We start from the raw sequence: 57,525 nt of genomic DNA, 5'->3' as shown, positions 1-57,525 counted from the left end.
TTGGTGGTTTATACGCCCACGGAGGTCGGTGCATTACGCCTGTGCGTGGCGGGGCTGGCCTTGGTTTTTTTCGGTGTACGGAGTTTTAGGCATATTCCAAAAAAGCTGATGCCGTGGGTTGTTGCCGGTGGGGGGATGGGTAACTTCATTCCGATGTTTCTGTTTCCATTGGCACAGGAGCGGGTAAGTAGCTCCATGGCGGGCATTCTCGATTCCCTGGTGCCTATGTTTATCCTTTTGTTTGGATTCCTGTTTTTCGGTATCAAAAGTCGGATGGGGCAGGTGGTAGGCGCAGTCATCGGCTTCGTTGGGGCGGCCATGCTGATGGGGGTTGATGCCGATGGCGGAAAAAGCGACGTATTCCATTCGTTGCTTATTATCTTGGCAACAGCTTTTTACGGCATGAATGGGTTAATTATCAACCGCTACCTTTCCGGTATTCCATCTTTCAAACTGTCTGCTGCAGTGTTTACTATTTGGTTTGGCCCGTCGTTGATCATTCTTGGATTTACCGGTTTTTTCTCTACATTTACCGGTACGGCAGCCCAATGGCAGGGACTGGGATATGTAACTATCCTCGGCTTGGTGGGCACGGCACTGGCCATGATCTTGTTTTATAAACTACTTCAGCTTACGTCGGCGCTATTTGCATCAATGGTTACCTACCTTATACCGATCGTTGCCGTAATGTGGGGTGTGCTAGACGGCGAACGGCTCGGGTGGTCACATGCCCTGGGAGGTACGCTGATCCTTATGGGAGTCTATTTAATCCAACGGCAACCCAGCCGAAAACGTGAAAGGCCCATCATGTTGCCGCATGGGGCGTCCGAGCACGTGAACGATAAGCCTAGCCAAAGACATAACCCAGCAGGTAGTAGAGGATAAGAAAAACGACAATGGTGCCGAAACAGCCAAAGCCCAATTTTTTCGCACCCCAACCCGCAATCAATGCCCTAAATAATTTGTTCATAGTTGTTATTTTTAGCTTATAACAACGAAATGCAGATAAGGTTCTGGGTGCAAAGCACTACGCACATATTGCTTCAGGGCGAGAGCCGATCAATAGGCGTCAACAGTACTTTACGGAATTCCACCTCGGCTCCTTCCGCTTGCAGGGCAATCTGGCCTTCACTTGCGGTGCAGTCGAAACCATCGTTCACCAAATCGCCATTTACCCATACGCGTATGCGGCGGTCCAACACCTCAATGGTCATGTTGTTCCAGTCGCCGAGTGAAGCTTCCGAACCGTCGGTAAGGTTCTTGATTCGGCGTGCCTTTCCTTCGGAAGTACCCCAATCGGCCTTCGGTCCCCGACGGGCTTCCATATCAGGCACATGGATATCCTCACGGATACACCAAAAATCACCTGCATTCTCATGCATCATCTGCACTTCGATAGACTGTGGAAACATTTCATAGAGCATGCGGGGCGCAGACGCGTGCACCAATACCCCACAATTACCCGGTTCTCCGGCGAAACGGTACTCCACCTCCAACCGGTAGTCCGAATAGGAACGATCAGTGATGAGATGACCGTTTGGATTACCCATGCTTACCAATAGCCCATCTCGTACAAGGAATGGGCTGGCCACATCCGCCCCGTTATCCATGGCCGGTACATCAGCGTGCCAGCCGGTCAAATCCGTGCCGTTGAACAGGCTAGTAGATTGCGAAAAGCCCGGAGTTGCGTATGCAAGAACGGCCATTGCAAAGCAGGCAAACCATATTTTTTTATGCATAACCCTAATTGTTTATCTGTTATGAACCCACAGGTCATAAAACTAATAAGAAATTTGCGTTGCCGCAAGCGTTGTGTGCAATGGGTAGTTTTGATGATTTCCGGGTTAATCTTATATTAGCTACCGCAGATAAAACGAAACCATGGACTATCATTTTGACGAGTACATAGACCGTAAAGGGACGGATAACATCAAGTGGGATGCGGCAGCGCCGGATGTGCTGCCGATGTGGATTGCCGACATGGATTTCAAAACAGCCCCGGCTATCCAAGCAGCTTTGGAAACCCGGGTGGCGCACGGTGTATTCGGCTATACGCTGACCCCCGACCGTTTTTTTGATGCCATTATCGGCTGGTGGCAAAAACGGCATGGCTATGCCTTGCAAAAAGATTGGATTCGTCCGGTTACGGGTGTTATACCCGCGCTATCGGCAACCATCCGGGCGCTTACGGCTGCGGGAGACAAGGTGCTGGTGCAGCCACCTGTTTATAACCACTTCTATATCACTATTGCCCATTGCGGTAGGCAGGTGGTTGAAAATGACCTGATTTTTGCGGGAGGCCATTACCGTATTGATTTTGCAGATTTGGAAGCGAAGGCTGCAGATACTGACGTGAAACTCCTGATGCTATGCAATCCCCACAATCCGGCAGGCCGCGTGTGGGCCCCCGAAGACCTTACGCGCATCGGCGAAATATGTGCTCGCCATGGCGTTATCGTCCTTTCTGATGAGATCCATTCCGATTTGGTTTACGACGGATATAAACACATCCCGTTCGCATCACTAGGCAGTGGCACTGGGGCCCGGTCCATTACGGTCAGCTCCCCAAGCAAAACCTTTAACCTCGCGGGATTGCAGGTAGGCTACTTGTTTTCTGAGGATGCCGACCTCATGAAGCAGATCCAACAGGTGTTGAAGGTACAAGAGATGGAGCTGTTGAGTCCATTTGCTATCGAAGCGCTCGTTGCGGCTTACGAACATAGCGCCGATTGGCTTGAATCACTCAAAATTTACCTTCGCGGTAACTATACGTACTTAACAGATTTCTGCGCAGCCCATCTGCCGGAAATCAAGGTAGTACCTTTAGAAGCCACTTATTTGGTTTGGTTAGATTGTCGGGCTATCTTCACGTCATCGGCTGATTTTGCCGATAAATTGACCCACCAAGAAAAGCTATGGCTTAACCCGGGCACAATGTATGGCAACGCCGGTGAGGGTTTTCTACGCATCAATATCGCTTGTGCACGTTCGTTGCTGGAAGAGGGGTTGGCACGTCTTGCAGAAGGAATAATGAAGAGCTAACGACCGGCTGGTTTACAACAGATCAAACCCGATATCCCTGCGGAAATTTTTGCCTTCGAAATAGATACGTCCCGCATCGGCGGTGGCCTGCTGTAAAGCATCAAACAGCGTGTCTTCCAGTGCGGTAACCGCGATTACACGACCACCAGCAGTTTTAACTACGCCATTTTCCGCGGTAGTGCCCGCATGGAAAACAATAGATTCTTTTACGCTTTCGATGTTGCTGATGGCCTTGCCCGATTCGTAGGGGCCGGGATACCCACCCGACACCAACATCACGGTAGCAGCAGTTTTGGGTGAAAGTGTAAATGAGCGCTCTATAAGGTTTCCTTCGGCCACGCCCTGCAACAAGTCTACCAAATCACTTTCAAGTCGTGGCAGCACGCTTTCCGTCTCCGGATCACCCATGCGCACATTGTATTCAATCACGTAAGGATCCCCATCCACATTCATCAGACCGATGAAGATAAAACCTTTGTATGGGATGCCATCTTTTTTTAAACCTTCAACGGTAGGGATGACGATACGCTCTTCAACCTTGTCGAGGAATTCATTGTCGGCAAAAGGTACAGGCGATACCGAACCCATGCCGCCGGTGTTCAGGCCCGTGTCGCCCTCGCCGATACGTTTATAGTCTTTAGCTGCAGGCAGTATCTTGTACGTATCGCCATCGGTGAGTACAAACACGGACAGTTCGATACCAGAAAGGTATTCTTCGATAACCACCGTACTGCTTGCCTCACCGAATTTGGCATCTGCCAACATAGCGGTCAGTTCGGTCTGGGCTTCTGCTAAGGTAGTACAGATCAATACGCCCTTTCCTGCTGCCAGCCCATCGGCTTTCAACACGATGGGTAGCTTTTGCGTTTCGAGGTAGGCCAAGCCCTCAGCCAATATGTCGCGGGTAAACGAACGCGATGCGGCGGTGGGAATGCCATGCCGTGCCATGAAGCGCTTGGAGAAATCCTTGCTTCCTTCTAGCTGGGCACCCTCTTGTTGCGGCCCGATAACTGGAATATGCCGGAGGTCGGCGCGATCGAGGAAGTAATCATGGATACCTTTTACCAAAGGTTCTTCAGGGCCCACAACCACCATGTCAACCGCATGTTCAAGCACAAAATCCGCAATTCCATCGAAATCGGTTACTTGGAGCGGAATATTTTGGCCGTAACTACTTGTGCCGGCATTGCCCGGCGCGATGTACAGTTGAGTGATCTGAGGACTTTGGGCCATTTTCCAAGCGAAAGCACTTTCTCGGCCGCCTGAACCCACGATAAGGATATTCATCTTGCAAAGATATTTTTTTTACCTATATTTACCATATTGCAGTCATACCAAAATTGAACACTTAAATATCAAATTACGGAAATAATGGGAATACTTCGTTTGCTTACAGTATTGACGGTATGCTGCATTGCCGCGCCGATGGCCCGTGCCCAAGACACACAGGTGATTGAAGGGGTGTTGGAGAAGCTGGAGAACTATGCCAGCCAATATCCACAAGAGAAAGTGTACCTACACCTGGACAAACCCTACTATACTGTGGGTGATGATATTTGGTTTAAAGGCTATGTTACTATCGGCGCCTATAATCAGCTTTCCGGTTTAAGTAAAATCCTGTATGTAGACCTCGTTGATCCGGAAGATCATATTGTACAATCCATCCGTCTTCCACTTGTTGCGGGGGTGACGATGGGCGATTTTGAACTGGCGGACTCCCTCGATGAAGGTAACTACCGGATTCGCGCGTATACCAACTGGATGCGTAATTTTGAGCCTGATATCTTCTACGATCGTACATTACCCATCGGCAATGCCCGTACCGACAATATCGTCACCCATAGTACCTTTTCCTATGAAAACTCCCCTGTACATCGTGTCCATGCTGAAATCACACTTACCGATTTGGATGGGAAGCCACTTGCAGACATGGATGCCAGTTATCAGGTGGTTATGGAGGGGCGTAATATCGAACGTGGGCGGGAGACCACCGATGGGGAAGGACGCATCGCTTTTGATTTTGTCAATAAACAGCCATTCAACCTCCAATCGGGTGAGGTGCTGCTCACCTTGTCTGCTCCCGACAAGCAAACCATCAATAAGCGGATACCGCTAAAGACTACATCGAACACCAATAGTATTCAGTTTTTTCCGGAAAGTGGCCACCTCGTAGCAGGTAACCTCACCAAAGTGGCATTCAAGGCGCTGGCACCCGAAGGAATCGGGATAGGCGTAAAAGGTTATCTTCAAGATGAGGCGGGTACGCGTATGACCGAGTTCGAATCGGAATACGCCGGCATGGGTGTTTTAAGTTTCATCCCGCAGACGGGCACCGCGTATACAGCGCGGGTAACCTATGACGATGGAAGCGAAGGCGAAGTGGAATTGCCCGCAGTGAAGGCCTCAGGTTATGCGCTAGCGGTGAATAATCAATTGGATAAGCAGCTTTTTGTACAAGCCTATGCCTCTGATGATTTAGTAAAGGGGCAGGAAATTTCCCTGTTGGTTCAGCGGAATGGGACTGTTTTCTACGCATCGAAGGGCAAACAGACAAAAAACGAAGCGATTTTTTCCATTCCACGAGAAAATGTACCCGAAGGCGTGGTGCAAGTGGCCTTGTTTGTCGCTGATGGAATACCGGTGGCCGAACGCACGGTCTTTAATTACAACGATGCTTCGTTACTGCCGCTGGTAGTCGAGACGGACCGGGAAACGTACGGGCAAAAAGAGAAGGTCGCCGTGCAGCTTACCGCTGGCCAAGCGTCGGATACGACACGTATTGCTACGCTTTCTGCCGCGGTGGTAGACATGGCGAAAGTGCCGATTGACAGTGGGGTACGGGAAGGGAATATCTACGCCAGCCTATTGCTTAGTTCGGATATCAAGGGTTATATCGAAACACCAGCCTATTATTTCGAGACACCGGATATCACCCGACGGCGGCAACTTGATAACGTGATGCTTACCCAGGGGTGGAGCCGCATCAACTGGCAGGAGTTGGCGGGGGGAGCGGAGCGGGCTCTGACTTATACGCCTGAGCAGGACCTACGTATTAGTGGTGTGGTCACCAAGCGGAACGGAAAGACGCCAGTACCGAATGCCACGGTAACCATATTGTCTACTAGTAATATCGCGGCCATAGTAGATACCCTGACAGATGCCGAGGGCCGCTTCAACTTTGATCGGCTGTTGTTTTATGACGAAACCAAATTCGTAGTACAGGCGCGGGATGAACGTGGCCGGAAAAACGTGGATGTTATATTGGACGAGGTGCCCCGGCAGCAGGTAACCCGCAATGCGAATGAACCAGATGCCACCATCGACGTGAACCAATCCATCCAAACCTACCTCAAAAACACGGAAGCGCAGTTTAAGGAAATGGAGCGATACGGGCTCAAGGAAAAAACAATTCTACTCGAAGAGGTAGAGGTTAACAAGCGAGCCGAAAAGAAAGTCAAGCATTCGAGCAACCTGAACGGCCCGGGCAATGCCGATCAGGTAATCACCGCCGAAGAGCTGGCCATAGGCTGCAGTTCGTTGACGGTATGCCTGCAAGGCCGGTTAGTCGGTGTGATTTTCAAGAATGGGGTGCCTTATTCGACACGCTCGCCCAACCAGCCAATGCAAATTATCATGGACGGCATGTATATGGAGGGGGATGCACTTGCCATGATTAGCCCGCCTGATGTCGAAACCATCGAAGTGCTACGGGGTATCGGTACGGCTGTTTATGGGAGCATGGGTAGTGGCGGGGTAATCATCATTACCACCAAAAGAGGCGATGGCACCGGGTACAACCGAGACATCTATACCCCCGGTGTCGTTACCCATAGTCCACAGGGATATTACGAAGTCCGCGAATTCTATGTGCCGGATTATAGTGCCCCTGTAGATTCACTGGCGGGTATGAAAGATTTGCGCACGACCATTCATTGGGCGCCCAATATCGTTACTGGCGAAGACGGCACCACCGCGTTCGAGTTTTATACCGCCGAGACGCCGGGCACATACCGGATTGTGGTGGAAGGGCTGGACGTAAACGGCCGGCTGGCACGTGCCGTGCGTTATTTTACCGTTGAATAAGCAAAATGGATTTCATCAAAACATCAGTTGAAAACCGGGTGTCCCATATTTATCTCGACCGAGGTAAGTCAAATGCGCTTCACCAGCAGATGCTCGAAGAACTTGGGGCGGCCGTGGCCGATGCCGAAAATGACCCGGCTGTGGAAGGATTGATCCTGCATGGTAAAGAAGGTTTCTTCAGTGCAGGATTGGACCTCATCACCTTATACGATTATGACGAGGGGGCGGTACGGCGCTTTTGGCATACGTTCATGGATCTTATCCGTGCACTCGTGGCGTTTGATAAGCCCGCGGTGGCAGCAATCAGCGGCCACAGCCCGGCGGCAGGCTGTGTATTGGTGAGTTGTTGCGACTGTCGCGTAATGGCCGATGGCGATTTCATCATCGGCCTCAACGAAGTACCCGTGGGATTAATCGTGCCGGAAAGTATCTACGAGTTATATAGGTTCTGGCTGGGCCCAGCCCGCGCATATCGTTACTTGCTTGAAGGGAAGTTACTGAAGCCGCAGGAAGCACTCGAGGTGGGGTTGGTGGATGAAGTCGTCGATGTTCAGCGTCTCCGCTCGGCGGCTGAGCGTCAACTGCGCAAGTATACGCAGTACGAGCGCAACACTTGGCGGCAAAGCAAGCGCAATATGCGGCGGGCACTTATCGCGGCATTTGATGCCGATCAGGATGAAACCATCGAGGCGATGCTGAAGCAATGGTGGTCGCCAGCCACACGAGCTATCGTTAAAACGATTATTGACAACTTGAAAGGAGGCCGGTAATGGCGGTAGTGGGTGCATTGCGCGAAGGAGCGCTTCGGGATAAAACCATCGTGGTTACCGGTGGGGGTACTGGGTTGGGGAAGGCTATGGCGACGTACTTTCTGCGATTGGGGGCCCGGGTGGTCATCGCTAGCCGTAAGTTGGACGTGCTGGAAACAGCCGCTAGGGAGATGATGGCCGATACCGGCGGTGAGGTACTACCCGTTGCGTGCGATATCCGGGATGGTGAGCAGGTAGACCAACTGCTGGCCAGCTCGCTGGAGCGGTTCGGCCGGGTGGACGCTTTGCTCAACAATGCGGCAGGCAACTTCATTTCGCCAACCGAGCGGCTTTCTTTCAATGCGTTTGCGACCATCATCGATATCGTGCTGAAAGGAACCGCCAACTGTACGCTTGCGTTTGGCAAACATTGGATCACACAGCGCCAACCGGCTAGTATATTAAACATCGTTACCACCTATGCGTTTACCGGCTCCGCCTACGTGGTGCCTTCGGCTGCTGCGAAGGGAGGCGTGCTGGCGCTCACGCGCTCACTGGCCGTAGAATGGGGTAAATACGGTATCCGTAGCAACGCCATTGCGCCGGGGCCATTCCCTACGAAGGGAGCGTGGGAACGGTTATTGCCAGGGGAGTTGGCCGAACAGTTCGATTTCAAAAAGCGCGTGCCACTCAAGCGCGTGGGTGACCATCAGGAACTGGCTAACCTAGCCGCTTTCCTGCTTTCCGACTTTGCTGGATTCATCAACGGTGAGGTGGTGACCATAGACGGTGGCGAATGGTTGCAGGGAGCCGGGCAATTCAGCGGTCTGGAAGCGGTGCCCGGTGAACTTTGGAACGAGTTGGAAAGAATGACAAGGCAGGCGAAAAGCTAAACCCATTCTAAATAATCTTTTCTTTCGGGTAGTCGAGCGGTTGGTGGTTATATTTACCATATAAACTGAATAACATGACTTATCGAATGATTACCGCTGTAGTTGCGGTTTTTGCCGGGGTTTTTGCATTGAGTTCGTTTGTGCCCCAAAGCATACCGCAGCCCCACGAATGGAAAGCAACTAATCTAAAGGTGCTTCCTAAAGACATCACCCAAGAGGAGATAAAGCAGGTGATGGACGATTTCAAAGTCGCGTTGGGCGTGAAGTGTGGTTTTTGCCATGCCCAGGATGCAAATGATCCCAAGAAACTGGATTTCGCGAGCGACGATAATCCGCACAAGGAAACAGCCCGCTGGATGATGAAGATGACACAACGAATTAACAAGAAACATTTTAAACACCGGAATGAGCAGACGGGCGAACTCACGCAGATTACCTGTATAACATGCCATAATGGAAAAGAGCATCCAGTTACCGTGAGTCGATAATTAATCCTTGTATGTAATTTGGTTTTTGCATAAGTTTGGCACAACAGGAAAATTCTCACCCACATGACGACACCAAATTTGGACCCCGCGATAAAAATGAACGCCGAAGTCTGGCTAAAAGCGCCGTACGACGAAGAGACCATCCGGTCTGTCAAGCACCTCTTTGATACGGAGCAGTATACCGAGCTGACCGACAGTTTCTATAAAGATCTCGAATTCGGTACCGGAGGCCTGCGCGGCATTATGGGCGTAGGTACCAATCGGATGAATAAATATACCATTGGTCGAGCTACCCAAGGGCTGAGCAATTACCTGCTAAAAACCTATCCAGGGACACAGGTCAAAGTAGCTATCTCGTACGATAGCCGAAATAATTCGCAAGTGTTTGCACGCCTTGTGGCCAATGTGTTTTCGGCCAATGGGATTAAAGTATACCTGTTTGCCGAATTGCGCCCTACACCGCACCTCTCCTTTGCCGTGCGTCACCTGGAATGCCAGGCCGGTGTGATGCTCACAGCCTCGCACAATCCTAAAGAATACAATGGCTATAAAGCATACTGGAACGATGGTGGGCAGTTGGTGCCGCCGCACGATAAAAATGTGATCAAAGAAGTATACGCCATCCAGGATCCCAGCCAAATCCACTTTGGGCCGGTAGAAGAGAATATCACACTCTTGGGCAAGGAGCTCGATGATGCTTACCTCGAGGCCGTCTCCCAACTCGTTATCCGGCCGGATATTGTGGAACGGCAACGCGACTTGAAAGTTGTCTTTTCGCCCATTCACGGTACCGGAATTACCTTGGTGCCACCAACGTTGGAGCGTTGGGGCTTCACCAACGTACACGTGGTCGGGGAACAGGCGACACCAGATGGCAACTTCCCAACGGTGGTTTACCCAAATCCGGAAGAAGAAGACGCTATGTCAATGGCCGTAAAAGCCGGTCAACACATCGGTGCTGATGTCATATTCGCTACCGATCCGGATGCGGATCGCGTGGGAGCGGCAGCGAAAAATAGCCGTGGGGAATACCAACTGCTAAACGGTAACCAGATCGGGAGCCTGCTGGTCGATTATGTGCTTTCTTCGAAAAAAGAAAAGGGCGATCTCAGGCCAGACGACTACGTTGTGAAGACCATTGTCACGACCAACCTCATTGCAGCTATTGCCAACCGGTACGGTGTCCCCTTTTACGATACGCTCACCGGCTTTAAATATATCGGCGAGCTGATTACCGGCAAGGGTGGCAAGGGCCGGTTCCTTGTAGGCGGCGAAGAAAGCTATGGCTACTTAGTCGGTGAGCTGGTGCGCGATAAAGATGCTGTGGTTTCTGCGGTATTCATCGCGGAAATGACCGCTTACTATAAAGACCAGGGCAAAACGCTCTTCGATGCATTGATCGACCTCTATGTGGAGCATGGTTATTATAAGGAGAAACTGATTTCGCTGACCAAGCAGGGCAAAGCCGGTGCTGAGGAAATCAAGGCCATGATGGAGCGGCTGCGGAGTAACCCACCCCAGACACTCGGTGGAATCGACGTGGCCGAAATCAAAGACTATGCCGCGAGTGAGTCTTACAATCTCAAAACGGGCGACCGGGTCGTCATCAACTTGCCCAAGTCGGATGTGCTGCAATTCATTACCGTAGATGGTGATGTGATTTCGGCACGACCATCCGGTACGGAGCCCAAAATAAAATTCTATTGCAGTGTGAGGCAACCGCTCGCCGATCGGGCAGACTTCGAGCGCGTAAGCCGCGAGTTGGAAGATCGCGTAGACCGTATCATGAAAGACATCGCCTGATATGCAGTGGGAAACCCTGTCGTCCGAGTACCTCGTACGGGCACCTTGGGCCGTGTTGCGTAAGGATGTATGCCGTATGCCCAACGGTCATATCGTCCCTGAATATTATGTGTTGGAATATCCCGATTGGGTAAACATGGTGGCGCTAACGGCCGACAACCGGTTTATCCTCGTACGGCAATACCGGCATGGCGTAAAACAAAATGTACTCGAAATTCCCGGCGGCGTGATCGATCCCGGTGAGGATGCGGTTGAGGCTGCGCGGCGGGAATTGCTTGAAGAAACGGGCTACCGTTTCGATATCATTGAAGAGATATCCACCCTGTTCCCCAATCCCGCTACCAGCGACAATAAAACAACGACCTACCTGCTCACCGGCGGGGTGAAAGTACAAGAACAGCAACTTGATGACCAAGAAGAGATCGAGGTCGTACTGGCGTCGCCCCCCGAATTGAAACAGCTGCTGCTCGATAATCAGTTTGGCCAGGCCCTGCATACCGCCGCGCTCTTCTATGCGCTAGTGAAATTGGATTTACTCGCGTAATACGATTTATTTCTGCAAACCGCGTACTGCCTATATCGGACACTTTATTTATTGATGCGTTTGCCTACCGTAATGTTTCTTTAACATACCGGTTCGGGTTCATCGACGGAAAGAACCTCCTTTACGGGCTGTTTTGAAGCCGTGGTGGTTTCGCGTACAACTGCCAAACCGGCATTCCGCCTTTGGCGGACAATGAAAGCAAGTGCAAACAATGCCCCGCCCGCCGCCATGGCTGCGCCCACCCATTCAGGCGAAGCATACCCGTATCCCATGGCGATAGGCAGACCTCCCAAAAAGGCCCCCAACGCATTCCCGATATTGAAACTGGCCTGACTCACCGAAGCAGCCAGCATTTCCGATCCTTTGGCAGTGTTGATCATTAACATCTGAATGGGGGCGCCCAATGCGAACGATGTACCACCCAAGACGAACGTCATCGCCAGTGCCGGAATGGGATAGACCGCCACATAGTGCAATACCACCAGTGCGACTACCATCGCAGTAAGCAGCATGATGGAGGCCTTTGCCGGCGAGACAAGGTCGGCCAAACGACCACCCAAAAGATTACCGAAAAACATACCCAAACCGGCCAACATCAGGATATAAGTCATGGATGACTCCGAGAAGCCGGCCACCTTGGTCATCAGGGGCGAAATATAACTGTACCAAGAGAAAAGACCGCCCGTTCCGATAGCAATCATCCCAACAATCAGCCAAGCTTCGCGTCGCTTGAAAAAACGCAGTTGCGTCTTTACACTCGCCGCTTGCTTTGCAGGCAGATTGGGCATCCAGTATTTCAATGCCAATAACGTGACGAGGCCGACCAATACCACGATGGCAAACGAATACCGCCACATGAAATGGTGCCCGATATAGGTGCCCAAAGGCACGCCAATGAGGTTGGCAATGGTGAGGCCGGCAAACATGATGGAAATGGCCTGTGCCTCTTTGCCGGGTTGAGATAAGCGGCTGGCTACCACCGAACCCACACCGAAAAACGCACCATGCGGCAACCCGGCAAGTACCCGTGAAATCAGGAGCGACGCGTAGCTTGGTGCGAAGGCCGTAAAGGCGTTAAACAGCGTGAATAGCAGCATGAGGCCGATGAGGATGCGTTTGGGCGGGTACTTGCCGGCAATCACCACAAGCAAGGGCGCGCCAATGACCACACCGACGGCATACGCCGCAATCAAGTGACCCGCCGTGGGGATATCGATTGTTAGGTCGTAGGCAATCTCTTCGAGCAAACCCATCATCACGAACTCCGTGATACCGATGCCCAGACCCCCAAATAAAAGCGCAAGTAAACTTTTCTTCAATTGCATATACTGTTTTTTTACACCCTTAGTGTAAGATGGACACAAAGGTACGCCATTTCCCGATAGATTTCCATGCAGAAGATTAAAACAACAGAAAAATGATATAAAGTTGATATAGCCGTTCCGGTTTGCGGAAACCAAGTGTTCGAAATCGGACAATCAGCTGTTCGGAAACGAACACATTGGGTTTTCTGTTTTTGTGTAGTGGGCTGTATAATAGTCTCTTGCAATAATGGATGGATTTTGGTATAGCTTACGCGGTATTTATGTAAGTTTGAATCCACCGGTAAAATTCATCTAGTGTGGCAGCACATAAGGATGTGTAGTTAGATAAAAAAGCAATGATCCAATTAACTAACATATTTAAGTGGTACAACGTGGGTGGAACTCGCTCATTCGTACTGAAGGACATCAACCTCAGCATCAATGAGGGAGAATTCGTATCCATCATGGGCCCCTCGGGTTCAGGGAAATCCACCTTGCTCCATATCCTCGGGTTGTTGGATGAGCCCGACGAGGGCGAGTACCTACTTATGGAAGATAGCGTACTCCGGTTGAAAGAGCGGCAGCGTTCCGCCTTGTACAAGCAATACATCGGCTTCGTTTTCCAGGCTTACCATCTCATCGATGAGCTTACCGTTTATGAAAACATCGAAACCCCGCTTATCTATAAGAACCTAAAGAGCGGTGAACGCAAGGCCATCGTAGCCGATCTGCTCGACCGTTTCGGTATCGTAGGTAAAAAAGACCTGTTTCCCACGCAACTTTCCGGTGGGCAGCAGCAGTTAGTTGGCATTGCTCGTGCATTGGCCACCACGCCTAAGCTGTTGTTGGCGGATGAGCCGACAGGAAACCTCAATTCGAAGCAAGGGGAGGAGATCATGAACCTGTTTAAACAACTCAACGAAGAAGATGGCGTAACCATTGTGCAGGTAACCCACTCGGAGAAAAATGCGGAATATGGAAATCGGATTATCGAGCTACTCGACGGGCAGATTGTCAGGTAATCGGATTGGCGTTTATTCGCCCCGCAGGGCAAGCAACGCTTGGGCGAGTACTTCGTCTGAGCGGTTCTTCACCTTGAAAAAGGCTTCGCTACCGAAATAATACCGGCCCAACAGGGCTTCGATATCGGAGCGTACCATCGATTTCGCGGCATTGGCTTCGCCCGCGCTATACGCCAAACCGTAGTCGCGGACGTATTGCAGAAAGCTCTCATACTCTGTCTCCGGCAGGAAGTAGCCTTTGAGGTAGTTTTCGACGGAATACGTCGGCACCGATTTCGTTAGCCTGCCATACACGTAGGTCTCGATGAGGTTGGCCCGCCGTATTTTACGATACCATGTACTGGTCCGGTTACTGTCTGCCGGCACAATTACATCAGGTGATATGCCCCCGCCGCCATATACGAGTTTACCCGAGGTCGTTGTGTAGGCCACGGTGTCTGAATTGCCCGAGGCGGTGAGGTCTGCCGCATGAGGGAGACTGTCGGTGCGGATGGTGTATGATTTCTGGATACACCGGCCCAACGGCGTATAGTAACGTGCTACTGTGAGGTTTAAGGCGGAGCCGTCGCCAAAACCAAATTGTTCCTGTACCAGAGCCTTGCCATACGATTGCCGGCCCACGATAATGCCGCGCTCGAGGTCTTGGATAGCCCCCGCTACGATTTCACTCGCAGAAGCCGAGTGCTCATCGATCAATATCACCAGTTGGCCATTGCCAAACAGTCCGCCGGCACTCGAATAATAATCGACGCGCGGCTCATGTGCTCCTTCGGTATACACAATCAATTGTTTATCGTCGAAAAAATAGCTTGCCAAGGCTGTTGCCGCGTTGAAGTAGCCACCTCCGTTTTCGCGCAAATCCAAAATGAGCTGCTGTGCGCCCCGTTTCTTTAGGTTTAGGAGCGACCGTTCGAAATCCTCGGCCGTTTTGGCTCCGAATCGCCTGATTTTGATGTATGCGGTTACACTGTCGATGAGGTATGCTACGTCGATGCTGCTTACCTCTACCCGCTCACGCTTCACCTTTAGCGGTAACGGCAAGTTCACGCCGTTTCGGTTAATGGCAATTTCGATGGCAGTGCCCCGACGTCCGCGGATTTTTTTCTCAAGTGCTTTTTCGGAAATGGGTTTTCCGGCGATGGTATCACCATTGATGGCCAACAGTTTATCTCCCACCCGCATACCTGCCTGCTGTGCCGGGCCGTCGGGTATGATGCCCACGGTCATCAAGGTATCATTTAGGATGTAATACTCAATGCCGATACCGTCAAAGCTACCCTCCAGGGTTTCCTGTTGCATCAGCGCTTGATTTGGGCGGAGGTACTCCGAATGGGGGTCCAACTGCGCTATGATCTCGTCGATGGCCAGATCCTGGAGTTCATCGATGCCAATGCTATCCACGTAGTGGTCGGCAATAAGGTCGATCAGGTACTGCACCTTACCCGAGTTGTCGATAATGCCCAAGGGAAGTAACGTGTTCCGTCCTTTACGAGAGTTTTCGTCGGTGAAATTCTGCCCAAGCAATAACCCCAACAATAAAACGCCACCGTAAGTGGCCGCCACTAACAAATTCCGTTTTGTCTCCTTGCGCATATCCTAGATAACAGATGCTAAATTAAACAGTTTTCCCCATTTTTCGCCGCCAGCGCATAAAATTTACAATATTATCGTACAACTTTAAGTTATCAGGGAATATTCCGATTTTTGCAGAAATAACGAGAGCGATGCACGAGATAGAGCCATACTACCGCTGGAGGGATGATTACATCGCTGCCGAAGACGAACTTTCCCCATTTTATGGTGTGGAGTACAGTGAGTTTGAGTTTGATAAACAGGTTTACAACTTTTTACTGCACCCACAATGGGATAGCTTCGGATCCAACACGCTGTACCTGAAAGTCTTGTTTGCCGACTACTCCCGAAATTACGCCATCATCGAGTTGATAGGCGAATGGAATGATGCCATTTATAACGATATCATGCTGCTAAAGCGCGAAGTGATCGATATCATGGTGAGTGCGGGTATCCATAAATTCATTGTCATCGGCGAAAACGTACTGAATTTCCACGCGTCAGACGACTGTTATTATGAAGAATGGTTTCAAGATATCGAGGACGGATGGATAGCGGGCATCAACTTCCGGGACCACGTGGTTGATGAGTTTAAATCAAGCAATATCGACTACTTCATTAATTTCGGTGGTGTACTAGACGACCTGAACTGGCGCAACCGAAAGCCATTACAAGTGTATAAAGCAGTTGAAGAGCAACTGACCAAACGGCTATATTGAGTCGGTAGAATGCATATCCCTACGCTAAAACACGTCAAATACCCGCTGGTAGATTAACTTGAACCAAGCGGTGTAAGTATCGGGGCGCGTAAGGACTTCGTGCTCAATATCCGATTGGCTCAACCAGCGGTAATCGGCAACTTCCGCCGGATTCGGGGCGGGAAAGCAATTGCTATGACCGATAAAAACATGGTCCAGTTCGTATTCCGTTAACCCATTGTCAAAGGCTGCCCGATACTGGAATGTGAAGGCAAAGGCAAGATCGGCTTCCATGCCCATCTCTTCGTATAGCCGACGGTGCGCGGCGTCCATTGCGTGCTCGCCCGGTGCCGGATGACTGCAACAGGTATTGGTCCATAGATTAGCACTGTGGTATTTGTGCGAAGCACGCTTGTGGAGCAGCAACCGGCGTTGGTCATCAAAAATAAAAACGCTGATGGCACGGTGCAGTAGCCCTTCACGGTGCGCAGCCAGCTTTTCCATCGTGCCTATGGCGCGGTCCTGTTCATCAACCAATATAACCTGATCTTCCATAATTCTCACCTCAATAAATCGTCACATCACTATACCTCCACATCAAACGGTCTTCACGTGCCGTTCGTCGTAGTCCTCAATATCGATAATATACTTGTTCTTAACCAGAAAATCAAACAACGGGCGCGCTTCGGGCGATACCGGCATATTCGACGTGGTAATGATTTGGTTGTGCTGCTTTTGGAGATAAGGGTAGGCGTATAGTTTAACATTCTTGCTGAACAGTCCACTAACGTAAGACAGCAGCTCATCGGTATAATTGCCTTGCGTATACTGCTTGGAATTGAAAATATTACGTAGGTTCGATATGTTCGTGGAGATGCCTACATTACGTGGCTTGAACTGTGCCAAATATTCTGCTAAATAATGGTTACGTGTAAAATTGGACACGAGGATATGGTTGCCCGTGCTGCACAGGTATTCGGCGCGTTCTGCGAAGTAACACAAGTCATCGGAGGTAAACTCCGGTGCACGGTCGAGCACATTGCTCATCAGCACCTCGATCATAACCACGAGGTTATCGTCCTTAATACCCAGGTTGCGCTTGAACTGGTCTACCGCCAAATTGAACAGGTCAAAGTTGGGATTGGATCGCTGCCGATATTTAGTGCGCAGAATCATGATGTCCTTCTTATACAGGAAGTCTTTGCTCTGGTATGCCAATCCGTCGGGGTTGAAAATCGCTGCTTTGGAAAAACCTTTAGCAATAAGGTAAAGGTTGATGAGCCGTTCGTTCACACCCTCGAAAACCGGCCCGTTCACCTTCACCAGATCGATCTCTACAGATCCGGGCGAGAGATTGTCGGCCAACGATTCGATCATCGTCTGCACATCCCGGGTATAATAATATGCCGCGAAAACGAGGTTGACGCCCAATATGCCCAATACTTTCTGTTGCAGTAAGTTGTCGCTATCCAGCAACCGCACGTGGAAGATGATGTCATTCGAGGCACCCCCTACCTCATGCTGGAAACGGAGACCCACCCAGCCGTGCGGTTCGTTCGTTTTGCTGAAATTGAGTGCCGATACCGTGTTGGCAAAAGCAAATAGCCGTTTATGCTGGTATTTTTCGCCCACAAGCCGCTCGGTGAGTAGCTCGTATTCATGCGCTAGCATTTTCTTTAGGCGTGAGAGACTAACATATCGGCCTGAATCCTCGGCACCATAGATGGCGTCGCTGAAGGCCATGTCATATGCCGACATGGTTTTGGCAATGGTGCCGGATGCCGCGCCCGCATTGAAGAAATTCCGCGCTACTTCCTGGCCGGCGCCGATTTCGGCAAAGGTGCCGTATATTTTCTCATTGAGATTGATTTTTAACGCTTTCCGCTTGGTTTCATAGATTTCACGTGCCATCCGGCAAAGATAGACATTGCCAGCGATTTTGAATTGGCGATTTAATTTTCGACTTTTGACGGAGCACACACGCTTACACCCGACATTTATGGTATAAGGCGTTCACGACTCACGACTATTATGTATAAAACCCTCCAACCTGTATTGAAGCAAGAACTTCAAGCCATCAAAGAAGCCGGCCTCTATAAAGAAGAACGGGTGATTGTAACGCCCCAGGGGGCTGATATCTGCATCGGAAGCGGCGATGAGGTCATCAACTTCTGCGCCAACAACTACCTTGGACTATCATCGCACCCAACGGTGATCGATGCCGCCAAGCGTGCTATCGACAGCCATGGCTACGGGATGTCGTCGGTACGGTTTATTTGCGGCACACAGGATATCCATAAATCGTTGGAAACCAAAATCTCTGAATTTTTAGGTACGGAAGATACCATCCTCTATGCTGCTGCGTTTGATGCCAATGGGGGGGTATTCGAGCCCTTGTTTGGTGCCGAAGATGCTATCATTTCCGATGAACTTAACCATGCGTCCATCATAGACGGTGTTCGGCTTTGTAAAGCACAACGATTCCGCTACAAGAACTGTGACATGGCCGATCTGGAAGCACAACTCAAAGCGGCAGGAAATGCGCGCCACCGCATCATTGTTACCGATGGTGCATTCTCGATGGACGGCAGCGTAGCTCCGCTGGACAAGATTTGCGATTTGGCGGACAAGTACGAGGCGTTGGTTATGATTGACGAATCACACTGCACAGGGTTTATCGGTAAAACCGGTCGTGGTACACATGAGCTGCACGGGGTTATGGATCGCGTAGACATCATTACGGGCACGTTGGGTAAAGCGCTCGGTGGCGCTTCTGGTGGCTTTACTTCCGGTAGGAAGGAGATAGTAGATATGCTGCGGCAGCGCTCCCGGCCCTATCTGTTTTCGAATACCTTGGCGCCAGCTATAGCGGGCGCGTCCATTGCCGTGCTCGACATGCTCAGCGAAACGACCGAGTTGCGCGACAAGCTGGAACACAATACGAAATATTTCCGCAAAAAAATGACCGAGGCAGGGTTTGATATCAAACCGGGCGTACACCCCATTGTGCCGGTGATGCTTTACGACGCACCGTTGGCCCAGGAGTTCGCCGCCCAGATGCTGGCTGAAGGGATCTATGTCATCGGTTTTTATTACCCCGTTGTGCCGAAAGGGAAGGCCCGCATACGCGTACAGCTCTCAGCCGCCCATGAGCAGCACCATTTGGAGCGAGCAATAGGAGCATTTACGAAAGTGGGTAAAAAACTGGGGGTCATAGCGGCAAGATAGCCCGTCGCCGTAGTTCTCCGGTGCGGGTAATCAAGCACTCTTCGCACAAAAAATCACAAAGGCAAACAGATTTTGGTAGAATTTCCTTACCTTTGCACCCTCAAATTTAATACCCGCACGGGATGCAGAAAATTAGAAATATTGCCATTATCGCCCACGTCGACCATGGTAAAACAACGTTGGTTGATAAAATCCTCCACTTCACCAACCTTTTCCGGGAAAATGAACAAGCCGGCGAACTCATATTAGACAACAACGACCTCGAGCGCGAACGCGGCATTACCATCGTTTCCAAAAACGTAGCCGTAAAATACAAGGATGTCAAAATAAATATCATCGATACGCCGGGCCACGCCGACTTCGGCGGTGAGGTGGAGCGCGTGCTTAAGATGGCCGATGGCGTTATCCTACTGGTCGACGCCTTTGAAGGTCCGATGCCACAGACACGCTTCGTGACCCAAAAAGCGCTCGCCTTGGGTCTCAAGCCCATCGTGGTAGTCAATAAGGTAGATAAAGAAAACTGCCGCCCTGACGAAGTGTATGAAGCGGTGTTCGAACTATTCTTTAACTTGGACGCTACCGAAGAGCAGCTTGATTTCCCGGTGCTGTACGGCTCCTCAAAACAAGGGTGGATGGCTACTGATTGGAAACAGCCGGCCGACGATTTCACCCCGTTACTGGAGGCGATATTGGAGCATATTCCCGCCGCCCCTTACCAGGAAGGCACCTTACAAATGCAAGTGACCTCATTAGACTATTCTTCTTTTGTAGGTCGAATTGCTATCGGCCGTGTTGCCCGTGGTATCATCCGCGAAAACCAACCGGTTTCCCTCGTTAAGCGCGATGGCAAGATTGTGAAATCACGTGTAAAGGAATTACATACCTTCGAAGGCCTCGGTCGTGTGAAAGTGCAGGAAGTAAAGGCCGGTGATATCTGCGCCGTGGTCGGAATCGAAGGGTTCGATATCGGCGACACCATAGCCGACTTTGAAAATCCCGAACAGTTGGAGGTGATTCAAATCGATGAGCCTACAATGAACATGCTCTTTACCATCAATAACTCGCCATTCTTCGGCAAGGAGGGTAAGTTCGTAACGTCACGTCACCTCCAAGAACGCCTGTATAAGGAGATGGAGAAAAACCTCGCCCTCAAGGTGGTCCCCACGGATTCGCCCGATTCATACCTGGTGTATGGAAGGGGCATCCTTCACCTGTCTGTATTGATTGAAACAATGCGCCGCGAAGGCTACGAGTTACAGGTCGGGCAGCCACAGGTAATCATCAAAGAGATCGATGGCGTGAAGTGCGAACCAATTGAGACGCTCGTCGTAGATGTGCCCGCTGAGGTATCTGGCAAGGTGATTGAGTTGGTAACCCAGCGAAAAGGTGAACTGCTCATCATGGAGACCAAAGGGGATATGCAGCACCTTGAGTTTGACATTCCGGCGCGCGGTATTATCGGCTTGCGGAATAACGTGCTGACCGCTACGGCTGGTGAGGCCGTGATGGCGCACCGTTTCAAAGCCTATGAACCCTGGAAAGGGACCATCCCCGGACGCTTGGCCGGCGTATTGGTTTCGATGGAAAAAGGACAGACGACAGCTTACTCAATCGATAAGCTGCAAGACCGTGGCCGCTTCTTTGTCGACCCCGGGGTAGATGTCTACGAAGGGCAGATTGTGGGTGAGCACATACGTGACAACGATTTGGTTGTTAACCTCGTGAAAGGTAAGCAATTGACCAATATGCGGGCTTCCGGTAGTGATGACAACGTACGCATCGCCCCGGCCATCAAGTTTTCGCTCGAAGAATCAATGGAGTACATCCAAGCAGACGAATACATCGAGGTAACCCCAAAGAGCATCCGGCTGCGCAAGATCTACCTCACCGAAAACGAACGGAAGATCAACGCAAAGAAATTCCAATAACTGGCATCAGACCCCGGCTAATAGTCGGGGTTTGGTGTTAATGCCGGGTTGGTCCTCAACTCACTTGCCGGAATCGGCATGAGCAGGTAGTGGGGTTCAAAACTAAACTGCCCGGCGCCTTCTTCGGGCTGCGCCAAAAACGCATCCATGATTTCAGTAGCTTTTTCAGGGCCTTGGCGCACGATGTCGAACCAGCGCAACGCCTCGCCTGCAAATTCCAGTCGCCTTTCCCTAAACACCGCCTCGCGGAAAGTTCCCTGATCGGGGAGGTCCGATGACGAAAGGCTGTCTATCCCCGCCCGGTGCCGCACGGCATTAAGCCGTGCAAATGCTTCGCCATCGGCAACATATCCCAGTTCGTTCAGTACCTCGGCATACATCAGCTGCACGTCGGTAATACGGACGATGGAGAGGTTGACATCATTGTCTTCCTTGTTGGCCGGCACGGCACCGTGTGCATACTTGATGTAAAGGAGGGTCAGGCTATCCACCACGTCGTTACTGCTGGAATACCCTTTCTGAATCGTAAAATCACGTCGCATGTCCGACGTGTCGTAAGCTCCATATAGATCGTTGGAGACAGCGACCCACGTGGATCGCCCCCCTTGGGGGAACAGCTCGGAGCGCAGGTTCTCCGGCACGAGTGAGTACACCAGTGGATTTCCTTGGCTGTTCAATCCCGATGTATACTGAATCTGGAACACATGCTCCGATCCGTTGTCGCGGGTATTGACGAAACAATCGCCAAAAGTTTCATACGGCCGAAGGCCGTCATATGCCAGGATTTCTTCGAGCAATGGTTTGGCGGATTCATAGTTCCGCATGTATAGGTAAAGGCGGGCGAGGATCGCTTTTGCTGCGAATTTGGTGACCCGCCCCAGGTTATCACCGCCCTGTTGTTCGGGAAGTACCTCTGCGGCAGCCAACAGGTCTGCAGCCGCAAACGCGAAGGTTTCAGCTTGGGTCGACCGCCGTATCGTAGCAGTCTCCTCGGTACTCATGCGACGGTCGATGATGGGCATGCCACCAAAAATCCAACCGAGCTGGAAATAGCAGTAGCCCCTGATAAATCGTGTTTCTCCGCGCATGATTGTCCGGACCAGCTCATTCGGGAAATCGCCGCCATCGATCTGATCCAATATCGTGTTAGTCCGGTTGATGACGGTCCAATAAGCAGCCCACACTCCGAGGATACGGTCGTCTCCGGCCGTGAAGCCAAAACGCGCGAGGGGATTATTAGTAGTGTTCTGTAACGTGTTGGTGTTGTCACTGAGGCTTTCCATCATCATCGGGTAGTCGAAGCCATGAACCGACCGCAATCCCCCATAAGCCCCGAATAGGGCTTGCCGGAAATCGTTTACTGTTTTATAGAAATCTTCCGTGTTGTAGGTAGACTGCGGGGTAAGCGCTAGCTCTTTGCTACAGCCCCCTGCCAGTAGAGCTGCCGCCGTTATCAGTACCGCTAGCAGATTAGTCGCTTGTATCGTTGTAAATTTTTTCATCTGTCTAAATTTGTTTTTTAATGGTGATGAAGCTATCATGATTTTTGACCGCCACTTTCTTTTTCAACGGTGTTCAAGAAGGCTTGAGCCGTTTAGTGATTCCACTGTGTGATTTTGAAAATCATGATGGTTTCATGACGTTTGCTAAAAAGACACGTTTATACCAAGAGAAAACCGCTTGGACAGCGGATATCCTCCGTAATCAGTGGCAGGCCGGGTGTTTTCTCCAGCACCGGACCCGCCCGCATTGTTGACCTCCGGATTGGCGCCGGGATACTTCGTGAACGTGTGGAGATTGTCGGCCATTACAAATACCCGGACACTGCGTACATTCCACTTCTTCAGCACGGCGTATGTAAAATTATAACCCAGTGTAATATTACGTATCCGTACGAAGGTGGCATCATATATCCATGTGTCGTTATATGCGGGGTTGACGCCCACCACGCTTGGCGTTTTGCCATCCCAAGCCATATCTATCCCTGTCGGAATGTTAGCATTGAACCGTTCGGGCTTGTAAGCATGCAGCCAGTCGCGGTACTGGTTTGTTCCCTCACCGAGGCCATTGTTGAATCCCCGCCGGCCAAGATAGAACACATCGCCGCCCCGTTGCCCCTGAATGTCGAAACTCAGATCAAATCCTTTGAAAACGACCCGATTCGACAAACCCCACAGAAAATCAGGCTGTGGGTTTCCGACAATTGTATGGTCCAGTTCGTTGATTTGCCCGTCGTTATTGATATCCACGATTTTCAGGTTTCCCTCCAGCTGCCCGTTGATGATGGGTACCCGTGGTGCTCCGGTGTCGTCAAAATCCGTAGGCAACAGTACGCCATCGGTTTTATACATGTAAAAGCTGCCCAACGGCTGCCCCACCGCCGTTGTGTAGGCATTGAAATCCTCAAGTGTTGTCAACATGATCAGTTGATCGATTCCGGGTGTCAGTGAACGTACGTAATTCCGGTTTCTGGAAAAGTTAACCGTTGTAGTCCAGCTGAAATCGTCCGTTTTTACGTGTTGCGAGGTGATTTGTAACTCGAAACCTTTGTTTTCCACCTCTCCGATATTCTGCCGTATCGTCGAGAAGCCATTTACGCGTGATATCGGCACGCTGAGCAGCAGATCGTTGGTCCGATTGAAATACGCATCTGCTGTTACCTGTATCCGGTCGTCTAAGAGCCAGATATCCAGTCCGACATCCCGCGATAACGTGGTTTCCCAGCTCAGGTCTTCATTGGCGATATTACTGGGTACCAAGCCGGTTACCAGCTTTCCGTTGAGGCTGTAGTCCTGCCTTCCCAGGAGTGAAATATGCTCGTAGTTACCGATCCGGTCATTGCCGGCCTTACCTACGGATGCCCTTATTTTGAGTAGGGAAAGCCATTCTACGTCTTGGAGGAAGGCTTCTTCATTGATTTTCCACCCGATGGACGCTGCCGGAAACAACCCCCATTTGCTGTTGGGACCGAACCGCGAAGACCCATCGTAGCGTGCACTGATAGAAACCAGGTACCGGTCGCGGAAGAAATACTGCGCCCGTCCGAAAAAAGAAGTGGTGGCGCTCTCCCCGATGGAAGTACTGGCCAGCGTAGGGTTATTCGCTACGTTTAGCGTTGGAATGAGATCGTTGGCATAGCCGTCGCCCGCGGCGGCCAACAAGTCTTGGCGGATATGCTCATAGCTCTGCCCAAGGAGGAGTTCCAGCATATGGTCCTCGCCCCAGTCGGGGCGGTATGTCGCCGTGTTCTGGATGCTGAACACATAATTATCCGTGCTGGATGCATACCCTTGGGCCTGTGCCCCCTTGTTTACATTTGCGGGTGTAAACTCGTTGTAGGCAGCGTGCGAGCCGATATAGCCGAGCTGGGTGCGTAGCGTAAGCCCTTCTATCGGGGCGTAATCGGCAAAGGTGTTTAGTTGAAGCTCGTTGGCTTTAGCGCGGGCGGTCATTTCGCGGAGTCTGGCCAGCGGGTTTACATACGTCTGCGCAGGAGAGTATCCCGCAGCCTCCGTATTCTGGTCGATGTCAACCACGGGCGGCATAGCCAGGGCGTAGTGCGCATTACTCTCCTTGCCATCCGTTTCGGGATCGTTGATGAGGTTGAAAGAAGTGGCCACGTTGGCGCCCAATTTTATTTTTTCGCCAATATTGAATATGGTATTGGCGCGGAAGTTATACCGTTCAAATCCAGTATAGTGCATCACCCCGTCCTGCCTGAGGTAAGAACCCGAGACCCTGAAGGTGCCGACTTCGCCACCTCCGGATACGTCCAATGCATAATTCTGCATCGGAGCCTGCCTATAAACCACATCCTGCCAGTTATTATCGGGTAACGCGGATGGATTAAGGTAGCTATCCGGATACTGGTACTCAGCCGGCCGGGCAGTTACAGGTGCGGAAGGGTCACCACCGGTCTGCTGGAACCTGGAATCGCGCAAGTACCGGATGTAGGCCGTATATTCCTGCGTATTCATCATGGGTAGAAACCGGTCTACCTCCTGAAACCCAACGTAACTGTTGAAGTCGATATTCGTACTCCCTTCGGCACCGGATTTGGTCGTAATCACAATCACGCCATTTCCTCCTCTGGCGCCGTATATGGCGCTGGAGGAAGCATCTTTTAATACTTCCATGGAAGCAATGTCCCTCGGGTTTACATTCCGCATGTGGTCCTGAGGAATCCCGTCGATGACATAGAGTGGGTTGCTGGACGCCGTTACGGAGTTCAGCCCCCTAATTTTGATGTTTGCAGGCTTGCCCGGAGCGCCGCTGCCTTGGCTTACCCGCACACCAGCTATTTTACCAGCTATGCCGTCTTCCGTGTTGGTGATGGCATTATTTTGGAAAGCATCCCCCCGGAGTGAACTTACCGATCCCGTGAGGTTCTTCTTTCGTACCGTACCGTAGCCGATAACGACCACCTCTTCCAACACGTTGGCATCGGCATCCTGCGGTTGCAGGGTGACGACTTCTCCGTTGGCGATGCTCATCGGCATCTCAAAGGGTTCGAAGCCCAGCATGGAGAAAACCAGCATAGCCGTTGTATCTGTCTGTGACGTGATCTCGTAAGTGCCATGCTCATCCGTCAGCGTTTTGGTATCCGAATTTTGGATACTCACGGTCACGCCGGCTAGGGGTTTGCCTTCGCTGTCTTTTACCTGGCCCTTAGCCACCCGTTGAGCGGTGTCGGTCGGGATGGTATCTTGTTGGACGGGTTGTAGGAAGTGGGCCGAAAAGATAGGGGAAGCGCCCACGCAGGGGCTGCCGAATAACAGCGAACCGAAACCCACAAAGCATAACATTCGCTTGCATACACGTGCCATCATACTCGTTTGATTTAATGCCCAACCTGTTCTTTGGGCGTTAAGTATGTGTTTGTTTCAACGTATGCTGGGCAAGATAGTATACAGTGCGATAAGGGATTTTGTTTTAAATATTTCGCACGGGCACTTGGGGATTACCGTTTGTTCAGCCGCGCTTCTTCCAAGTCGAGGTTGTTCTCCAGGTCGCGGATAACCTCATCATCATATCGCTTTTCTTCGCCGATGCGGTGTAACTCGGCGCGGCGTAGCTCAAGTAGCTCCAGCGCGATCTTTTTCTGCAGTCGCCGTACCGAAGCAAGTTCCTCTTTTTTTATGTCTTCGTTCAAGGCCAATTCTGTGGCTTGGATGCTACGGACAAACTGTTCACGGATGCGGGCAATCGTTTCGTGCTTATCCATTTCGGCAGCATAATGCGCATTGAGATGTGATACCGCTTTTTTTGCCAACTGTAACCGGATAGACTCCATCTGGTCCTCGATGGGCACCACCTCGTCTACTTCATCCACCTTGAGCAAGCGGATAAACAAAGGTAGGGTGAGTCCCTGGAAGACCAAGGTTACCAAGATCACTACAAATGTGATAAATAAGATAAGGTTCCGGTGCGGGAATGGTTGCCCGTTGACCACAAGCGGAATAGCGAGTGCGGAAGCCAGTGATACAACGCCGCGCATGCCCGCCCACCCGATGATGAACGGTAGTTTCAAGCCGGGGCTCCGTTCCCGCTGCCGTACGCCGGGGCTGAGCCATCGAGGTATGAAAGACGTTGCATAGACCAATACGATACGGATAAGGATGACCATGGCCGATATCAACAGGGCATATTGAATCGCCTCCTTCCGGGAGTAGTCGCCCAGAGCCGATACAATGACCGGTAGCTCCAAGCCGATAAGGATGAATACGAAGCCGTTCAGCAAGAAGCCAACTGTTTCCCAAACCTCCTTGGTCTGCATGCGGGTATGGTAGTTGAGGTAGTCTTTCGACCGGAACGACAGGAACAGTCCGCCACTTACCACCGCCAGTACGCCCGACCATTCCAGCTCTTCGGCCACAATGTACATGATATACGGTGCGATCAGCGTAATCGGCGTCGTGATGCTCGATGATTTCGCCCAATAGCGGAGGATGAGGTATAGTACATGGCCAATGATCAATCCCACAAAAATACCCATCACCGCAAGGACAAGAAATTCGGTGGCCGCCTCCTGTATGACGAACTGCCCGGTTATCACGGCAGCCAGTGCAAAACGGAAAACCGTAAGGGAAGCGGCATCGTTTACCAAGCTTTCGCCCTCTAAAATGGTGAGCCCCCGCCGTGGCATGTTCACTCCTTTGAGTACTGAGGTCGCAGCCACAGCATCGGGCGGCGAAATGATGCCGCCAAGCAAAAAGCCCAGTGCCAAGGTAAAACCGGGGATGATATTTGCCGAGAAATACGCGATAGCCAATGAGGTGAAGAATACCAGTCCGAAGCCCATCAAGAAAACCGAGCGCCGCCATCGCCAGAAATTATTCCAAGACGTGTACCAAGCGGCTTCAAAAAGCAGCGGTGGCAAGAAAATAAGAAATATCAAATCTGGATCGACCGTGATGCTCGGGATACCGGGGATGAAACTGATGCCAAGCCCGCCGATGACCAGAAAAATCGGATACGAAATGGGAATGCGCTGGCTTAGCAGGTAAAGCAGGGCCATGGCGAAAAATAAGGCAAGTATAAGCAGGAGCTGATGTTCGATCATGGGATAAAAGTACGAATTTTCGCGAACGGCGGATGCTACGCATGTTTTCGCCCAATCGATTGGGGCAAATCTTATCCGTACTATGGGAGTGATGCGAACTTAGGCATTGTTTTTAATGGCAACAATGCCTAAGTTTGCGTTATCATTTAGTCATTGCCCTTATGATTCAGCGTATCCAGAGTGTTTGGTTGTTCTTGGCTTCGGCCACTATATTTGCTTTGTTTCTGTTCCCTTACCTGCAATATGCCGATTTAGGGGGCATGGGTAAGGCCCTGAAAGTGACGGGGGTCTACCACGGCTTGGAGGGACAAGCTGTACGGTCCGAATTTTTTATCCTCCAGACCATTGCCACGGTATTGTTGGGGTTGTTCCCCTTATACATCATATTTAAATTCCGTCAACGCAAACAGCAGGTCCAATTGATTGTATTGGAAATTGTATTGCTATTACTATTTGGGGTTTGGCTGTACGCTTCGGCTAGTTCCGCGCTCACCGAGGCGCGGCAATTCCTTTCCGCACGGAATATCGGGGTAGGGCTTTTTCTCCTGCCCGTCAGCATTGTCTTCTTGGGCATGGCCATGGGCGCCATCCGGAAAGATGAAAAATTAGTGAAATCGGCAGATCGGCTAAGAGCATGAAGCGAATAGGTTTTTTTTGGGTTGCTTTGATATTGGTTTCGCTGCCTGCGGTGCTTTTTGCCCAGGAGGGCGAAGCGGCCCCGGCTGCGCAAGATTCGAGTGGGCTGACCATGGATGGCATCCGGTTTGAAGCGACATCCTTCACCATCGATTCGGCCACGAATACCGCCACGGTTACTTTAACCCTTACTAGCTTGTCGGAACGGTCGCGCGAACTGAAGGTCAATGTGTATGGCACGCAGTTGGTCGATGACCAGCGGAACGCTTATTATTTTTCTACGATTACCATGGGGCGTGTGTCGATGCGATTTGAAGACCGCCAGAATTACCTCCATTATCTCCTGCAACCCAATAAACCCGTGCCGTTAACAATCACAGCTCAAAGCATCTCACCCGAAGCGGCTGCCATACAGGTGGCAAAAGTAGTTTTTGAAGATCGTAAAGACGAGGGTCGGTTCTTGGAAGCCTACCTGACAGCACCCACCGGAGACTAACTATCGGTACCGGATTTGCTGCCGATCCATCATTCCCATCTGTTCTTTCATCATTTTAATCTGGTCGGCCAAAAGTTTGTTTTTATCTGCCCTTTTTGCTTCCTGGAGGTATTTGGTCGCCTCCCGTTTGTTGCGTTTGGCCATGGCGATGCCGGCAAGGCTTAGTTTCGCAAGGGCCACGTTGTGCCCCATGTGCAATCCCAGTGACAAGGCTTTTTTGAAAAACTTTTCCGATTGCATAGGTGATTTCTGAGATTCCATCAGCCCCAGTAACAGGTGGTAATAGCCATGCTGCGCGCGGATAAGCTGCTTCTCGTAATTTTTGATACGGGCCAGCCATCCAGCTGCTTTGGCCATGTTCTCTTTGCGGAGGTAGAACTGCGCAATGAGCATGTTTTCATTGAAAAAGACCGTTACGAATGCCACAATGGTGACCAGGATACCCAATATACCCCATCCCCATTCACCATAGACAAACAAGGCCACGGTAGCGACCAGCAGGAGGGTAGATAAGATGATCCGAACGAGATTAGACATGTGTCGCTATTATTAGTTGATATAAATTCGCCTTAAAACCTAGGCAAATATCCGTTTATTTCAGCGCTTTATCAACTGGCCACAGGTACATTTTACAATAAAGTGTATTTTTGTCGCTATGAGTGTACAATTGGAATCCGGTTGGAAAGCGGTGCTGGGGCCCGAATTTGAGAAGCCCTATATGCAGGAGCTCAAACAGTTTTTAGTGATGGAAAAACGGGAGCATACGGTTTATCCGCCCGGCAACCTCATCTTCAACGCCTTTAACCATACCCCGTTTGACGAGGTGAAGGTGGTGATACTGGGGCAAGACCCCTATCACAACGTGGGGCAGGCGCACGGCCTGTCTTTTTCCGTGCCGCCGGGCGTGGGTATTCCGCCTTCATTGCGCAATATGTATCAGGAACTAGCCACGGATATTCCCGGATTCAACGTACCGAATCACGGCGACCTCACCGCGTGGGCCAACCGCGGGGTACTCCTGCTCAATGCCACGTTGACCGTCAGGGCTCATACTGCCGGTTCACATCAAGGTAAGGGGTGGGAGGCGTTTACTGATAAGGCGATCGCCGAATTGTCTGCCGGCAGGCAGGGAATTGTATTCCTTTTGTGGGGTAGATACGCCAAAAACAAAGCGGCACTCATCGACCACCGTCGGCACCATATCCTCACCGCTGCCCACCCATCGCCGTTTTCAGCCCACCATGGTTTCTTCGGATGCAAGCACTTCTCCAAGGCGAACGCATTTTTGGTGCAGCAGGGGCTTGAGCCTATCGACTGGCAGGTGTAACTCAGGCTCTTAGTATTCCATCGGAACGATGGGTTCTTTCTTGCTTGTAGACATGATCATCATGGTCTGGAACGTTTTCACAAAGGGAATCTTGCTGATTTTTTCCATGATGACGGCTTCATAAGCTTTGATGTCTTTTACATATACCTTCAGCATAAAATCACATTGCCCCGTAACGTGGTGGCACTCGGTTACCTCCTTGATGTTTTTAACGGCTTCGACGAATTCCGGGATGGCGTTGTGCGTGTGAAAGTCGAGCGATATCTGGATGAACGATTTGATGCCCAGCCCGAGTTTCTCTTCGTCAACGAAAGCATGGTAACTTTTGATATATCCAGAATTTTCGAGCTTACGCACGCGTTCCAGCGTCGGGGCGGGTGAGAGCCCGATGCTCGATGCCAATTGCAAGTTGGTAATCCTGCCGTTTTCCTGCAGGAGCTTCAAAATTTTAAAGTCGGTTTTATCGGGCTGAAATGGCATATTTCAACGATTTGGATATGAACTATTCTTCGACGGTACTATTGCCAAATTATATTTGGCAATAGTACGGTTTATTTTCCATATTGTTTGTTTAAAAATGCGGTCAGCCCCACTTCCGTAACGAATCCTGTTCATTATCACCGATTTGTAAAAATACAAAAAGCACGTCCATTCCCCGAAATGAACCGGGAATACACGAGGTTTATTGCCACTTTAATCGTAACTTTGCATCTCGGAAAAGCCGGGCAGAACGCCCGGTACTTATTGATTGACCCGTTGCGGAGGAATGTTATGAGTACAAAAGATGACGCGTTATTAAAAGAGCTCGCGCTCGAAGAATATAAATACGGATTTTCAACGGATATCGAAATGGATATTGCCCCCAAGGGGCTTAACGAAGATACCGTACGGTTGATTTCTGCCAAGAAGAACGAGCCCGAATGGTTGCTGGAGTGGCGGCTGAAGGCGTTGAAACATTTTCTACAGATGGAAATGCCCACCTGGCAGAACTTCGAAAATCCCGATGTTGATTTCCAGGATATCTCGTATTATGCCGCACCCAAGGCGAAGCCCAAACTGAATAGTTTGGACGAGGTGGACCCTGAGCTGCTTTCCACATTTGCGAAACTGGGCATCCCGCTCGACGAACAGAAAGTGTTGGCTGGCGTAGTGGCGGTAGATGCGGTATTCGATAGTGTCTCGGTCAAAACCACGTTCCGTGAAAAGCTGAAAGAACAGGGCATTATTTTCTCTTCTTTCGGCGAAGCCGTACAGGAACATCCCGAGCTGGTGAAGCAATACCTCGGTACGGTGGTGCCGCAGACAGACAATGTATACGCTGCGCTGAACTCGGCGGTTTTTTCAGACGGGTCTTTCGTATATATCCCCAAAGGGGTACGTTGCCCCATGGAGCTCTCTACCTATTTCCGTATCAATGCGGAAAATACCGGACAGTTTGAACGTACGCTGATCATCGCCGACGAAGGGTCGTATGTAAGCTACCTGGAAGGATGTACCGCGCCGATGCGCGACGAGAACCAGATGCACGCTGCTGTCGTGGAATTAATTGCACTGAAGGATGCCGAGATCAAGTATTCGACCGTGCAGAACTGGTATCCCGGCGATAAGGACGGCAAAGGCGGGATCTACAACTTTGTCACTAAACGGGGTATCTGCAAGGGCGACCATGCCAAAATCTCCTGGACACAGGTGGAAACAGGCTCGGCCATCACCTGGAAATATCCCGGCGTTATCCTGAAGGGAGACCATTCCGTGGGTGAATTTTATTCGGTGGCGCTTACCCGCAACAAGCAGGTAGCCGATACAGGCACCAAAATGATTCACTTGGGTAAAAACACCCGGAGTAAAATCATATCGAAGGGTATCTCGGCCGGCGTGAGTCACAATAGCTACCGCGGGCTTGTGAAAATCGGTCCTGGGGCCGACAATTCGCGTAATTTCACCCAATGTGACTCACTGTTAATCGGTGATCGCTGCGGAGCGCATACCTTCCCTTATATCGAAAACCGGAACAAGACGGCCACACTCGAACACGAGGCAACGACGTCTAAGATCGGTGAAGACCAGCTGTTCTACCTTACGCAGCGCGGTATAGACCCCGAAAAGGCCGTCGGATTGATTGTGAACGGGTATGCCAAAGAGGTGCTGAACCAGTTGCCCATGGAGTTTGCCGTAGAGGCGCAGAAGCTATTAGCCATATCGCTTGAAGGAAGTGTAGGCTAATCATTTAATCGAAAGAAGAGTAGCGAATATTATCATGTTAAGTATTAAGAATTTACACGCATCAGTAGAAGATAAAGCAATATTAAAAGGCCTCGACCTCGAAGTGAAGGCTGGCGAAGTACATGCCATCATGGGCCCCAACGGCTCGGGGAAGAGCACGCTCGGCAATGTATTGGCCGGCCGGGATGCTTATGAAGTAACCGAAGGGGAAGTGCTGCTGGACGGCATAGACCTGTTGGAGCTTTCGCCCGAAGATCGTGCGCGTGAGGGTGTGTTTTTGGCGTTCCAGTATCCTGTGGAAATACCGGGCGTATCCAATATCAACTTCCTGAAAACGGCGTTGAATGAAATACGTGCTTACAAAGGGCTGCCGCCGGTAGAGGCTCGGGAATTCCTGAACAAGGTCAAGGAGAAACAGCAATTGGTGGAGTTTGATGCCAAGCTGGCCAACCGCTCGTTGAACGAAGGGTTTTCCGGCGGTGAGAAGAAGCGCAACGAGATCCTGCAACTGGCCATGCTGGAGCCTAAGCTGGCCATTTTGGACGAGACCGATTCGGGCTTGGATATCGACGCCCTCCGCATCGTGGCACGGGGCGTAAACCAGCTGCGTACGGAAAACAATGCGTTTGTCGTCATTACGCACTACCAGCGGTTATTGGAGTACATTGTGCCCGATTTTGTGCATGTGCTTTATAACGGCCGTATCGTCCGTTCGGGTACCAAGGAACTTGCGCTGGAGCTGGAAGAGAAGGGGTACGACTGGATCAAAGAGACAGTCGGTGCCTAAACAACGGTTTTTGAATGAGGAAAGGAGATGCTATGTTGGATGAAGTGGCTACAGGTACCATGATTACACAAACGAGTGATTCACTATATACGCAATTGGTTAAAACAGCCGGCGAGCGCTTGTCGTCCGGAACGTCAGGATCGCTAGGCGAAATCCGCAAGCAGGCGCTGGAACGTTTCAAAGCTACGGGTTTCCCTACAGTAAAAAACGAGGATTGGAAATATACCAATGTACAGCCATTGGTCAACCGGGCGTACGCATTGGAGGCCGAAGAACTTTCGGGGGGAGCGGCGTGGGAAAAAGCACGTATTCCCGAGCTCGATGCCCATCGCGTGGTGTTGGTAAACGGACAATACAGCAGCGAGTTGTCGTCTGTGGAAGCGATTGCCGGCCTGCAGGTTATGCCCATCGAGCAGGCTTTCGAACGACTGTGCTTTGCCAAATATTTTACGGCTTTTGCCGATAAAACGGATAACCCGTTTGTGGCGTTGAATACAGCTTCATTTACATCGGGGCTTTTTATCGAGGTCGGAAAGAACACCCAGCTCCAAAAGCCTATCCACGTGATCCACGTGGCGGCATCAGCCAGCCCACTGTTCAGCCAACCCCGTAACCTGTATGTGATGGGTGCTTTTGCCGAAGCGGAGATCATCGAGTCGTTCGTAACGGACGATGCCGCCGAACGCAGCCTGAGCAGCCACGTTACCGAGATCATGGTGCGCGAAAATGCAAAGCTGCAACATTACTACCTGCAGGTCGCCGGCGAACAGAGCAGTTACATCAACCACACGGAAGTACACCAAGAAAAGCATAGCCTGTATAACAATTACAATTGCTCGTTTCCTGGTGCAGCATTCGTGCGCAACAACATCAATGTTCGGCTGGGCGACAGCGAAGTTGAGAGCCATTTGTATGGCATCGCCCTTACGGCAGACAACCAGCTTGTCGATAACCACACCATCGTGGACCACATGAAGCCGCATTGCGAGAGCTACGAGTGGTACAAGAACATTACGCAGGATACCTCAACCGCGGTGTTCAACGGAAAGATATTCGTACGTCTTGATGCGCAGAAGACGAATGCTTTCCAACAGAACAACAACATGCTCATCGGCGAGAAGTCGGCAGTATATACCAAGCCACAACTGGAGATTTTTGCCGACGACGTAAAATGTAGCCATGGGTGTACCATCGGCCAGTTTGATAACGAAGCGTTGTTTTACCTGCGGTCGAGGGGCATCAGCGAGGCTCAGGCTAGGGTACTGCTGATCCATGCTTTCGCGTTTGATGTAACCAGCCGCTTCGCCAACGATACCGTACGCCAGTACGTGGAGCATCTGGTGGAAGAGGGGTTGCAGTAAGTACTGATGTAGGCGGCAATGTAGTGTCGGCAATTGTTTTTCAAAGGTTTTTTAGCATGATCGCATCCGCGCAATTCATCCCATCGATCGCTGCCGATACGATCCCGCCCGCGTACCCTGCTCCTTCGCCACACGGATACAGCCCTTTCAACTGCGGATGTTGCAGCGTGGCCCGGTCTCGCGGTATACGCACGGGCGACGACGTGCGCGACTCCACGCCGACAAGTATCGCCTCATTGGTATAATAACCCTTCATTTTCTTGCCAAACACCGGAAGCGCTTTCCTTAGTGCGTCATGGATAAAAGGGGGCAATACCTCGGTAAGTGGCACACTCTTGGTGCCCGGCTTGTACGAGTTGACCGGCAGGGAACTGGATAACCTCCCTTCTACGAAATCCACCATACGCTGGGCCGGGGCTACCAGGTTGCCGCCACCTAGCACGTAGGCACGCTCCTCCACCTCGTGTTGGAAGTCCATCAGCGCAAACGGATATCGTGCCACCTGTGGAACATCTTCCAAATTCACCTGTACCACCGTTCCCGAATTGGCGTAGGGATTGTTGCGTTTGGAGGGCGACCAGCCGTTCACCACCACTTCGCCCTTATCGGTGGCGCAGGGTGCGATAATGCCACCCGGACACATACAGAAGGAAAATACGCCCCGCTCATCCACCTGCTCCACCAAGCTGTAATAAGCCGGAGGCAGGTGTTCGCCGCGCACCGCGCAGTGATACTGGGCTTGGTCGATGATTTCCTGTGGGTGCTCGATGCGCACCCCTAACGCGAAAGGCTTGGGCTCCACGAGCCACTGTTTACGGTGGAACAACTCAAACATATCGCGAGCGGAATGCCCGGTTGCCAGGATTACATGGTCGGCCATGAGTTGCGCGCCAGAGGCAAGCTCAACTCCGCTAACGTTGCCTCCCTCCTGCAGGATGTCGGTGACCCTGCTATTGAAATGGATTTCGCCGCCATGATCCAGAATGGTTTGACGCATGCGCTGGATAATGTGCGGTAGCTTGTTCGTGCCTATATGGGGGCGGGCATCCACCAAGATGTCTTCGGTGGCGCCGTGGGCTACAAAGACATTCAGTACCTGCTGCACATCGCCCCGCTTATTGGATCGGGTATAGAGCTTGCCATCTGAATATGTACCGGCTCCGCCTTCGCCGAAGCAATAGTTCGAATCCGGGTTTACCATACCGTCTCTATTTAATATAGCTAGATCGCGCCTGCGTTCCTGTACATTTTTTCCGCGCTCCACCACAACCGGACGAAGTCCTTTTTCCAAGCAACGTAATGCGGCAAACAAACCCGCGGGACCGGCACCCACGATGATAACGGGTGCTGCGGCTGCTACATTGGCATAGTCAACATGCAAATTGTCGGGTGCAGGTGGTTCATCGATATAAAAGAGGACACGCAGCCGGAATACCACACGTTTGCCGCGCGCATCGATGGAACGCTTGCGGATTTTCAAGCCTTTAATTCGTTCAGGCGCAATATGAAGTTTCATTGCACCTTCCCGAAGAAGATGCGTTTCGTCTGAGATCCGCTCGGGGAGAACGCTTAATTCGAGTTCTTGCTGCATGTAATGATGTCGGGTTTTTATCCCGAAGTGTAACAAAGGTATAAATTTTGCAATCAAAGTGTTAAATTAGTGGCAACAATGCATTTAAAATCAATCAATATGAAGAGAAGATTATTCGTGGCAATGGTGGGTCTTTTTGCCGCCATGTCGTTCAGCTCCTGCGGTTATAACACGCTTGTGAACCTCGAAGAAAATGTGAAAGGCAAATGGGCACAGGTAGAGAATGCCTATCAACGGCGGGCTGACCTGATCCCCAACCTCGTCAATACCGTGAAGGGTGCGGCGAACTTCGAACAGGAGACCCTCACACAGGTTATCGAAGCGCGGGCAAAAGCATCATCGGTCACCGTAGATCCCGAAAACCTGACACCCGAAGCGATCCAGCAGTTCCAGCAGTCGCAAGATGCGCTGTCGCAGTCACTGGGCCGCCTGTTGGTGACGGTGGAACGCTACCCGGAACTCAAGGCCAACCAGAATTTCCTGGAATTGCAGGCACAGCTGGAAGGTACCGAAAACCGTATCAGCACAGAACGTAGGGCGTTCAACGAAGCCACGCAGGAGTACAACTCGTCGGTAAGGCGGTTCCCCAACAACATTACTGCCGGTCTTTTCGGGTTCAAGCAAAAAGGCTACTTCACTGCGGAAGCAGGGGCCAATCAAGCGCCCGAAGTACAGTTTTGAGACATCAGACATCAGACATGAGACTTAAAAATGGATAGTTAGCGGGTTATGGAGCAGTTTACGGAAGAACAACAAGAGCAGATCGTACATGCTATCCAGGTAGCGGAAAGCCATACATCGGGCGAAATACGCCTAGCGGTGGAACCCCGATGCAAAGGTGAGCCGATGGATCGGGCAGCCGTATACTTTCACCGATTGGGGATGGATAAAACGGCATTGCGGAACGGCGTACTGATTTATATGGCTACGGACGATCACCAGTTCGCCATTATTGGAGACACTGGCATCCATGCGAAAGTAGCCGATGGCTTTTGGGAGGAAACCAAAGAGCTTATGCTTGGGTATTTCAAACAGGGCGACTTGGTAACGGGACTGACCGAGGGAATTAAACATGCTGGGAAGCAGCTGCAGCACTTCTTTCCTAGGCAAGATGACGATGTGAACGAGCTGCCTAATGACATAGCATTCGGCAATGGTAAAGACGATTAACTGTTTCAAAATAACCCTATGTTGTGCGTTGCTACTTGCCGGTGTGGCAAGGACGTCTGCACAGGATTTTCCGGCAACCCCCAATAAGTTGGTCAATGATTATACCAATACGCTCTCAGCTACCGATGTGGACCGGCTGGAACGTAAACTGGTTGCTTTTGACGATAGCACATCCACGCAGATCGCGGTGGTTGTGATGCAATCTACCGGACAATACGACATTGCCGACTACGGCGTACGGTTGGCACAAAAGTGGGGCATCGGTGGTGCAGCGCACGATAATGGCATCCTACTGCTGGTCGCATTGGGAGACCGTGCCGTGACCATACAAACCGGTTACGGGGTGGAGGGCGCAGTGCCCGATGCGATAGCCTACCGGATTATCGAGAACGAAATCAAGCCCCCATTCCGGCAGGGAGATTATTTTACAGGTATCGACCGGGCCACCGATGCCCTCATTGCTTACACCAAGGGTGAGTATAAAGCGCCACCCAAGAAAGAGCAGGGCGAGGGTGGCGGCTTTGGCTCACTCATTTTGATTGTGGTCATTGTCACCGTAGTTATTGCGCTGTCCGGTCGTGGTGGCGGTGGTGGCGGCGGCAGGGTAATGGGAGGGCGTGGCGCTTCCGACTTGCTGTGGTGGACAATGTTGAGCGGTATGGGCCGCGGTGGTCGCGGTGGCGGCTTCGGTGGTGGTGGATTTGGAAGTGGCGGCGGCTTTGGCGGTGGAGGTTTCGGAGGTTTTGGCGGTGGCGGCTTCGGCGGTGGTGGAGCCAGCGGAAGGTGGTAAGCTTGGATTAGCAGTTAAAGAGAGAAATAATGAAGAAATTAGTTTTGACGGTTGTGGCGGCATTGCCGCTAGCGGGACTGGCGCAGGAGGATTTTACAGTCACAGCAAAAGTAGGTGCCCTCAATGCACCAGCAAAAGCATATCTAACCTATCGGACAGCAACAGGCACAATGGTGGATTCGGCTACGGTGGCCGATGGAGCATTTAAATTTCACGGCACGGTCGCTGAACCATCGCGGGCGTTGGTACTGCTTGCTCACGACGGAGGCGATATCCGCGAGATGGAAGACCCCGATCGGGTGGAACTCTATCTGGAAAAGGGGGCCATTCATGTTACTTCCGATGACTCGCTGGTCAATGCGTCGGTAAAAGGTGGTGCAGCGAACAAAGACTTCACTGCGTACCGCGAGCGAGTTGCCCCCCAGCTTGCGAAGATGGAGAGCCTGATGGCACGGTTTTTTGCAGCACCGGACGAGCAAAAACAAGACCCGGCTTTCATGCAAGGATTGCAGGCGGAGGCCCTAGCTATTGAGGAAGAACAGAAAGGTGTGGATTTCAATTATATCAGCGAACATCCATCCAGCTTGGTGAGCCTCGATCTACTCTTGCCGCATGTAGAGTCGGGCCCTGCGGAGGAGGTCGAAACCGCATTCAGCAAATTGTCAGCAGCACTTAAGAATTCAGCTAAAGGAAAGGCAATTGCAACCCAGCTGGAAACTACGAAACGGTTGGACATCGGTGCTATCGCCCCCGACTTCAGCCAACCCGATACCACCGGCGTACCGATTGCGTTATCTTCGCTGCGGGGTAAATACGTATTGGTTGATTTCTGGGCAAGTTGGTGCGTGCCGTGCCGGCACGAGAATCCAAACGTCGTTGCAGCTTACCAGGCCTTTAAAGACAAGAATTTCACTGTGTTTGGTGTGTCGCTCGACCGTCCCGGCGCAAAAGATGCTTGGCTGAAAGCTATCGAAACCGATGGGTTGCAGGATTGGCCACACGTATCCGAATTGAAATGGTGGCAGTCGGATGTGGTGCAGCTATACGCCATCCAGGGGATTCCAGCCAATTTCCTGCTGGACCCCGACGGGAGGATTATCGCGAAAAACCTACGGGGAGCGGATCTCCATACGACGCTGGCCGAGTTGCTTGAATAGCAAAGCAAAACAAATAACGCCCCGGTTCTTGAGCCGGGGGCGTTCCTGTTATGTTCCCTGTCAATTACAGCGATAGGATATCGACGATGCGTAGTAGGTTATCGTTAACGGTTCCGATGTGTTTGATCGCTTTACTGAATGGTGTAAACGCCGCCTCGCCATGTATCAGGCCAGCCATTTCACCGCGGCGACCTTCCAGAAGCGCTTCCACCGCCACGACCCCTAAGCGGCTTGCCAGCACCCGATCCATGCAAGAAGGGCTCCCTCCCCGTTGAATATGCCCTAGGATCGAAACACGCATGTCGTAATGAGGGAAACGCTCTTTGATGCGCTCGGCTACTGCGAACGCACCGCCTGCATCATCCCCTTCGGCTACGATAATGACCCGCGAGGCTTTATTCTTACGTGTGCGGTCTAAGCGGTCCATCATGGCCTCGTAATCGACCTTGTTTTCTGGGATAAGCACGCACTCCGCTCCAACACTGATACCCGACCGCAGGGCAATGAGGCCGGAATCACGGCCCATCACCTCCACCACGAATACGCGATCGTGCGACTCGGCGGTGTCGCGGATTTTGTCTACGGCGTCGATAACCGTATTGATGGCCGTATCGTAACCGATGGTAAAGTCGGTGCCCACCAAGTCATTATCAATGGTGCCGGGTAGGCCGATGATGGGGATGTTGTGCTCTTCAATGAATTTTGAAGCCCCGGTAAAGGTACCGTCGCCACCGATGGCGACTAAACCATCGATCTCGCGTTTCTTCAGGTTGTCGTAGGCACGCTGACGACCTTCTACCGTGCGGAATTCTTCGCTTCGTGCCGTTTTGAGAATGGTGCCGCCACGTTGGATAATGTTGGCAACCGATTTGGCATCCATTGAAAAAATATCGTCATGGACCATGCCGTCGTATCCCCGGCCGATACCAAACACGTTTAGGTTATAGTACAGGCCGGTACGGACTACTGCACGGATGGCTGCATTCATCCCCGGGGCATCGCCTCCAGACGTGAATACGGCAATGTTCTTGATGTTACTCATACGTTATTGTTGACTATTAGTTTGTTTTATGTTGCTCATAGGCAGCGATCCCGCTGTCTAAAAAATTAATGTAATGCGGTATATCTTCTTTGTACGCTTGGGCAGGTATCAACTGGTTCCCATCGTTATCTACAACCACGTAGTAAGGCTGCGCATTGGTGCCGAATCGCGACGCTTGAAGATCCGACCATTTCTGGCCTACCCGCCGTATTTTCTTTCCGCTGAATGAAGATACATAGTGCTCCTCGGGGGCCAGCTCCGTCCGGTCGTCTACGTATAGCGATACGAGGATGTAGTCTTCCTTCAACCGCTTCAGTACCTGAGGGTCTGGCCATACCGACTCTTCCATTTTCCTGCAGTTCACACAGCTCCACCCGGTGAAATCCAACAGCACGGGTTTATCTACCTGTCTGGCGTATTCCAATGCTTGGTCATAGTCATAGAACGCATCGATACCGTGCGGGGCGTGGAAAACATCACCGTATTTTTTTACGATACCACTGCTGGCCTGCGGTGTTTGGCCCAGCCCGAGTCCCACTTGGTGCAAATTGAAGTCCTGCGTGGGCGACGGGGGTAGCCACGCGCTCAGCGCTTTCAATGGAGCGCCCCACATGCCGGGCACCATATACACCGTAAACGATAGCACCATTATGGCAAAAAATAATCGTGGAATGGAAATGAAGGACACATCGCTATCGTGCGAGAATTTCAATTTGCCCAGCAAATAAAGGCCGAATAGGCCGAATATGACAATCCAGATGGCCAAGAACACTTCCCGGTCTAGGATACCCCAATGGTAGGCAAGGTCCACGTTCGACAAAAACTTGAACGCCAGCGCAAGTTCAAGGAAGCCCAATGAAACCTTTACCGTGTTGAGCCACCCGCCCGATTTCGGCATCTCCTTCAGTAACGAAGGGAAGAAGGCGAATATCATGAAAGGTATCGCTAAAGCTACCGAAAAGCCCAACATACCAATGGCCGGCCCCAACAAGGCGCCTTCGGCCACGGCCTCTACCAAAAGGTAGCCAATAATGGGACCCGTACACGAAAAGGACACCAACGCGAGCGTAAACGCCATGAAAAATAGCCCGAGGAAACCACGCTGGTTCGACTTTGAGTCCATCTTATTGATAAACCGCGAGGGCAGGGTGATTTCAAATGCTCCCAAAAAGGAAATGGCGAAAACGATGATGATCAAGAAGAATAATAAGTTGAACCACGCGCTGCTCGCCGCTTCGTTGAGTGCAGATGCACCGAAGATAAGGGTGACCAGCATACCCAGTGCCACGTAAATGACAATGATGAAAAGACCGTATAGCAGCGCATTGAAAATGCCTTTAGTCCGCGTGCCGCTCTGTTTAGTGAAATAGGAGACGGTAAGGGGCACCATTGGATAGATGCAGGGCATCAGAAACGCTGCGAACCCACCGATAATGCCGGCGATGAAAATCCCCCAAAGCGTTTGTGGGCTGCCGCCATTGCTTTGGTTAAGCGTGCCACCGCCCGCTGCCAACTCAGGTTGCTCCGGGGAGGTATCCGCCGTGTCCTGCCCATCACTGAATACCACATCGTCAGGCACTTCGATGTATGCTGATGATGTATCCTGGCCGTCAGAAAACTCAACGTCACTGAAATCAAACAGGGAGTCTTGCGCCATCACGTGGGGGATGACTGCCAAAGCAACACCCCAAACCACCAACGTAAGAAAGATTTGTCTCATGTATCCGATAAAAGTTGCAAGCGTTACCCGACTATTTCACTGCTATTGCAAACTCTACCTCGTCGGGCGGCAAGCACTGGGTTGCATCGCACGCCATAAACTCAACGGCGCCTTTAACGGTTGTAGCACCCTTCTTTAATTTGATTTTCTGCTGGAAAACCACTTCCTTGTCGAAATATCCCACGTCCATCGAAAAGACGTCCTCGTATTTAGTCTTCGGTTTCGGTTCGGCCGGCTTACCTACCAAGACGTAGTCGGCCGATGGGGTAAATGTAAACGACGTTTTGATCGGGCCGCCCTCTTCCAGATGCTGCGAGTAAATGTGCCAGCCCTCTTCTATCGTGGCTTTAATGAAAACTACCGCTTCGTTGTTATTGATTTTCTTTGCACCGAATTGCCAGGTGACAGGTTTTAGGATTTGCGAAAAGGAATCGGTTGCCGCGAAACACAAAACCACTGCTGCTAATACTACTTTTCTCATAATCATTCAAGTGTTGTTTTCGTAAATAAATAAGACTCGCTTTACTACTCGGGGTTTAATTCCGGCAGCACTGTTCGGTGTTTGCGCTGCAAAGGTAACTAATCCTACTCAGATGACAAAAGCTATTTCCTTGATGTCAAAATCAACGAGGTGACCGTTGAAGTCGATCTGCAAGCGCCCCGTTTCAGTAACCCCCCGTAATACGCCGGATACATTTATCCCTTCTACCAAGTAGGGGTGCAGCTCATTCAGCCGATACAGCTTTTGTTTGTAATCCGCCAGCGTGGTATCAAAACGGCCCGACTTCAGCGCAATGTACTCCTGCTCAATGTGTTTACAAAGGTCGGGCAATAATTCCGATACTTGGCAATCCTTGTGTAAAATTTGCTTGACTGAGGTGGCTTGGTGCTGAATTCCAGCTGGAAATATGGTCTGGTTGATATTGATGCCGATGCCGATAACTGCCGATTTCCATGACTTGCCTTTCAGGATATTTTCAATCAGGATGCCACCGATTTTCCGGTCACCGATATAGATGTCATTCGGCCATTTGATCTTTACGCTCACGTGGGTGAGCGACTCCAGCCACCGAGCAACGGCAAAGCTGATAGCCGCCGTGAGCGCGAATTGCTGCTTCGGGTCGAGGAACGTGGGGGTAAGCAGCAAGCTAATGGTTAGGTTTTTCCCCGGTTCGCTTTGCCATACCGTACCTTTTTGGCCCCTGCCATCGTGCTGGTCAACTGCCATTATTACAGTGCCTTCAGGGAGTGGCGTGGATTTTGACAGCGCTTCCTTGAGGTAATCGTTGGTGGAAGGGATCCGCTGTAATGTAATCACATTTTGTCCCTCGAATAATCCCGAAAATGTGTTACTTTGCAATACGAATGGAATAAAAGGGTATCATTGCCCCAAAACTATAATTATTTTTAATGATAAAAAACAAAAAATCAGTCCTATCAGCCCGCCTGTCGGAGGTTATCGTACACGGTATGCAAGAGAAAAAGGGTAATGAGATTGTTAGGCTTGATTTGAGGAACATAGGGGGCTCGGTTTCCGATTATTTCGTAATTTGCCACGCAGACTCATCAACGCAGGTCAACGCATTGGCCAGAAGTGTAGAAGAAGAAGTCTACAAGGCACTTCAACAAGAGCCTTGGCGCAAGGAAGGGATGGAACACGGAGAGTGGATTTTATTAGACTTCGTCGACGTTGTCGTCCATATTTTTAAAACAGATAAACGCAGCTATTACGGCATTGAAGACCTATGGGGTGATGCCGAAATGGAATACTATCAGAGTGCGTAATTCAATAGAACAAAAAAGGGAAGCAAAGGTATGCCTAAAGGACCAGATAGATTAAAGAGAGTGCCCAGTAAAAAGGTGACGCCGAAGCCGCCACGTTTCAATATCATATGGCTATGGGTGGCGATGTTTTTCGGCTTCTTTGCGTTGCAGTATCTTTTCACGGATGACAATGCAAAGGAAATAACCTATGAAGAGTTTGAGGAGAAAATGCTTAAACCGGGTGATGTGGATCACCTGGTTGCCTATAAACGGAATGAGCTGATTTTTGTCGAGGTTTTTATCAAAAAAGACCGGCTAGACGACCCCAAATATAAAAATGTACAGCCCAGCTCGAATGGACTGACGCTTACACCTTCAACGGGCCCGCAATACGTTTTTACGGAGTTTTCGGGAGAAGTGCTGCAGCGGAAGTTGGCCGAAGCCCAACAGGATCTACCGGCGGAGGATCGTGTGTCGGTAAAGCCGGAGGACCGTACCAACGCATGGACGGGATGGATTTTTTCCATTATGCTACCGCTGTTGCTGATTATCGTATTCTGGATTTTCATCATGCGCCGCATGGGCGGTGGCGGTGGTGGCCCGGGCGGCCAGATCTTCAACATCGGCAAATCCAAAGCCACGCTTTTTGATAAGGAATCGCAGGTAGCTATAACGTTCAGCGATGTAGCTGGGCTGGAAGAAGCCAAGCAAGAGGTGATGGAAATCGTCGATTTCCTCAAAAACCCAAAGAAATACACCAATCTTGGGGGTAAAATCCCCAAAGGAGCGTTGTTGGTTGGATCGCCGGGTACGGGTAAGACGCTGTTGGCCAAAGCGGTGGCTGGTGAAGCCCAGGTGCCCTTTTTCTCCCTATCGGGATCGGATTTCGTGGAGATGTTCGTCGGCGTGGGCGCTTCCCGCGTGCGCGACCTCTTCCGTCAGGCTAAAGACAAGGCCCCCTGTATCATTTTTATTGACGAAATCGACGCCATCGGCCGTGCCCGTGGAAAGAACAGTGTGATGGGCGGCAACGACGAGCGCGAGAACACATTGAACCAGCTGCTGGTGGAGATGGATGGCTTCGGTACCGATTCAGGTATCATCATCATGGCTGCTACGAACAGGCCGGACGTGCTGGACTCGGCGTTATTGCGTCCCGGCCGGTTTGACAGGCAGATTTCTATCGATAAGCCCGACCTGGTGGGTCGGGAGCAGATTTTCAAGGTACACCTGAAGCCGTTGAAGCTGGCTGCCGAAGTAGACGCCAAGAAACTATCGGCGCAGACCCCCGGTTTTGCCGGTGCCGAAATTGCCAACGTCTGTAATGAAGCGGCACTCATCGCTGCTAGGCGCAACAAGGAGGCCATCGATATGCACGACTTTCAGGATGCGATAGACCGGGTGATCGGTGGTTTGGAAAAGAAAAATAAAATCATCTCTCCGGAAGAGAAGCGGATTGTTGCGTTCCACGAAGCGGGGCACGCCATCACGGGCTGGTTCCTTGAGCATGCGGATCCGTTGGTTAAAGTCTCCATCGTACCGCGTGGGGTGGCGGCATTGGGCTATGCTCAATACCTGCCCAAGGAGCAGTTTTTGTATACCACCGAGCAGTTGATCGATGGGCTGTGTATGACCATGGGCGGCCGTGTTGCCGAAGACATCACCTTCGGTAAAATCTCCACAGGCGCGCAAAACGACTTGGAACGCATTACGAAATTGGCCTACGCCATGGTGGCCGTGTACGGCATGAATGATAAAGTAGGCAATATTTCGTTTAACGACAACCAGGAAAACCAGTTCCAGCGTCCGTACTCGGAAAAAACCGCTGAACTGATCGACGAGGAAGTACGGAAGTTAATTGCCGATATCTATCAAAAGACCAAGCAACTGTTGCTTGAAAAGCGGGATGGGCTTATCGCCTTGGCCGAGAAGTTGCTCGAAAAGGAAATCCTTTTCCAATCAGACCTTGAAGAGATATTGGGCAAGCGACCCTTTGACCACCGGACTACTTATGATGAATTCGTAAATGGCGAATCTGGGGAAGGAGATCAAAGCAAGGCCGCGGAAGGATTGATACACGACGGCGTGGGTGATAATTCGGGGGTATTGGACAACAAGCCCGCCAAGGGCGATGCCTCCGAGACAGCCTCAACGTGAACAACGCATCGCTAAGGGGAGGTTGCCTTGCAAAGGAACATCAAAGCGACGACGGCGAAGGAGCAAATGCTGAAGAAGATTCGGCACGCATTGCTGCAAAAACGGGAACATCCGTATCCCAATTTTGAGGAGACAGCGTTGCATGTCGATACCGCCGAGCCTGCGGACGTGCTGTTTGCGCAGCGGCTTACCGCCGTAGCCGGTCATTTCATTTACTGCGAAGACGAGGTGAGCTTTATCGAGGGGTTGCTGGGCCTGGCTGAACAGGAAAAGCTGCGCCGGATGTATGCGTGGGAACCGGGGGTTAGGCAGCTGTTAGACAACTATGAGTTTCCGTACTTCCAAACCGATAAAGACTTTTCCGAGGCCGAAGCCGGCATTACCGGCTGTGAGGCACTGATTGCACGATCGGGGAGCGTATTGGTCAGCAATGGCAGTGCGGCCGGTCGGCGTCTCAGTATTTACCCGCATATTCACATCGTGGTCGCGTATGCATCACAATTGGTCATGGATATCAAAGATGGCCTTGATTTGATCAGGCATCGGTACGGCAACGACATGCCCTCGTCGATTAGCCTGGTTACGGGCCCGAGCCGTACGGCCGATATCGAAAAGACGTTGGTGTTAGGTGCCCACGGGCCAAAGAGCTTATATGTTTTCTTACTGGAAGATCGTTTGGGTTAGGAACAGCCTATCTCAGCCCACGGTTTCCATCAGTACTTGGCCATCCAGCATGCGGATAATCCGATCAGCATAACGTGCATCGTGTTCACTGTGGGTTACCATTACGATGGTGGTGCCCTGCTCGTTCAGTTCGGTGAGCAGTTGCATTACCTCATTACCGTTGTTGGAGTCGAGGTTGCCGGTAGGCTCATCCGCCAGAATCAATTTGGGATTGTTTACCACTGCCCTAGCTACGGCCACGCGTTGTTGCTGGCCACCGGATAGTTGTTGCGGGAAATGATTGCGCCGGTGCATGATCTGCACTTTCTCCAGTACTTCCTCTACGCGCTTCTTGCGCTCCGCTGCTGGCACTTTGGTATAAATAAGGGGGAGTTCCACGTTCTCGAAAACCGTCAGCTCGTCGATGAGGTTGAAGCTTTGGAAAACGAAACCGATATTGTGTTTACGCAGATCGGAGCGTTTGCGCTCATTGAATTTGGCCACTTCGATATTGTTGAAAAGGTAGCTGCCGTTGTCTAAATCGTCGAGTAAGCCAACGATGTTGAGCAATGTGGATTTGCCACACCCCGATGGGCCCATCACGGCGACGAATTCGCCCTCTTTAACGTGAATACTCAGGTTATTGAGTGCTACCGTTTCCACCTCTTCGGTGCGGTAGAATTTTTGTAGTTCTGAAATTTTAATCATGTTAACCGCAAATTACGGATAGTTCCCACACATTATCGTTCCAAAATTTTAATATGCTGATAAGCAGTGTTTTGAGCTTTTGCTGGGCACATGAACTGTTCGATATCGGACACCTGTTGTCCGATTGCGGACAACTCAGCGCGGCAAAGCCGTTTTTTGGGCATCATGTACGCTTTTTAGAACGACTTTAACGCCTTTCTTCGCCGAGACCCTCACTGACCCGGATTCATAGTAATCAGCCATCGTTTCAACCGTGATCGGTTCGACGCTGACTACACGTTCCAGTACGTACACGTGGTATTCGTCAAATTCCAACACCCTCGGCGCCATGGATCTGACCCAATGCGGTTTGAAATCAATGGTATGCACACGCCATTCGCCATCCAACACCCACATCTTTGCCACACTGCCGATGCGTGATATGGTCAGGTAGGTGTCGTTATCTTTGGCCATTTCCGGGATGTCAACGACGGGCTTTGTTTTTAAAACTGCGGTATCGACCCCCATTTCTTCCAATTGCCAGCGGTAAGAATACCAATGCCGGGTATTGCCAGGGTTAACGATAAAGATATCGTTGTAGAGGTAATGGTATTGGCCTCGGTGCAGATCGGTCAAAAAGGTGCTCAGTGGCCATTTCCGCTCATTCGGTCGCTTGCGGTCGTACGGCAGGACGATTGGAAAGGCGTTGGTTTCGTAGTTATCAATCCGTACGCGGATGACTGAATCGCCACGTTCAATTTGTTCCCTAAAGGTGGGTTCGGGCTCACCGATGGGCTCCAGTGCAAGGTCCGCAATAAATTTATGGGCAAGTAACACCTTTTTGCGGATAATCCCGGAATCGTCATCTTGGGCCAGAGAAATCTGCACCGGTAGCAAAAGAGCCAATACCAATGGTAATAAAATAACTTTCATGGTCACCATCGTCGTCAGTTAATATTTCATTTGATACCCGTAGTCGTTATGTCCTTCCGTTGCAATTCCATCAACGGGCGGTAACTGATGATGTGTACGTTTTTGCCTGCCAACGCTTCGCGTATGGCACTACTCTTTGTAAAGGCCTTCAACTCGTCAGCGCGTGTACGTGCGGTACCGGTAATGGCTTCCAGTTCTGGCGTGAGTTCGGAGGCGTGCAGGTACAGTTCTGTCACGCCAGGTTTCAGCTTGTCGATGATGTTTAGCCAGAATTCCTCGACTTCGTGATAATCGTGCAACTCTTCATAAATCAGGTAGTCGGTAAATACCAATCCCATCTGTTTGCACCTTTCACGTAGATCGGGTTGGCCATATTTTGCCAATGTAGACTGCGACGCCATGCGCAGGGGCAGGTTGAAGGTTTTTGCCAAGCGCACATACTGTTCAACGTAAGCGGGGTCGAGTTGGAATGTGCCCATATGCGAATCGATGTGCGTAATCGGGATACCGTATGATAGGGCTTTTTCGATTTGGGCTTTTCCTTCTTCATAGGCCTCATCGGCGTTGCCGTGCTGATACACTTCTTCAACACCCTTCCAGAAGTAACCATTGCTATCCACTAGCGAACGCACCTTTTCAATAGGAGCTAAGGGTCCCCACTTGTAGTTCTTCCATTCAGACGTTAACGTAAGGTGCACACCGAAACCTTTGTCGGGATTGCTTTTTGCAAACGCTGCGATTTCTGTAACCCATGGGCAATTAAACATCATGGTGGCGGAAGAAATCAGCCCCTCTTGCATGCCTTTGATGGTTCCGCTGTTTGCGGCATGGCACATGCCGGCATCGTCATTATTGATAATTAACAGAATGGCATCTTTGGGATAGCCCAGTTGCTCCACCAAGGTTTGGGCCGATGCAGTGACGCATCCAAGTGATAAGCAGAGCAATATAGCGATGAATAGTTTTTTTACCATGATAGTCAAAGCTACGGAATTAAATGAAATTATATTCAGCTACCCTCAATCAGCGCTGGATATGAACAAAACAATAGCCATTAGCGGTTGTTGTTTATGCATGAAGAAGCGATACATACTGGCTGCCGGGGGGCTTGCCGTTGGCGCCGCGGCAGTCGCGTTAAGCGGATTATGCCAAACGCGACCGGAGGGCGTCGGTGTGGTGCAAAACTTCGATATCAACAAATACTTGGGTGATTGGTACGAACTCGCCCGGTTCGACTTCCGGTTCGAGAAAAACTTAAAAAATACACGCGCCAATTATACGCTGAATGACGACGGGACGGTGGCCGTTACAAATTCTGGCTACGATTACGTCAAGAAAAAGCACAAAGTAGCGAACGGCAAGGCGAAGCTAGCGGGCGAACCCAACGAGGGCAAGCTGAAAGTCTCGTTTTTCGGGCCATTCTACTCCCCCTATAACGTCATTGCCATAAAAGACGATTATGAATATGCGCTCGTTATGGGGAAGAACACTGATTACCTCTGGATATTAGCGCGTACTACGCATCTCCCCGAAGCGGTGAAACAGGAGTTCCTGCAGACGGCACGCCAAGCCGGGTACGACCTCAGCCGCCTCGTGTGGGTAACGCACGATTGATTTTCTTGCCGTACGTATACACCATCCCGGCCCGGATAAATATCCAGTAGTTTTGGCCTCGGTATTGGCGTACTCATCGCAAAATCTGCGGGATTGTGACGCCGCGTGAGCAGCGGGGGTTGATTCCATTTCGGTTCAAATTGAAGTAATTCGTTAATCATTAAACGATACAGCGAAACAAAACTTCGTCACCCCATCCTAACTTTGGTTTAACCAAAGTCATTATGAAAGCACCATACCCCGTTCAGGCTACGCCGCTGCAATCATCCCCCCAGGAGCAGCAGCACGCGCGAGCGGGCCGGCAATCCTTGAGCTTTGCCGATAATCGCCCGCAAGCACACCAGCAGGCCGCTATCCAGCAGATGGCCGATGCCAGCCCACGTGGAGATGAAATCACGCAATTGCAGGTTATGGCCGAGCGTGAGGTTCCAAACCGTACCGGGCTGCCTGACAGCCTCAAAGCAGGTATCGAAAGCCTGTCGGGCTACTCCATGGATGACGTGAAAGTGCATTACAATTCTGACCGTCCTGCACAATTACAGGCCCACGCCTATGCGCAAGGTACAGACATCCACCTCGCACCGGGGCAGGAAAAGCACCTTCCGCATGAAGCGTGGCACGTGGTGCAGCAGAAGCAGGGGAGGGTACAACCCACCCTGCAACTGAAAGGCAAAGTGAAGGTGAATGACGATGAAGGGTTGGAGCGAGAGGCAAATTTGATGGGAGCGAGGGCGATAAGCATAAATTCTTCTTCAGCAATTAGCGCTATGCAGCCGCGCGCATTAGATTATTCCAATGTCAACGAAGGTGCTATCCAACGGCTTAGCATCATGCAACCAGGTTATGCCACCGGAGATATGTTTGGCATAGTTGCTACTCTAATTGATGATAACGAAGCCCATGTTGTGATTTCACGCGGAAAAGATAACGACCCAACGGATAGGGCCAACGTCATTAGACAGTTTTATTTAGACAGTGGAATTTCGGACGATAGGATTCATATCGTTGACGTAAATGTTTTGCGAGACGGAGGGGTGGATTTAAGGAATGAAGCATTGAGGGTTGAGAAAACCATACTCGGTAATAGTAAATCAAATACAAAAATAAAAAAAGACGATATCAAATCCGTGAGCGGAGGAACGGAGTATGTCGCCGAAAAATTCACAAACGAAACGCGCAACAAGCTTAAGACAGCTTGGAATGTGAATGATACCAAGGACGCCGAAATAAAAACATGGCTGGAGGAAAAAGGCGTGCCATCGACAGGCAGTAATGTAGCTATATTATGGTCCAGATTCAGCGGCAAAAAGGGAGATATTCACTTAGAACATGATTCTAGCTATACCGGTATCGAACAAATTGCCGTTGCAGCGGCCCAAAATTACGATGCTGTTATTATAGCGGGCGATAAGGGGCATTCACCAGCAAAAGGAGGTAAATATGATTTAATTACAAAGAGGATTAATACTAAACTCGGCGCAGGAAAAGTTTTCAATCTCACTGAGTTTTGGACAGAAGATTCAGACTCCTTACGTGCATGGGGTGGAAACACGCGGTTAGGGCAATTAAAACTTTTTGATTTTCTGCATCGTAATTTCCAGGAATCAAAACATCTAGGATTTAGAAGTGGAAATCTTGAGGTTATGGCTATGTTAGGTTACCAAGTCAGGTATATGGAAGAGCCAAACAGTGTCGGCGGTGACAGAATGGCGGCTTGGCATCATCACGCTGGAGGTAAAACAACAGCGGGTGGTCTGGCTACGGGGTATGAGCGACTAGGCGTATTCGAACCACCAACGAGATCCGGAAAATACCTAAAAGCGCACCCGGCCGAAGATAAACGTCCAAATTGGGCTCCTGGCAGAGCGGTACATTTAAAGCCGTCAAAGCCAAATGAAATAAGTTCCCTTTCGAAAGGGTTTGGTGAGCTTGATATGGAGGCAATTATGGCATACTTAAAGCCGGCGAAAGATAAAGGAATGGCGAAACACTTGGTTCCAAGCGTAGGGCCTCTTTTTGCTATGCCCGAAATAAGGCTCGCATTTGGAAATGCATTTACATTGATGGGACTCGTCCCTCATTCCAATAGCTTGGCTAGCGTAGATAGCGCCTTTAGGAAACTAGCCCTAAAGTACCACCCCGATAAAGAAGGAGGTGATCAAGCTAAATTTGTATTACTCAATCAAGCAAAAAATATTCTTAAAGGCGATTTTTCATCCATTGCTGGATTTAACGCAAAAATCTTGGCAATAGAAAATAGCCCAGAGAACCACTGAGCCATACCATCTCCGTCGCATCAAATTACTTAAAGGCAATTGCGCTATATGAAACAAAAATGCCGGTAACTGCAATTTTATAACTTGAAAGATTCTTTGAGGACCAAACTCGATTGTGTCTGGATTAGTTTGATGACAGCATCAAAAATAAGTTTTGACGGCAAACCGGAATTGTTCCATAAATATTTCCTTGAAAACGCTGATGTTGTTCTGCTCATAAAAGAGCAGCATCGCTTTTTTGTCCATCATTGAATGCTTGGATGTAGGATAGCTCATTTATGTGCTTGTATAGGCTCAAAACTACAAATAAATGAGCCTATTTAATAATTATTTTGAGCTTATATCTACCAATAAGCTCATGCTTAAATAATTTAATAAATGAGCCTATATAATTCTAAAAAGCCAGTTTTACACTGATTTTTTGGCGTACCAGCACTATGGTTCTTCCATTACCGGTTTGCAATATCGTGCCATACCATACGGCCCCGTGCCGGCCGAATATGAGCGGCTATACCTGCGGCTCCAGGATGATAGTCGTGTTATCATTGAAGAGCGTAATGGCAAAGATGATCAGTATGTAGAAGTGTACCACCCCAACGCGCCTTTCGATGAAAGCGAATTTACTGAGGAGGAACTGCAGATTTTTGGCTCGGTTGTCCAGTTATTCGGTCGAAAGCGTACCAGCGATATCGTGCGTTTTAGTCATGAAGAACCCGCTTGGAAAGAAAATGAGGGTGGCCGGCAGCTTATCGACTATCAGCACTATGCGTTTGGAGTGGGGAAGAGCCTGAGTTTGTCAGATTAATGGTGTAGCTGTTTTTAGCTAGGGTAAGATTACATCCCCGTTTCGGGGCTTTCTTTTAGACATTTGCACCTATACCTACTATTCAATTTGTTTCACTTTATAAGTTTTCATTGCGCTTTCAGCTTGGATCTCTTCTGTTGTGCCAGGATACAAAAAGTAACTCGGTGCCTGAATGCTAACATCAAGTAATGTAGCGATTCCTATCCGATTAGTTGGCCAGGTATTCATTTACGAAACCAAGGGTCAGTTTTAAACATTCCCGGGCTTCAGGGGTATTATAAAGAAATTGATACTCGTGATTAACTTCTTTCCCGTCGTTTTCAAAAAAAAGCGTTACCGTTGGTACGTCGAGTTGTTGCAAACGTTCATTAAATCTGATCGCCTGGTCAGCGAACGAGCCCGTATTGCCATCGGTAAGGAAACTCGGAGGGAAATCCGCTGTCAGATGTTCTGCTAACGATGCCTCCTGCAGCTCGGGTAAATCATGCCAATCTTTTCTCCCAAACCAGGACCACCCGACGGTTGAAACAAAGAATTTTAAAAACCTATTGTCGACTTTATTTCCCAGTGCCTGTTTCATGTTTATAGGTCCACAATAGCTAATATACGCTTTGATCGTGTTGGGTTCCAGCATTTGTGTCATCTCCAAACGATTGGCATATGCCGAATCTGTTTGCGTCAAGATAAATTGCGCAGAAATCTGTGCGCCGGCAGAATCGCCGCCGATCCCAATACGGCTAAAATCAAACATTGGGTAGTCATCCGCGCTGCCGATCATATAGTTTATGGCTTCAGCCAATTGCCTGGTCTGCCCCGGGTAGTGTAAATCCGGAGCTTTTTCATAATCTACCAATATAACAGCCATATTGCTTTCCGCTGCGATGTAGGTTGCAAACTCGTGCACCCCTTTATTGTTGCCTCCAATAAAGCCACCGCCATGTACCCAAAAAAGCACAGGTAATCGTGTTTCCCCCGTTGGATAGTAAATATCCAAAACATTCATTTTATGCTTTGAATCATACCTGATATTATTGACGATACGTATTTTACCTTTCGCTCGGTTATAAGCCATCGTATCCTGAATTTCCACCTTTCCGTTGAATGCAGAAGCGATCAACCAAACGCCCGGTTTCGGTGACACCTGAAAGGCAATATAAAACCCCAATAGGATTGTAAGGATACCCCCCATTACCCAAAGTACAATTTTCAATAGTCTTTTCATTCGAATAAATTGTTTTTTGGATAGCAATAAGCACCATTCAGCAAAACCGATAGGTTACGTTAGGTAAATATACGGCAAAAAGAGAACAACCCCTTATTAGCTGGTAGAAAACCGAAAAGTTCACCACACATAGTTTTTCGAAAAATCGCAACTTTGTATTATTTCCAGATGAAAAGAAACGAGCAAGACATACCAAAACGGAGCAAAGAAATTACCAAAAGCTATTTTCGGTTTCTGGACAAACATATTGAAGATGTAGTTTTGGGAAAGGTTGATGAATTCATGGAAATCAACCAAATAGCAAGTGAATTATTCATTTCTCATAAGCATTTGACCGACACCGTTCAGAAAGAAACTGGAAATCATCCTTGTCACTTCTACGACCTTAAAATTATTGATGAAGCTAAAAGAATACTTTCAGAAACTGATAAATCCGTTTCTGAAATTGCAAGAATTCTGACTTACGATCCGTCCAATTTTTCTAAATTCTTCAAGAAATTTGTCGGACAAACCCCTGCTCAGTTCCGAAAAGAAATCAAAAAATAAAAGTTCCGAAAAGTTCACCACGTTTTATGTTTTTTGCCTTGTCATCTTTGTCGTGTCAATTATTGTACACTAGAAAAAAATAACATGGCAAGAAATGATTTAAAAGGAAAAGCAGTACTGATTACCGGTGGTGCAAAAAATTTAGGCGGTTTATTAAGTCGTAATTTTGCGGCTAAAGGAGCGAAAGTCGCCATTCATTATAATAGCGATAGCACAAAGTCAGACGCAGAAAAAACATTAACAGCCATTCAAAAAGCGGGAGGAGAGGCATTTTTATTTAAAGCCGATTTGACCGATGTAAAAAACATCACACAACTTTTTGATGCAACTATCGAAAAATTCGGAGGCATCGATATTGCTATCAACACGGTTGGGAAAGTATTGAAAAAGCCTTTTGCAGATACCACAGAAGAGGAATATGATAGCATGAGCGATATTAACGCAAAGGTTGCCTATTTCTTTATTCAGGAAGCAGGGAAAAAATTGAACGATAACGGAAAAATCAATACCATTGTCACGTCGTTATTGGCTGCATTTACAGGATATTATTCAACTTATGCAGGAGCTAAAGCTCCGGTAGAGCATTTCACAAGAGCAGCTTCCAAAGAGTTTGGTTCAAGAGGGATTTCGGTAACAGCAGTTGCCCCCGGTCCAATGGATACACCATTTTTCTACGGACAAGAAAGTGCTGATGCTGTGGCTTATCACAAACAAGCGTCTGATTTGGGAGGGCTTACAGATATTAAGGATATTGCCCCTCTTGTAGAATTTTTGGTAACCGATGGTTGGTGGATTACAGGGCAAACCATTTTCGCAAACGGTGGATATACAACGAGGTAAGAGAAGATTTGTTATTTTTGAAAAGGCAAATAGCTAAGCTGTTTGCCTTTTAATTTTAAAATGTAAAGCAATGATTCTAAAAATACTAAATTCTATTTTGATTCTCTTTGCGGTGTTTATGGGTACAAAACACGGTTGGAATATGTTGATGGCAAAACCTGAAATGCTTGAAATGTTTGGCAAATGGAATTTCAGTAAAAACGCGGTTATCATAAACGGAGGCGTTACGTTGCTGGCTTCGGTTTTAATCCTGTTTCCGAAAACTTTTGTTTGGGGAAATTTTCTGATGGCTGCCGGAATTCTGATGATCATTTGTTTGCAGTTACTCCATAAAGATTTCAAAGGGGCAACTATAGAAATTCCTTTTTTATTGCTCAATTTGGTCATCATCTATTTACAGCACCCGCTGAAAGCGAATTAGGAACGGCAACTCAAAATTTTGGAAAAATGCAAGACGAAACTATATTAAAATCCGTAAAGGCATTAATCGAAGCAATGCAGGCAGAAAATGCCGAACGCATCCGCGCCCAATTTTCTGAAACAGCAACTCAGGCCTATGGTGCTGACGGAACAATGAAAACAGCACAAGAAACTCGAAAGTGGTTGGAAAGTGATATCATCAATCGTCAAGGTAAAGTTGCAAACCCTCAATATGCGGTGATTAATGAAAATCAGGTGGTGGTTAAAGGGCAATATTCAAGTCACGGTTACACAAATAAGGCAGATTTTTTGTTCACTGTCGATAATGGACTGATAACCAGTTGGAGAATGAGGTATTAAGAAAATACCCATTCCTAAGGATTTTGTGGCCAACAACCACACCGCAAACGGCACATTGGAAAGTAAATCATCCCCCATAAAACCACAGAAAAAGCCATCCCCCTTGATGCGGAGGCCGCGAAGATTTTCAAAGTGCTTCGCCTTCACCTTACCTCATGATATCGGTGTCCACCGGTATGTATCTGTAATTCATAAAATTCGCCCCTCAAACAAAATAATCCGCCAGCTTCTTCGTTTTAGATACAGGTTTAGGTTGATAGCCCCTAACCCCATTGGGGCGGAGACCCGTTACTTTCAGAGTGACGGGTTTCTCTTTTTTAGCCCTCTTTGGTCACCACATTGTCCTTTTAACATCTCTTAACAAATTAATTGTAACAAAACGGGCCTACTATGCGTTATATAGACAGTTAGTAAAATTTGTCTTTTCATAATTTAGGTTTATAATTGGTTAGTTAGTAAAGCCCCGATTCTCCCCGTTTCGGGGCTTTCGTTGAGACATGAACTTCGTCGTTGGTTCGCGGTACCGTCACCCACTCATCTTTTGAGGGGTAGCGATAGTTTTCATTCTTAGTATCATCCCCTGATAGTTATTTTGTTTGCCAGCAACTCGTAGATTGGGTTTTCTGCGTCGCTATTTTTCATCATCACCACAAATATATAGCTAAAAATATTAGCTTTTATAGATGCAATGAACTATATTTGCCTTATGCCTAAAGAAAAGAATAAGATAACAGAATCTGCCATCTACGATAAGTTATTCCGCGAGATATCGCCGGTGTTCCTTGCAGTGTTTGTGGAAAAAGTGCTCGGGCTGGATATTGTAGAGTATGCCGAGTTGAAAGACAAACTTCAGGTTACACGGCAGAAGGAGACAGATACATTACGGAAGGTGATAGATAGCCAGGGTAATGTTTTTATCCTACAAGTTGAAATACAAACCCGCAACAACCCCAAAATGGCTGTCCAGATGGCTGACTACTGGGTGCTGCTGCATCAGATACATGGATTGCCCATCAAGCAGT

53 protein-coding genes and 1 pseudogene (1 of these 54 only partly in view) are annotated in these 57,525 nt (G+C 49.9%); 33 read left to right on the top strand and 21 right to left on the bottom strand.

The genetic code is table 11. The features are described 5' to 3' along the window. Positions 1-885 carry the 3' portion of a DMT family transporter gene (locus tag VNQ80_RS15985; RefSeq protein WP_325640461.1) on the top strand. 84 nt of this gene lie to the left of the window's left edge, so the window shows 885 of its 969 coding nt (coding positions 85-969); the start codon falls outside the window, past its left edge; the stop codon is at positions 883-885. Here VNQ80_RS15985 and VNQ80_RS15980 read toward each other — a convergent pair. Together VNQ80_RS15980 and VNQ80_RS15975 are read right to left on the bottom strand one after the other, a co-directional pair. Next, complete coding sequence (locus VNQ80_RS15980) at positions 848-970, bottom strand: hypothetical protein (RefSeq protein WP_325640459.1); 123 nt, start codon at positions 968-970, stop codon at positions 848-850. The genes VNQ80_RS15985 and VNQ80_RS15980 overlap by 38 nt on opposite strands. Positions 971-1,043: 73 nt before the next feature. Then, positions 1,044-1,739: a DUF1080 domain-containing protein gene (locus tag VNQ80_RS15975; RefSeq protein WP_325640457.1), complete on the bottom strand. Its 696-nt coding sequence runs from the start codon at positions 1,737-1,739 to the stop codon at positions 1,044-1,046. A gap of 142 nt (positions 1,740-1,881) precedes the next feature. Between VNQ80_RS15975 and VNQ80_RS15970 the strand changes: the two genes are divergently transcribed. Further along, on the top strand, positions 1,882-3,042 hold the full coding sequence (locus VNQ80_RS15970; protein ID WP_325640455.1) for a MalY/PatB family protein: 1,161 nt from the start codon (positions 1,882-1,884) through the stop codon (positions 3,040-3,042). A gap of 12 nt (positions 3,043-3,054) precedes the next feature. On the opposite strand, the gene purD is transcribed toward VNQ80_RS15970, so the two are convergent. Beyond that, the gene (purD, locus tag VNQ80_RS15965; protein WP_325640453.1) at positions 3,055-4,329 is read right to left on the bottom strand and encodes a phosphoribosylamine--glycine ligase; all 1,275 of its coding nucleotides are present in this window, start codon (positions 4,327-4,329) and stop codon (positions 3,055-3,057) included. 84 nt (positions 4,330-4,413) lie between these two features. On the opposite strand from purD, the gene VNQ80_RS15960 reads away from it, so the two are divergent. The 6 genes from VNQ80_RS15960 (at position 4,414) to VNQ80_RS15935 (ending at position 11,602) form a co-directional block, all read left to right on the top strand. Next, positions 4,414-7,125, top strand: a complete 2,712-nt coding sequence (locus tag VNQ80_RS15960) for a TonB-dependent receptor plug domain-containing protein (protein ID WP_325640451.1) — start codon at positions 4,414-4,416, stop codon at positions 7,123-7,125. A gap of 5 nt (positions 7,126-7,130) precedes the next feature. Then, the gene (locus tag VNQ80_RS15955) at positions 7,131-7,895 is read left to right on the top strand and encodes an enoyl-CoA hydratase/isomerase family protein (RefSeq protein WP_325640449.1); all 765 of its coding nucleotides are present in this window, start codon (positions 7,131-7,133) and stop codon (positions 7,893-7,895) included. Continuing rightward, a complete protein-coding gene (locus tag VNQ80_RS15950; RefSeq protein WP_325640447.1) occupies positions 7,895-8,767 on the top strand; it encodes an SDR family oxidoreductase in 873 nt (290 codons plus the stop codon). Before VNQ80_RS15955 ends, VNQ80_RS15950 begins: the two co-directional genes overlap by 1 nt. A gap of 74 nt (positions 8,768-8,841) precedes the next feature. Next, positions 8,842-9,255, top strand: coding sequence for a c-type cytochrome (locus tag VNQ80_RS15945; protein ID WP_325640445.1), 414 nt, complete (start codon positions 8,842-8,844; stop codon positions 9,253-9,255). Between the two features lie 63 nt (positions 9,256-9,318). Next, positions 9,319-11,058 (top strand): phospho-sugar mutase, encoded by a 1,740-nt coding sequence (locus VNQ80_RS15940; protein WP_325640443.1) that lies wholly within the window; start codon positions 9,319-9,321, stop codon positions 11,056-11,058. A 1-nt stretch (position 11,059) separates the two neighbouring features. Then, positions 11,060-11,602, top strand: a complete 543-nt coding sequence (locus VNQ80_RS15935) for an NUDIX hydrolase (RefSeq protein WP_325640442.1) — start codon at positions 11,060-11,062, stop codon at positions 11,600-11,602. Positions 11,603-11,682: 80 nt separating this feature from the next. Here VNQ80_RS15935 and VNQ80_RS15930 read toward each other — a convergent pair whose 3' ends face one another. Beyond that, positions 11,683-12,927, bottom strand: coding sequence for an MFS transporter (locus tag VNQ80_RS15930; RefSeq protein ID WP_325640441.1), 1,245 nt, complete (start codon positions 12,925-12,927; stop codon positions 11,683-11,685). Positions 12,928-13,262: 335 nt separating this feature from the next. On the opposite strand from VNQ80_RS15930, the gene VNQ80_RS15925 reads away from it, so the two are divergent. Beyond that, complete coding sequence (locus VNQ80_RS15925; protein ID WP_325640437.1) at positions 13,263-13,928, top strand: ABC transporter ATP-binding protein; 666 nt, start codon at positions 13,263-13,265, stop codon at positions 13,926-13,928. 12 nt (positions 13,929-13,940) lie between these two features. Here the strand turns inward: VNQ80_RS15925 and VNQ80_RS15920 are convergent, their stop codons facing one another. Further along, on the bottom strand, positions 13,941-15,521 hold the full coding sequence (locus tag VNQ80_RS15920; RefSeq protein WP_325640435.1) for a S41 family peptidase: 1,581 nt from the start codon (positions 15,519-15,521) through the stop codon (positions 13,941-13,943). A 131-nt stretch (positions 15,522-15,652) separates the two neighbouring features. On the opposite strand from VNQ80_RS15920, the gene VNQ80_RS15915 reads away from it, so the two are divergent. Further along, entirely contained in the window at positions 15,653-16,219 is a 567-nt protein-coding gene (locus VNQ80_RS15915) for a hypothetical protein (protein WP_325640433.1), read from the top strand. 24 nt (positions 16,220-16,243) lie between these two features. Here VNQ80_RS15915 and idi read toward each other — a convergent pair whose 3' ends face one another. Further along, positions 16,244-16,753, bottom strand: a complete 510-nt coding sequence (gene idi / locus VNQ80_RS15910) for an isopentenyl-diphosphate Delta-isomerase (RefSeq protein WP_325640431.1) — start codon at positions 16,751-16,753, stop codon at positions 16,244-16,246. 42 nt (positions 16,754-16,795) lie between these two features. After that, positions 16,796-18,109: a nicotinamide mononucleotide adenylyltransferase gene (locus VNQ80_RS15905; RefSeq protein WP_325640429.1), complete on the bottom strand. Its 1,314-nt coding sequence runs from the start codon at positions 18,107-18,109 to the stop codon at positions 16,796-16,798. A 120-nt stretch (positions 18,110-18,229) separates the two neighbouring features. Here VNQ80_RS15905 and kbl point away from each other — a divergent pair, with 120 nt between their 5' ends. Both kbl and typA read left to right on the top strand, forming a co-directional pair. Then, positions 18,230-19,426 carry a glycine C-acetyltransferase gene (gene kbl / locus VNQ80_RS15900; protein ID WP_325640427.1) on the top strand — a complete coding sequence of 399 codons (1,197 nt, stop codon included), beginning with the start codon at positions 18,230-18,232 and terminating at the stop codon, positions 19,424-19,426. Between the two features lie 122 nt (positions 19,427-19,548). Further along, complete coding sequence (gene typA, locus VNQ80_RS15895) at positions 19,549-21,354, top strand: translational GTPase TypA (RefSeq protein ID WP_325640425.1); 1,806 nt, start codon at positions 19,549-19,551, stop codon at positions 21,352-21,354. A 17-nt stretch (positions 21,355-21,371) separates the two neighbouring features. Here the strand turns inward: typA and VNQ80_RS15890 are convergent, their stop codons facing one another. The 3 genes from VNQ80_RS15890 to VNQ80_RS15880 all read right to left on the bottom strand — a co-directional run bounded on the left by VNQ80_RS15890 (position 21,372) and on the right by VNQ80_RS15880 (position 27,916). Further along, positions 21,372-22,856, bottom strand: coding sequence for a RagB/SusD family nutrient uptake outer membrane protein (locus VNQ80_RS15890; RefSeq protein ID WP_325640423.1), 1,485 nt, complete (start codon positions 22,854-22,856; stop codon positions 21,372-21,374). Between the two features lie 144 nt (positions 22,857-23,000). Next, a complete protein-coding gene (locus VNQ80_RS15885; protein WP_325640421.1) occupies positions 23,001-26,183 on the bottom strand; it encodes a TonB-dependent receptor in 3,183 nt (1,060 codons plus the stop codon). A gap of 131 nt (positions 26,184-26,314) precedes the next feature. Then, on the bottom strand, positions 26,315-27,916 hold the full coding sequence (locus VNQ80_RS15880) for a Na+/H+ antiporter (protein WP_325640419.1): 1,602 nt from the start codon (positions 27,914-27,916) through the stop codon (positions 26,315-26,317). A 161-nt stretch (positions 27,917-28,077) separates the two neighbouring features. Between VNQ80_RS15880 and VNQ80_RS15875 the strand changes: the two genes are divergently transcribed. Both VNQ80_RS15875 and VNQ80_RS15870 read left to right on the top strand, forming a co-directional pair. Next, positions 28,078-28,554 carry a DUF4293 domain-containing protein gene (locus VNQ80_RS15875; protein WP_325640417.1) on the top strand — a complete coding sequence of 159 codons (477 nt, stop codon included), beginning with the start codon at positions 28,078-28,080 and terminating at the stop codon, positions 28,552-28,554. Beyond that, complete coding sequence (locus VNQ80_RS15870; RefSeq protein ID WP_325640415.1) at positions 28,551-29,048, top strand: hypothetical protein; 498 nt, start codon at positions 28,551-28,553, stop codon at positions 29,046-29,048. Before VNQ80_RS15875 ends, VNQ80_RS15870 begins: the two co-directional genes overlap by 4 nt. On the opposite strand, the gene VNQ80_RS15865 is transcribed toward VNQ80_RS15870, so the two are convergent. Continuing rightward, a complete protein-coding gene (locus VNQ80_RS15865) occupies positions 29,049-29,585 on the bottom strand; it encodes a DUF2892 domain-containing protein (RefSeq protein WP_325640413.1) in 537 nt (178 codons plus the stop codon). It abuts the gene before it with no gap. Positions 29,586-29,703: 118 nt separating this feature from the next. Here VNQ80_RS15865 and ung point away from each other — a divergent pair, with 118 nt between their 5' ends. Further along, a complete protein-coding gene (gene ung / locus VNQ80_RS15860; protein ID WP_325640411.1) occupies positions 29,704-30,375 on the top strand; it encodes a uracil-DNA glycosylase in 672 nt (223 codons plus the stop codon). Between the two features lie 9 nt (positions 30,376-30,384). Here the strand turns inward: ung and VNQ80_RS15855 are convergent, their stop codons facing one another. After that, positions 30,385-30,855, bottom strand: coding sequence for an Lrp/AsnC family transcriptional regulator (locus VNQ80_RS15855; protein ID WP_325640409.1), 471 nt, complete (start codon positions 30,853-30,855; stop codon positions 30,385-30,387). Between the two features lie 291 nt (positions 30,856-31,146). On the opposite strand from VNQ80_RS15855, the gene sufB reads away from it, so the two are divergent. From sufB to sufD, 3 genes are read left to right on the top strand one after another with little or no spacing between them, the layout of a single operon-like run. Further along, positions 31,147-32,598: a Fe-S cluster assembly protein SufB gene (gene sufB, locus VNQ80_RS15850; protein ID WP_325640407.1), complete on the top strand. Its 1,452-nt coding sequence runs from the start codon at positions 31,147-31,149 to the stop codon at positions 32,596-32,598. A 34-nt stretch (positions 32,599-32,632) separates the two neighbouring features. Beyond that, positions 32,633-33,385, top strand: coding sequence for a Fe-S cluster assembly ATPase SufC (sufC, locus tag VNQ80_RS15845; RefSeq protein WP_325640405.1), 753 nt, complete (start codon positions 32,633-32,635; stop codon positions 33,383-33,385). A gap of 14 nt (positions 33,386-33,399) precedes the next feature. After that, positions 33,400-34,746 (top strand): Fe-S cluster assembly protein SufD, encoded by a 1,347-nt coding sequence (gene sufD / locus VNQ80_RS15840; RefSeq protein ID WP_325640403.1) that lies wholly within the window; start codon positions 33,400-33,402, stop codon positions 34,744-34,746. 40 nt (positions 34,747-34,786) lie between these two features. Here the strand turns inward: sufD and VNQ80_RS15835 are convergent, their stop codons facing one another. Then, positions 34,787-36,337: an NAD(P)/FAD-dependent oxidoreductase gene (locus VNQ80_RS15835; RefSeq protein ID WP_325640401.1), complete on the bottom strand. Its 1,551-nt coding sequence runs from the start codon at positions 36,335-36,337 to the stop codon at positions 34,787-34,789. A 99-nt stretch (positions 36,338-36,436) separates the two neighbouring features. On the opposite strand from VNQ80_RS15835, the gene VNQ80_RS15830 reads away from it, so the two are divergent. Genes VNQ80_RS15830 through VNQ80_RS15815 form a run of 4 tightly spaced genes read left to right on the top strand, consistent with a single transcriptional unit; the run spans position 36,437 to position 39,454 of the window. Beyond that, entirely contained in the window at positions 36,437-37,018 is a 582-nt protein-coding gene (locus VNQ80_RS15830; protein WP_325640399.1) for a LemA family protein, read from the top strand. Positions 37,019-37,066: 48 nt separating this feature from the next. After that, on the top strand, positions 37,067-37,507 hold the full coding sequence (locus tag VNQ80_RS15825; RefSeq protein ID WP_325640397.1) for a TPM domain-containing protein: 441 nt from the start codon (positions 37,067-37,069) through the stop codon (positions 37,505-37,507). Then, entirely contained in the window at positions 37,491-38,297 is an 807-nt protein-coding gene (locus tag VNQ80_RS15820) for a TPM domain-containing protein (RefSeq protein WP_414693005.1), read from the top strand. The genes VNQ80_RS15825 and VNQ80_RS15820 overlap by 17 nt, the downstream gene beginning before the upstream one ends. A 29-nt stretch (positions 38,298-38,326) precedes the next feature. Beyond that, positions 38,327-39,454, top strand: coding sequence for a TlpA disulfide reductase family protein (locus VNQ80_RS15815; protein ID WP_325640394.1), 1,128 nt, complete (start codon positions 38,327-38,329; stop codon positions 39,452-39,454). A 64-nt stretch (positions 39,455-39,518) separates the two neighbouring features. On the opposite strand, the gene pfkA is transcribed toward VNQ80_RS15815, so the two are convergent. The 4 genes from pfkA to VNQ80_RS15795 form a co-directional block, all read right to left on the bottom strand. Further along, positions 39,519-40,496 (bottom strand): 6-phosphofructokinase, encoded by a 978-nt coding sequence (gene pfkA / locus VNQ80_RS15810; protein ID WP_325640392.1) that lies wholly within the window; start codon positions 40,494-40,496, stop codon positions 39,519-39,521. Positions 40,497-40,512: 16 nt separating this feature from the next. Then, positions 40,513-42,216: a protein-disulfide reductase DsbD family protein gene (locus VNQ80_RS15805; RefSeq protein WP_325640390.1), complete on the bottom strand. Its 1,704-nt coding sequence runs from the start codon at positions 42,214-42,216 to the stop codon at positions 40,513-40,515. A 31-nt stretch (positions 42,217-42,247) separates the two neighbouring features. After that, the gene (locus VNQ80_RS15800; protein ID WP_325640388.1) at positions 42,248-42,697 is read right to left on the bottom strand and encodes a protein-disulfide reductase DsbD N-terminal domain-containing protein; all 450 of its coding nucleotides are present in this window, start codon (positions 42,695-42,697) and stop codon (positions 42,248-42,250) included. A 108-nt stretch (positions 42,698-42,805) separates the two neighbouring features. Further along, positions 42,806-43,534, bottom strand: a complete 729-nt coding sequence (locus VNQ80_RS15795) for a biotin--[acetyl-CoA-carboxylase] ligase (protein WP_325640386.1) — start codon at positions 43,532-43,534, stop codon at positions 42,806-42,808. A 92-nt stretch (positions 43,535-43,626) separates the two neighbouring features. Here VNQ80_RS15795 and rsfS point away from each other — a divergent pair, with 92 nt between their 5' ends. Genes rsfS through VNQ80_RS15780 form a run of 3 tightly spaced genes read left to right on the top strand, consistent with a single transcriptional unit; the run spans position 43,627 to position 46,821 of the window. Then, positions 43,627-44,001, top strand: a complete 375-nt coding sequence (rsfS, locus tag VNQ80_RS15790) for a ribosome silencing factor (protein WP_325640384.1) — start codon at positions 43,627-43,629, stop codon at positions 43,999-44,001. A 30-nt stretch (positions 44,002-44,031) separates the two neighbouring features. Then, complete coding sequence (gene ftsH / locus VNQ80_RS15785; protein ID WP_325640382.1) at positions 44,032-46,137, top strand: ATP-dependent zinc metalloprotease FtsH; 2,106 nt, start codon at positions 44,032-44,034, stop codon at positions 46,135-46,137. Between the two features lie 27 nt (positions 46,138-46,164). Continuing rightward, the gene (locus VNQ80_RS15780) at positions 46,165-46,821 is read left to right on the top strand and encodes a lactate utilization protein (protein WP_332844537.1); all 657 of its coding nucleotides are present in this window, start codon (positions 46,165-46,167) and stop codon (positions 46,819-46,821) included. A gap of 12 nt (positions 46,822-46,833) precedes the next feature. Here VNQ80_RS15780 and VNQ80_RS15775 read toward each other — a convergent pair whose 3' ends face one another. The 3 genes from VNQ80_RS15775 to VNQ80_RS15765 form a co-directional block, all read right to left on the bottom strand. Beyond that, on the bottom strand, positions 46,834-47,508 hold the full coding sequence (locus tag VNQ80_RS15775; protein WP_325640380.1) for an ABC transporter ATP-binding protein: 675 nt from the start codon (positions 47,506-47,508) through the stop codon (positions 46,834-46,836). A gap of 135 nt (positions 47,509-47,643) precedes the next feature. Continuing rightward, positions 47,644-48,429, bottom strand: coding sequence for a hypothetical protein (locus tag VNQ80_RS15770; protein ID WP_325640378.1), 786 nt, complete (start codon positions 48,427-48,429; stop codon positions 47,644-47,646). Between the two features lie 17 nt (positions 48,430-48,446). Beyond that, on the bottom strand, positions 48,447-49,394 hold the full coding sequence (locus tag VNQ80_RS15765; protein ID WP_325640376.1) for a polysaccharide deacetylase family protein: 948 nt from the start codon (positions 49,392-49,394) through the stop codon (positions 48,447-48,449). A 61-nt stretch (positions 49,395-49,455) separates the two neighbouring features. Between VNQ80_RS15765 and VNQ80_RS15760 the strand changes: the two genes are divergently transcribed. The 3 genes from VNQ80_RS15760 (at position 49,456) to VNQ80_RS15750 (ending at position 53,115) form a co-directional block, all read left to right on the top strand. After that, a complete protein-coding gene (locus tag VNQ80_RS15760; protein WP_325640374.1) occupies positions 49,456-50,034 on the top strand; it encodes a lipocalin family protein in 579 nt (192 codons plus the stop codon). 224 nt (positions 50,035-50,258) lie between these two features. Next, positions 50,259-52,310, top strand: a complete 2,052-nt coding sequence (locus VNQ80_RS15755; RefSeq protein WP_325640372.1) for an eCIS core domain-containing protein — start codon at positions 50,259-50,261, stop codon at positions 52,308-52,310. Between the two features lie 388 nt (positions 52,311-52,698). After that, entirely contained in the window at positions 52,699-53,115 is a 417-nt protein-coding gene (locus VNQ80_RS15750; RefSeq protein ID WP_325640795.1) for a Panacea domain-containing protein, read from the top strand. Between the two features lie 208 nt (positions 53,116-53,323). On the opposite strand, the gene VNQ80_RS15745 is transcribed toward VNQ80_RS15750, so the two are convergent. Continuing rightward, entirely contained in the window at positions 53,324-54,337 is a 1,014-nt protein-coding gene (locus VNQ80_RS15745) for an alpha/beta hydrolase (protein ID WP_325640370.1), read from the bottom strand. 168 nt (positions 54,338-54,505) lie between these two features. Here VNQ80_RS15745 and VNQ80_RS15740 point away from each other — a divergent pair, with 168 nt between their 5' ends. From VNQ80_RS15740 to VNQ80_RS15720, 5 genes and pseudogenes are all read left to right on the top strand, one after another. Beyond that, on the top strand, positions 54,506-54,883 hold the full coding sequence (locus tag VNQ80_RS15740) for an AraC family transcriptional regulator (RefSeq protein ID WP_325640368.1): 378 nt from the start codon (positions 54,506-54,508) through the stop codon (positions 54,881-54,883). Positions 54,884-54,967: 84 nt separating this feature from the next. Next, entirely contained in the window at positions 54,968-55,723 is a 756-nt protein-coding gene (locus VNQ80_RS15735; RefSeq protein ID WP_325640366.1) for an SDR family oxidoreductase, read from the top strand. Positions 55,724-55,793: 70 nt separating this feature from the next. Then, a complete protein-coding gene (locus tag VNQ80_RS15730) occupies positions 55,794-56,144 on the top strand; it encodes a DoxX family protein (RefSeq protein ID WP_325640364.1) in 351 nt (116 codons plus the stop codon). Positions 56,145-56,170: 26 nt separating this feature from the next. Beyond that, positions 56,171-56,503, top strand: coding sequence for a nuclear transport factor 2 family protein (locus tag VNQ80_RS15725; RefSeq protein WP_325640362.1), 333 nt, complete (start codon positions 56,171-56,173; stop codon positions 56,501-56,503). A gap of 706 nt (positions 56,504-57,209) precedes the next feature. Beyond that, positions 57,210-57,525 (top strand): annotated as a pseudogene (locus VNQ80_RS15720) (hypothetical protein); the annotation flags it as partial.

The organism is Parapedobacter sp. (genome assembly GCF_035556095.1).
In the GTDB taxonomy this organism is placed as follows: Bacteria; Bacteroidota; Bacteroidia; order Sphingobacteriales; family Sphingobacteriaceae; genus Parapedobacter.
The sequence above is the reverse complement of the archived record's forward strand: the minus strand, read 5'-3'. Positions and strand labels throughout refer to the sequence as shown.

Excerpts from the sequence above, each read along its gene's own strand:
- VNQ80_RS15980 (WP_325640459.1), bottom strand. The coding sequence starts at position 970 with ATGAACAAATTATTTAGGGCATTGATTGCGGGTTGGGGTGCGAAAAAA.
- VNQ80_RS15975 (WP_325640457.1), bottom strand. The coding sequence starts at position 1,739 with ATGCATAAAAAAATATGGTTTGCCTGCTTTGCAATGGCCGTTCTTGCA.
- VNQ80_RS15970 (WP_325640455.1), top strand. The coding sequence starts at position 1,882 with ATGGACTATCATTTTGACGAGTACATAGACCGTAAAGGGACGGATAAC.
- purD (WP_325640453.1), bottom strand. The coding sequence starts at position 4,329 with ATGAATATCCTTATCGTGGGTTCAGGCGGCCGAGAAAGTGCTTTCGCT.
- VNQ80_RS15960 (WP_325640451.1), top strand. The coding sequence starts at position 4,414 with ATGGGAATACTTCGTTTGCTTACAGTATTGACGGTATGCTGCATTGCC.
- VNQ80_RS15955 (WP_325640449.1), top strand. The coding sequence starts at position 7,131 with ATGGATTTCATCAAAACATCAGTTGAAAACCGGGTGTCCCATATTTAT.
- VNQ80_RS15950 (WP_325640447.1), top strand. The coding sequence starts at position 7,895 with ATGGCGGTAGTGGGTGCATTGCGCGAAGGAGCGCTTCGGGATAAAACC.
- VNQ80_RS15945 (WP_325640445.1), top strand. The coding sequence starts at position 8,842 with ATGACTTATCGAATGATTACCGCTGTAGTTGCGGTTTTTGCCGGGGTT.
- VNQ80_RS15940 (WP_325640443.1), top strand. The coding sequence starts at position 9,319 with ATGACGACACCAAATTTGGACCCCGCGATAAAAATGAACGCCGAAGTC.
- VNQ80_RS15935 (WP_325640442.1), top strand. The coding sequence starts at position 11,060 with ATGCAGTGGGAAACCCTGTCGTCCGAGTACCTCGTACGGGCACCTTGG.
- VNQ80_RS15930 (WP_325640441.1), bottom strand. The coding sequence starts at position 12,927 with ATGCAATTGAAGAAAAGTTTACTTGCGCTTTTATTTGGGGGTCTGGGC.
- VNQ80_RS15925 (WP_325640437.1), top strand. The coding sequence starts at position 13,263 with ATGATCCAATTAACTAACATATTTAAGTGGTACAACGTGGGTGGAACT.
- VNQ80_RS15920 (WP_325640435.1), bottom strand. The coding sequence starts at position 15,521 with ATGCGCAAGGAGACAAAACGGAATTTGTTAGTGGCGGCCACTTACGGT.
- VNQ80_RS15915 (WP_325640433.1), top strand. The coding sequence starts at position 15,653 with ATGCACGAGATAGAGCCATACTACCGCTGGAGGGATGATTACATCGCT.
- idi (WP_325640431.1), bottom strand. The coding sequence starts at position 16,753 with ATGGAAGATCAGGTTATATTGGTTGATGAACAGGACCGCGCCATAGGC.
- VNQ80_RS15905 (WP_325640429.1), bottom strand. The coding sequence starts at position 18,109 with ATGGCACGTGAAATCTATGAAACCAAGCGGAAAGCGTTAAAAATCAAT.
- kbl (WP_325640427.1), top strand. The coding sequence starts at position 18,230 with ATGTATAAAACCCTCCAACCTGTATTGAAGCAAGAACTTCAAGCCATC.
- typA (WP_325640425.1), top strand. The coding sequence starts at position 19,549 with ATGCAGAAAATTAGAAATATTGCCATTATCGCCCACGTCGACCATGGT.
- VNQ80_RS15890 (WP_325640423.1), bottom strand. The coding sequence starts at position 22,856 with ATGAAAAAATTTACAACGATACAAGCGACTAATCTGCTAGCGGTACTG.
- VNQ80_RS15885 (WP_325640421.1), bottom strand. The coding sequence starts at position 26,183 with ATGATGGCACGTGTATGCAAGCGAATGTTATGCTTTGTGGGTTTCGGT.
- VNQ80_RS15880 (WP_325640419.1), bottom strand. The coding sequence starts at position 27,916 with ATGATCGAACATCAGCTCCTGCTTATACTTGCCTTATTTTTCGCCATG.
- VNQ80_RS15875 (WP_325640417.1), top strand. The coding sequence starts at position 28,078 with ATGATTCAGCGTATCCAGAGTGTTTGGTTGTTCTTGGCTTCGGCCACT.
- VNQ80_RS15870 (WP_325640415.1), top strand. The coding sequence starts at position 28,551 with ATGAAGCGAATAGGTTTTTTTTGGGTTGCTTTGATATTGGTTTCGCTG.
- VNQ80_RS15865 (WP_325640413.1), bottom strand. The coding sequence starts at position 29,585 with ATGTCTAATCTCGTTCGGATCATCTTATCTACCCTCCTGCTGGTCGCT.
- ung (WP_325640411.1), top strand. The coding sequence starts at position 29,704 with ATGAGTGTACAATTGGAATCCGGTTGGAAAGCGGTGCTGGGGCCCGAA.
- VNQ80_RS15855 (WP_325640409.1), bottom strand. The coding sequence starts at position 30,855 with ATGCCATTTCAGCCCGATAAAACCGACTTTAAAATTTTGAAGCTCCTG.
- sufB (WP_325640407.1), top strand. The coding sequence starts at position 31,147 with ATGAGTACAAAAGATGACGCGTTATTAAAAGAGCTCGCGCTCGAAGAA.
- sufC (WP_325640405.1), top strand. The coding sequence starts at position 32,633 with ATGTTAAGTATTAAGAATTTACACGCATCAGTAGAAGATAAAGCAATA.
- sufD (WP_325640403.1), top strand. The coding sequence starts at position 33,400 with ATGAGGAAAGGAGATGCTATGTTGGATGAAGTGGCTACAGGTACCATG.
- VNQ80_RS15835 (WP_325640401.1), bottom strand. The coding sequence starts at position 36,337 with ATGCAGCAAGAACTCGAATTAAGCGTTCTCCCCGAGCGGATCTCAGAC.
- VNQ80_RS15830 (WP_325640399.1), top strand. The coding sequence starts at position 36,437 with ATGAAGAGAAGATTATTCGTGGCAATGGTGGGTCTTTTTGCCGCCATG.
- VNQ80_RS15825 (WP_325640397.1), top strand. The coding sequence starts at position 37,067 with ATGGAGCAGTTTACGGAAGAACAACAAGAGCAGATCGTACATGCTATC.
- VNQ80_RS15820 (WP_414693005.1), top strand. The coding sequence starts at position 37,491 with ATGGTAAAGACGATTAACTGTTTCAAAATAACCCTATGTTGTGCGTTG.
- VNQ80_RS15815 (WP_325640394.1), top strand. The coding sequence starts at position 38,327 with ATGAAGAAATTAGTTTTGACGGTTGTGGCGGCATTGCCGCTAGCGGGA.
- pfkA (WP_325640392.1), bottom strand. The coding sequence starts at position 40,496 with ATGAGTAACATCAAGAACATTGCCGTATTCACGTCTGGAGGCGATGCC.
- VNQ80_RS15805 (WP_325640390.1), bottom strand. The coding sequence starts at position 42,216 with ATGAGACAAATCTTTCTTACGTTGGTGGTTTGGGGTGTTGCTTTGGCA.
- VNQ80_RS15800 (WP_325640388.1), bottom strand. The coding sequence starts at position 42,697 with ATGAGAAAAGTAGTATTAGCAGCAGTGGTTTTGTGTTTCGCGGCAACC.
- rsfS (WP_325640384.1), top strand. The coding sequence starts at position 43,627 with ATGATAAAAAACAAAAAATCAGTCCTATCAGCCCGCCTGTCGGAGGTT.
- ftsH (WP_325640382.1), top strand. The coding sequence starts at position 44,032 with ATGCCTAAAGGACCAGATAGATTAAAGAGAGTGCCCAGTAAAAAGGTG.
- VNQ80_RS15775 (WP_325640380.1), bottom strand. The coding sequence starts at position 47,508 with ATGATTAAAATTTCAGAACTACAAAAATTCTACCGCACCGAAGAGGTG.
- VNQ80_RS15770 (WP_325640378.1), bottom strand. The coding sequence starts at position 48,429 with ATGGTGACCATGAAAGTTATTTTATTACCATTGGTATTGGCTCTTTTG.
- VNQ80_RS15765 (WP_325640376.1), bottom strand. The coding sequence starts at position 49,394 with ATGGTAAAAAAACTATTCATCGCTATATTGCTCTGCTTATCACTTGGA.
- VNQ80_RS15760 (WP_325640374.1), top strand. The coding sequence starts at position 49,456 with ATGAACAAAACAATAGCCATTAGCGGTTGTTGTTTATGCATGAAGAAG.
- VNQ80_RS15755 (WP_325640372.1), top strand. The coding sequence starts at position 50,259 with ATGAAAGCACCATACCCCGTTCAGGCTACGCCGCTGCAATCATCCCCC.
- VNQ80_RS15745 (WP_325640370.1), bottom strand. The coding sequence starts at position 54,337 with ATGAAAAGACTATTGAAAATTGTACTTTGGGTAATGGGGGGTATCCTT.
- VNQ80_RS15740 (WP_325640368.1), top strand. The coding sequence starts at position 54,506 with ATGAAAAGAAACGAGCAAGACATACCAAAACGGAGCAAAGAAATTACC.
- VNQ80_RS15735 (WP_325640366.1), top strand. The coding sequence starts at position 54,968 with ATGGCAAGAAATGATTTAAAAGGAAAAGCAGTACTGATTACCGGTGGT.
- VNQ80_RS15730 (WP_325640364.1), top strand. The coding sequence starts at position 55,794 with ATGATTCTAAAAATACTAAATTCTATTTTGATTCTCTTTGCGGTGTTT.
- VNQ80_RS15725 (WP_325640362.1), top strand. The coding sequence starts at position 56,171 with ATGCAAGACGAAACTATATTAAAATCCGTAAAGGCATTAATCGAAGCA.